Here is a 57671-nt window from a genome sequence, read left to right as displayed (position 1 = left end):
ACTCATGCATAACATGCCGAATAATCCGTTGTCCGGCAATAGAGCGAGGACTAAAAAGGGACATCTTTCAAACACTCAGGTGACGACGTCATGTCTTCCCCCCGCATTGTCAGCAAACTGCCCCAGGTGGGCACCACCATCTTCAGCGTGATCGGGGATCTGGCCGCCCGCCATCCCAGCATCAACCTCTCCCAGGGGGCGCCGAGCTTCCCCTGCGATCCCGAGCTCATCCGGGTGACCCACGAGGCCATGCTGGCCGGGGAGAACCAGTATGCCCCCATGACGGGGCTGCCCGCCCTGCGCGAGCAACTGGCGGCCAAGATAGCGGCCAGCTATGGCCACCACTATGATGCCGGCGAGGAAGTCACCATCACCGCCAGCGCCAGCGAGGCCCTGTTCTGCGCCATCACCGCCCTGGTGCACCCGGGGGACGAAGTGATCATGTTCGAGCCGGCATTTGACAGCTACCGCCCCATGATCCAGCTGCAAGGCGCTACCCCCGTGGTGATCGCCCTCAAGGCGCCGAGCTTTGCCATCCCCTGGGACGAGGTCGCGGCCCGCATCACGCCCCGCACCCGCATGATAGTGCTCAACACCCCCCACAACCCCACCGGCACCGTCTGGCAGGCAGGGGATCAGGAGCACCTGGCCCGCCTGGTGCGCGGCACCGACATCCTGATCCTCTCGGACGAGGTGTACGAGCACGTGGTGTTCGACGGCGCCCTGCACCAGAGCGTGATCCGCTATCCGGAGCTGGTGGAGCGCTCCGTCGCCGTTTTCTCCTTCGGCAAGACCTTCCACGTCACCGGCTGGCGGGTGGGTTACTGCGTGGCGCCCCGCCCCCTGATGGAGGAGATCCGCAAGGTGCACCAGTTCGCCATGTTCGCCGCCGACACCCCCATGCAGTACGGCTTCGCCCACCTGTTGCAGCAACCGGCCCACTACCAGGGATTGGCAGCCTTCTACCAGCACAAGCGGGACCTGCTGGTCTCGGCCCTGGGGGATTCGCGCTTTACCCTGCTCCCCTCGGCGGGCAGCTTCTTTATACTGGCGAGCTACGAGCGGATAAGCGACGAGCCAGACAGCCTCTTCGTGCAGCGCCTTATCCGCGATCACGGGGTCGCCACCATTCCCGTCTCCGCCTTTTATCACGACGGCACGGATCAACGGGTCATCCGCCTCTCCTTCTCCAAGGATGAGGACACCCTGCTGGCGGGCGCCGAGCGCCTGTGCGGCGTCTAGGAGGCACCATGGATTCAGTGCGCGTTGCCGTCCTGCAGATGGTGTCCGGGGACGATCTTGCCAGCAACCTGGCCCAGGCCGAGGCCCTGCTGCGTCAGGCCGCGGCCGAGGGGGCCGAGTTTGCCCTGCTGCCCGAGTACTTCTACCTGATGCCTGCCGACGAGCGGGCACGGGTTGCCCTGGCCGCCCCCGTCACGGATCACCCCCTGCTGGCCTGGACCCAGGGGTTGGCCCGGGAGCTTCACCTCTGGATCCTGGCAGGCACCCTGCCCCTTGAAAGCGATGAGCCCGGCAAGATGCACAACAGCAGCCTGCTCATCGACCCGAAAGGGCAGTTGGCCAGCCGCTATGACAAGCTGCACCTGTTTGGCTTTTGCACCGGGCAGGAGCAGTATGACGAGGCCGCGACCATGAGCCCGGGCCGGGAGGTGGTGAGTCATCCCCTGCCCTGGGGCGTGCTGCGCGTCGGGATCTGCTACGACTTGCGCTTTCCCGAGCTATTTCGCCTGAGCCCTGCCCCCGATTTCATCGCCCTGCTCGCGGCCTTCACCCATACCACCGGGCTGGCGCACTGGGAGCTGTTGCTGCGGGCCCGGGCGGTGGAGAATCTGGCCTTCGTGCTTGCCTCAGCCCAAGGAGGTGAGCACCCCGGCGGGCGCCGCACCTTCGGCCACAGCATGATCATCGATCCCTGGGGCCGGGTGCTGGCCCAGGTAGAGGAGGGTCAGGGCATGGCCATCGCCACCCTGGATCTGGCGGCCCAGCGCAAGGTACGCAGCCAGCTGCCGGCCCTCACCCATCGCAGGATAGCCGTCGGCCCTTGAGGCAGGCATCCTTCACGACCATCGGCATGACGCCACAAACGCAACAACCGCAAGGGACTGACCATGAAACTCAACACACTGATGATGCTGGTGGCCCTGGCCACCGCAGGCCAGGCCGCCGCCAAACCCCTGGTGATCGCCACCAACGCCACCTACCCTCCCTTCGAAATGGTCGACAGCAGCGGCAAGCTCGGCGGCTTCGAAGTGGATCTGGCCTATGCCCTGTGCGAGGCCATGAAGACGGAGTGCGAGGCGATCAACCAGCCCTGGGATGCCCTGCTCCCCGGCCTGCAGGTGCGCAAGTACGACGCCATCATGTCCTCCATGAACATCACGGACGAGCGGCGTCAGAAGGTCGCCTTCAGCCAGGTCTACTACATGATGCAGAACCGCTTCGTGGGACGCAGCGACAAGGCGGCCGACTTTGCCGACACCCCTGAGCACTTCAAGGGCAAGGTGATAGCAGTGCAGGAGGGCACGCCCCAGGACAACTTCATCACCGCACGCTACGGCGACGTGGCCAAGATCAAGCGCTACGTCAACGCCCAGTCCCCCATGCTGGATCTGCAGTCCAGCCGCGCCGACTACACCTTCGGCAACATGGTGCAGTTGAAGGTCGGTTTCCTCGACAAGGAGATGGGCAAGCAGTTCGCCTTCGTAGGCCCACAGTTCAACGGCACCCAGGACAAGATCCTCGGGGAAGGGGTAGCGGTCGCCCTGCGTAAAAACGATGACAAGCTCAAGAGCCAGTTCGATGCCGCCATCGAGAGCGTCAAGGCCGATGGCACCTTCGATCAGCTGCTCAAGAAGTACCAGCTCGACGATCTGCTCTGATCCCGACGCCAGGCATCCATCAGATCATACCTGCCATGCCAGTCAGCTCCGACTGGCATTCTTTTACCCGGGTTCTGCCGGCAAGGCGGCAAATCGCCTTCCTTTATGCGGGCCGCCTGCCACCTCGACGGGGAGAGCCTCCCCCACCCGCCTCTACTATGAGGAGGCAGAGCATGCCATGCTGCACTTATCCACGAGCCCCGGATCCCCCATCGGCCATCTGGTGGCGCCGCGAGCCGGTCACACCAGACAAGGAGGCAAGCCATGAACCCATCCCCGCTGATCAGACGCTTCTCCCGCAATCCTCTGGGGCGGGATCTCGCCGTCGGCGATATCCACGGCTACTTTTCACGGCTGCAAGGGGCGCTGGACCAGGCGGGATTCGACCCCGCTCGGGATCGCCTCTTCTCAGTGGGGGATCTGACGGATCGCGGCCCCGACTGTCCCCAGGTGCTCGAGTGGCTGGCCAAGCCCTGGTTTCACCCTGTCTGTGGCAATCACGACGACTACGTCTGCCGCTACGAGAGCTGCGATCGGGCAAACTGGATCCAGAACGGCGGCGGCTGGTTTCAGCAACTGACCCCGGGCGAGCAGGAGGCATTCGCCGCCCACTACCGCACCCTGCCTATCGCCATCGAAGTGGCCACTCCGGCCGGCCCGGTCGGGCTGCTCCACGCCGATTGCCCCTTCTCCTCCTGGCAGGGGCTGCTGGACACACTGGATGCGGGGGTGAGCGGCGGGAAACTTCGGGCCATCAAGAACGTCAGCCTCTGGTCAAGGCGCCGCATCGAGCGGCTGGACGAGAGCGGTATCGAGGATCTCGTTGCCCTGGTGGTGGGCCACACCCCGGTGAGCATCCCGCTCAGCCTTGGCAATGTGTACTACATAGACACCGGCGGCTGGTATCCCGATGAAGGCGGTTACTTCACCCTGCTGGATCTGCATACCCTGATGCCGGTCGCTCTGGGGCATCCCGATGAGCCACCTGAGCGTGCGATGTTTCACCATGCAATCCGCGATCATGCCGGCCCCTTGATCCGACGCCCTTGAGCGTTCATTAAACCAGCAGCCAGACGAGCTGCCCTTCGTTCTGCCTGCGCTATGGTTTACCATGCAGGCAATTGTGGTGCAGGGCACCGCTCACCCAGGTACTTTGGCGTCGTCGCCATCCCGGACACCCTATCTCGGAACTTATGAGCAAAACAGCACAATCCGGCATTGAGCCCACCTTCTACTTCCACGTTTTGCAATATGTCTTTTTTAGTGGCCTGATTTATAAAGGTTTATGGCTCTAACGCTGATGAGAGTGGTACACAATTGGGACGTGGTGAAATTTGAGGGGCATTGCTACAGATAGTAACACTCTTCGACTGAGCAACTTAACCGACAGGATTTCATCCGTTTTTGCCGTAATAGAGCCAAGCCAGACCCGTCCAGCTGTTTCATATTTGAAACACCACATGCAGAAGTTCGTGGGCATAAACTGCAGAAGTTCATTTTACTATTATGTTTCAATTAGTTGCTGCAGAATTAAAACAACCTCATCCTGGCCTGCAGGGCTCATCCATGTAGAAAGCACCAACTAGCAGACCATAAACCAAGCGCACTCGCTCATCCCGGCCCAGCAATACGCCGAGCAATACCTCGCCGCTTGCCGGATCGTCCCCATGCCAGAAGCACCAGAGGGCCGCTTCTACCACATCCAGCCAGCTGGCATGGCCCAGCTGATTGCGTGACTTGCGCCGCCAGCTGCCCCGCACCACGGCGCCGCTATTTGGAGATGTGACTGCCAGTGCCCTTAGCTCCATGACGCTCGGTGTGAGTCCATCCAGCTTGGCCTGACGACTGCCCCGCCCTCCCCGCAGTAATTTGTCGAGCAACAGCGCCAACAGGCGAAACGCATCCTGATCTTCAAAACGGGCACCTTCTCCCAGCAAGTCGGCAGCACCCGCCATCAGTTGCTCACGCCCCAAGTAGATGGGCTGTGACGTGCAGTCCAGCCGATGTTGCTCGATATGGATGGCCAATGCCGTCACGACCGCCAGCGGTGATCTCTCACACTCTTGACGAGACACCTCCTTGCCAAGCACAGAGGTCAGCTCAGTGACTCGCTCGGCTGACAGCAGATAATAGATCCCCCTGATCAGGGGCATAGCCAGCTGATCCGATCCCGGCGTCAATGACATGACACTCCAGTGATGATTGATAATGAAGCAAGGTTGGCTCATCAAGATGCCTGGAAACTGCAACAGAGCTCGGCGATAAAGCGCGTCCCGCCACCAGGGAAAAACAGCGCTTGTCTCTTCCCCATCGCAGCAAAAGCAAGCTGGTCTATCAGACGGTCTTAACACCCGGGGCAACCAGCAAGGCCACCGACTTGTCATCTCCCGTAGTGCGTCGCCATAGTTCGCTCTGACTAAGGCACTCATAGAGTTCGCGTTCAGCCACCTTCTGCTCAACCCACTGATCGAGCATGGGGGCAAAACGTCTCTCTGCGCAGCTATAGAGCCGTTCGGCAGCCCCGTCACTCATCGCGACAACCGCCTCTACCCTGCCTGCTGGCACCACTCCCCAACTGACTTGGGCAAAACCCAACTGCGGATCGATGAACGCAGTCTGATTGGCAAACTCCCCCTTGTTCGCCTGGCCCAGCTGACGCCAGGACGCTTCAGCGTAACCCCGCTCCCGTAATGCCAACAGGCCATCGCCAACTTGCAGCCAGAACAGGGTGTGTTTGCCTGCTACTGCTAACAGCAAGGTGGCACGAAAATCATCGCCACTGCGCCGACCGGCTGCGGCCAGATCGGCATTGATCCCCTTGGCATGCCGTACCAACAACATGGCAAGTTGCGCCAGCTCAGCAGGCTGTTCTTCCTCATCAAGCCACTTGGCCAAACAAGGCTCCAGCGAGATCAGCAGCCTCCTTACTCCCTCGCTTAACGCCCGGGCCCCCAACTCGGCGCACGGGACCGATCCTGCCCCGTCGCACAGTACCAGCAACGGCCGTCCCTGACAGTGGATAACCCCATGATCCTGACAGGGAAAACCATGCTGCAGATGGCGGTAACCCACCGCCTGGCTAGCCACCCCATGCCAATCCGAGAGTCCCAGCGGCGCTGTTGACAACTACTCAAGATAACGAGGCAGCTGAGCCAGCAGGGGATGATAATAAGACACCACCGTCATAACAGGCTCCTCGATGGCTAAATGGGGGGCTTGCGCCCCATGCAAAGCGTTCTCTACCGGTCTCCTGTTACACATCGATACTGTCCCAGCCTGAGGTGGCTGGCAGTTGCACCTTGTCACCGGGGATAGATGCGCTCACCCGCTGCATGCTTTGGGAGAGCCACATAAAAAACTCGGTAAAGCGCAATCTGGCCAAACGCTTGGGTGGCAACAGGGCGCAACGCGACAGCTCACCGATATCCGCCTCGGCACCGATGGCAACACAGAGCACCACCATCTTCTTCGCCTGGGCCAGCGCCCTGAGCTCAGCCGCCCGTACCGGCTAACCACTGTCAGTGGGCACCCCGTCACTCATGATCACCATCCACGGCTGGTAATAGCTCACCCCCGCCTGTTGATAAGCCTGCTTGCGCTGCGCCAATCGCTCGATGCCGAGGGCAATCGCCTCTCCCAGTGGCGTCACTCCATCAGTCACCAGAGCCGGGCGCGAATCGAATTCGGCGACCGAGGCCAATGGCTGAAGCTCCTGTACCTGGCCCCCAAAGCTGATAATCCCCAGCTCCACCGAACTGGCGACCACCTCATCACCCTGCAGCTCGGCGATAAATTGCCCGACCCCATCCCCCAGCTCGGCAATAGGGCGTCCTTGCATCGACCCGGAGGTGTCGAGCAGCAACATACAGGGGCAACGCGGGGCGGGATTGGTGAGCAGACTCTGCTCGAGATGGGCAAGTTCCATCGTCTTCTCTCCTGTGACAAAGCCGGATTGGCTGACGGAAGAGATAATGGCAGCGTTCAAAGGGAAACGGATTAACACCAACTGGTAAGAAAACGAGCCAAACACCACAAACGAAACCGAATTGTCAACACAAAAGATTCTTGGATAACATTCCACTACTTTAAAAAATAGGTGAATTTAAATGTCCTATTAAATTAATACGTTAATAACGCATATCATAATCCTGGTCTGAAATATGCTTAAATGACGTTTTTTATCCCAAGACCTATTCACTGCAGTGGATAAGTTGCATCAATAAAAACAATGAGTTATAAACTGTTTCGGGTCCTACTGGACTACACCCTGACTAAAGGGATTAAGACCCTTTGTTTGGTTCATCACCAACATGACAACTACGTCCTACTGGACTACACCCTGACTAAAGGGATTAAGACCCGGTCATCTTGAAGGTATCCTGGGTCAGGTGCTGTCCTACTGGACTACGCCCTGGCTAAAGGGATTAAGACCGATAGTTGGTGTTCAGTTGCGGCAGGAAGCTCAGGTCCTACTGGACCACGCCCTGACTAAAGGGATTGGCTGATTGGCAAAAGCAAAACGCCCCACCCGGTGATCACCGGGCGGGTCGTTTTGTTATCCTGCGGCTATTTAGCGTGGGGCAGGCTGGCCACCTTGGCCTGCACCGGCCACAGTTCATCGCTGAGATGGCCCTGATGGATGCTCCAGCCATACTGTCGCAACCGGGTCGCCAGCTCTGTCAGGGGAACCCGCTCGGCCGGTTGGGTCACGCCAACACCGAAGGTCTGCAAAAAGATGGTTTTGAGCTGGTAGGTGAGATGGCTCCACCAGTTATACCAAGGACCCAGCGGCACAGCCCCCTGACTGCCGGGCCGGATCGACTGGCCATAGGGGAAGTGGCTCTGACGGATATTGCCGGCCACCCGGCTCCCCCCCACATGTTCGAAGGGGTGACGCCCGCTCATCAGCACCATAAACACCAGCACGGTGAGCGAGAAGGTGTCGCTCTCTGGTGTACGCTGCACCGAGGCGAGATCCTGACCCTGATGTTCCGGGGAGATCATGCTCTCCTGCCCCACCGGACAGGGGTAACGGGTGTTATCCAGTGTCAGTTGAAAACTGTCACAATCGATCAGCCAGAAGCGACCATTGGCCATATCCAGCAAAAAATTGTCCAGATTGATATCCCCCAAACAGATCTGATGACGATGCAGCACCTTTACTGTCTCTATCAGATCGCACAACGCAGTGGCCAGCAGGGCACGCCCCAGACCGGGAAAGTCGCGACGCACCAGTGCCGGATTGCGAAAACCACGGATGGGCCGCCCCTGCGCCCATCGCATGGCATACCCCAACCAGTTCCCCTGGCCATCAAACACCGCTAACTGGGGCCAGGCGAGCGGTAACTGGCTCAGCTCGGGAATGCGCTGGCGCAAGATGATCGCCGCCTCTATCTTCGCTTTCAACCTGATCCCCGTTTGCGCCAGCTTGGCCGGGTGGTAGATCTTTACCAGCACATTGGGCCTGCCTGCCAGCGGATAGACACTCCCCTCCCCGCCCTTGGCCAGCAGTGGCCACAGGGCGACTGCCCTGCCGGTGGCATCGAATACCTGCCGGTGCTGCCCTTCTTCACGGCAGGCCCCCCTTGTCGGCAACGCCACCCGAGCTCTCTTGCCGGGCATCGGCCTATCCAGTGCCCCCAGTATCTGATTGAGCCAGCCCTGTGTATCCATCTCTCACCTCGTTGCATTAGATGAAAGGACTTTAGCAATCACTCGGCAACCATTATGAGTGACCAATTAGTCAGAAGATTGATTGACAGACATGATCGTAGGATTGGAAACACGACGCCATTAAATGGGCCAAGAACTGATTCACTTTCCAATTTCGTGATGTTCCGCTCAGATTGATCAACACCGACTGGATGTGTTGGTCAAAAACTTTACAAATTAATTAGTTAGATTAAAAATGGCCGCATTTGAATATTGCAAATGTCTTCAGGTTTCGGCCCTGCTTAATGGAACTCTATAGGATGCCCCATGTTCACTTATCTCTTCGAAGCCAAATCGATACAGTCCTACCTGTTCCGGTCAGGTAAGTTAAAAGATGTAATTTCAGCCAGCGAGCGGTTGGATCGTCTGATTGATAATCACCCAACCTCCGTTCTGGCTCACGTTATCGAACAGTGTGGCCTTGAGTCAGATCTGCTGGCCCCACCTAGCACACAACACGATGAGCAAATCCATTTTGTACGCTGTAAAGGGGGGGCCTTTTATGCGTGGTGTCACAGTAAAGCCCCGCTGTTACAGCTGCGAAGCCTCTGGACGCTGACTGTCCAACAACTGTTTCCTGGTCTGACGTTTTGTGATGCGTTGTGTGAAGACGCTTCTTTACAGAACGCCTTACAACTAGGGCATGTGGCACTGGCAGCGGCACGTAATTTACCGCGCCCTCACTATCCGCTCAGTACAGCGCCTTGCGTTGCCTCACCACGTACCGGATTAGCGGCAGTGCCTCTTTCGACTGCGGCACGGCGCGAAATTGCGCCACAGGCTAATGAAAGTGAACAGCACATTGATCTCGATACTGAATTACATCGGCAGTGCTATCGCTTTCTAGGATTACGTGACTCACTGTTACTGCAAAAATTCAGTATCAATACTGATCTGCCCGCCGATCTGCAATTCCCTCTGGATACCAGCGCCTTCTACAATGCGCAAACCGAGCAAACCGAGAATGCCGATTTGCGCGATTTGGCGCTCATTCATATTGATGGCAACGGCCTTGGTAAACAGTTAAGAGCCCTGCGCAAGGCCCTTGAAAATCAGCCAGATGATGTATTTTCTACGGCATTTCGCCAATTTTCAGATGCATTAGCTAAGGCCACAGAGCTTGCCGCGGCAGAAGCCACGCAATGGCTCTATCAAACACAGCTAAAAAAAGCATCAGTCACATACCTCGCTATGCGCCCATTGGTGCTAGGAGGCGATGATATTACGCTGCTGTGCCGCGCGGATTTAGCCTTAGGTTATGCCACGCGTTTTTGCCGCGCTTTCCGTAAGTACTCTGCAGAGCAGCTCAAAGGTTTACATACTCGCTACCTTAAAGGCAACGCAGATTTGCTGCCTTACTTGACCGCCAGTGGCGGCATTTTGTACCACAAAGCCAATCACCCTTTCATGCTGTGTCATCACTTGGTTGAAGGGCTATGCAGTGAAGCTAAAACCGTGACTAAAGCAACCCCTACGGTACTTCCGGCTGCGTTGAGTTTTTATCGCATCAGTAAAGCACTGGCAGAAGATATTCGCGTATTGCGTGGGCAATCTCAGCAATGGCTCTGGAAAGGTAAGCCGCTACAAGGTGCGCTGCCAGGTTATCTGATCACTGACAACGAAGATCAATTTAACTCCAGTTTAGCGGGGCCATCATTAATTGAACTTGAACGTATGCGTCAGTTCTTGAGCCAAAAAGTGAAGGGTAACGCGCCGTTGCCGTTGTCTATCAACAAATTCCGGCAAATGGCCACAGAGCTAAGTCGCGATAACAGCGATGAAGCCATGCGGATCTATGATCGCGCCCTGGGCCAACTCACGCCGACTCAGCGCATCGAGTGGGATAAACACTTGGTGTCATTGATGCCTGCAGCGCAGCACGCAGAGCCAAACTGGTTCTGGTCTCAAACCGATGATATGGGTGAAACCCGATATCACAGCTGGATTGTCGATTTACTGGTTTATGAACACTTCATGCCAGAGCAGGAGGGTTGCCAATGAGTTCGCTGCATTTTTGCCTCAAATTTGATCTGCGCAGTGAATGGCATGTGGGTACCGGCCGTGAAGGCGGTGCCTATGCCGATAGTTTGGTCTTAAAAGGCCAGCACGCCCTGCCCGTGCTCAGTGGAAAAAGTATCAAGGGGTTATTGCGCCAAGCCTTTCGTGAAGCCTCTGAGCTGCAATGGCTTGAAGGTGCCGATACTCACACCTTAACGCAACTGTTTGGTTGCGAAGGTACGTACGCACAAGCCCAAGGGGCGCTGCGCATCAGCAGTGCCACATTAAGCCCCACCGAAATTTCCTATTTCAACGCAAATCCAAAAGATAAAGAGCACCTTTATTTAGTGCGCCACGCCACCGCAATTGATAGCCACACGGGTGCGGCTAAAGAGGGGTCATTACGAGCAATGGAAACCGTCGTACCGTTAGCTCTGCATGCCCATCTCGAGCTCAATACCACCTCTGCAGAAATACAGCAGCAGTTTGCACATTGGCTTTCTAGTGTGCTTCCGCTGATTAATTCCGTCGGGGGGAAACGCCGTCGTGGCCTCGGTGATGTGATTGTGACGGTAGAGGAGCAATAACTGATGCGTATTTTTTATACCCTAACCACGCTCGAACCTGTGATCATTAGCCGCAGTTCTGCAACCACACAGCACCAAACGTTGGATCATATTCCGGGTAGTGCATTACTCGGAGCAGTGGCCAGTAAACTGTATCCACAACTGAGCACAGAAGACGCGTTTACACTGTTTCACTCCGGTGAATGCCGCTTTTCCCCCGCCTACACAGTGGTAACCGGTTCGGATAATCCACAGTACGGTGAAATTGCCTTACCCGCGCCTGCCAGTTGGCACACCCCAAAAGGGGATAAAAAAGACCTGACTAACCATGCGGCTCGCCGTTTTGCGCGTGATGAATTAACCCAGTACCAGCAAATACGCCAAGGTTTTATCTCTTCGGCGCGCACCTTACAGTATGCCGCCGATATCCGTACCGGCCTAACCGCCCGTACGGCATTAGACAGTGAAACTCAGCGCGCTAAAGAAGGGCAGCTGTTTCAATATGCCTTCATCCAAGCCGAACAAACATTTGCCGGCTGGATTGATTGCGCAGAACCTGCGCTTGCTGCATTACTCCAACAAACTCTGCACGGTGAGTTCGTTTTAGGGCGCTCACGAAACAGTGAGTTTGGCAAAGTCAGCCTGAACGTGTATCAAACACAGCCACAGCCACAGCCAACGGTGACTCACGGTAAAGAGTTGGTGATCTGGTGTTTAAGTGATGTGGCTTGTTTAGATGCCTTGGGCCAACCAACCCTCACCCCAAGTGCACAAGATTTACACCCTGAGCTGTGTGGCGAGCTCGACCCAACACGTACCTTTATTCGTAGTCGCCGTGTCCGCCGCTTTAACCGCGCAAGAGGTGGATTAAATAGCGAACAACTATTAATTGCAGCCGGTAGCGTACTGACTTACCAGTTACAAGATGCGCCAACAGAGCAGGCCCTACAAGCCTTAACGGAGCAAGGTTGTGGCTTCGCCAGAGAGCAAGGCTTAGGCTGGGTCATGATTAACCCCGCATGGGCAAACCAAGTAACACCTGGTACTGGTGCTAGCGAATTGTTTACGCCGTTTGCCGTGACATTGCCACAGCCGACCGCTCTACATGAAACGCCGACCAACCACGCAACATCTAGCCCACTGATGGCATGGGTGCAAAGCAAGCAGGCAAAGCAAACTCGCACTATTGAACGCAAAACGCGTTGCCAATCCATGCACCACCACATTGCCGATGCATACCAGACTCTGCGCCGCTATCACCGCACACCACCGACTTATCAGGCCGGACCTAGCAGCAGCCAGTGGCGTCGTTTAGCCGATCTTGCTCGCTCATCGCATGTCGATCGAGCCCAGCACCACGGCATTCTCGATTGGCGACGCGCTGCCTTTGAGGCAGAAGGTGCCATCTGTAAATCCACCAACGACCCGAGCGGTTGGGGAATCGAATGGCCAGAAGGTGATCGATTAGTCACCTTTGCACAACAGTTCGATGCGGCAATAACACGTCACCAAATGGATCTTGATGATCTACGTTTACTGCTTGAAGAGTTATGCCGTTACGATCTGTCAACAGATGAAGGTCTGCGCGCCTACCGTAAAAAATATGCGGCCAACAATGCTACCCATAATGCAGACAACCAGCAGGAGGTCGGACAATGAAACGTCTTTGGTTAGCCAGACTACTTTTTGAAACCCGTTCACCGCTTGCTATCCATTCTGGTGACCGCGATACCGGTTTTGATCAACAGTTAGTGCGTGATGCCAACGGGCTGCCCTATATTCCTGCCACCAGCTTCACTGGCGTATGGCGTCAAAAAGCCACACAACAGTTGGGCATACCACAGGAGCTTGGTCAGCCAATTGCCGATTACTGGTTTGGCACCACCGATAATGAATCCGCACAGCTTTCGGTACATCACGGCTTGTTACTGAACAGCCAAGGTAAACCGGTTCAAGGCTTGATGACAGAGCAAGACATTCATCAAGACCCTCTACTTAGCCGCTTATACCAAGCCAACCCGTTACACCGTGAACGCGTTCGGATCAACGATAGAGGCTGCGCTGCTGATAAGGGGAAATTTGATACCGTATTACTGCCGCGCGGATTACGTTTTGTCGTCGATATTCGTTGGATGCAATGCGACGAGTCACCCGAGCGTGAAGCGCAGTGGCATGCATTACTGGCACTGTTAACTGATCCTGCCTTTGCGCTCGGCACATCAACCCGTAATGGGTTAGGCAAATTAGGCTTAGTCAGCAGTGAGATCACCCCGTTGACATTGCAAGGCCAGCCACAGGTGGGCGCACAAATGCTGCGTTTTGCCCAGCGAGATACCTTACCGCAAGGCCAAGCTTTGTCACCCTCAGATGCCACACCTTTTGCTCGCCTCGGCGTCACAGCGCTCGGCGGCTGGCGTGCAGGGAGTGGCGCTCGCCCAATCGGGGCCGATACCACAGAACATACTGACACCTTCACTTTCACTGAAACTGCTGTTCAATGGCAAAAACAGCAAGCCACGTGGTGCGATAAACCTCAAGCGGTGCTCTGTGGTAGCAGCATTAAAGGCATTCTCGCGCACCGTACCGCGTACCACTTGCGCCGACTTAGCGGTGACTTTGCCGAACAGCTTACCGCCACCGATAGCAAGATCTGGGAAAGCCGCCCAGTTGCACTGGCTGAATTGTTTGGTAGCGAAAATAGCGATGCCCCCTTCGCTGGCCGACTGATTGTTGATGACTGCGTGATTTTGCAACCACATCCCCTGCATCGCACGCATACCAGCATTGATCGCTTTACCGGAGGGGTTCGTCAGGGACGATTATTTAGTGAAGAGATTTTGTGGCAACCGGAAATAACGCTTACATTGCACGTTCTGCCGGGTAAACCGTTATCCCCTCAGGTACAACAAGCCCTCGAGGAAACGCTCAATGATCTCAAAGATGGCTTATTGCCATTAGGCGCAGCCAGTGGGCGAGGCTTATCTCTGGTGATGCATCAGCCACATCAACCGTGGGAAATCGACTTTGCGCAATTAACTGGCAGCGGCAAGGAGTAAATACACATGCAAGCAGCTTCCTCATTGAAAACCTATAACTCGCTAGCGCAATGCAGCCAGCAGCAACCGGAGGTCCTCGGTTGCCAACTGCCAACGCTCACCCGCGGGCATCTGCAAATTGAAAGCCGCCGTGACCAACGTGAAGAATTAAGCGCCTTATTGGCAAAATGGCAGCAGGCTGAAGGTTGGTATCAAACCGCCAGCCAATTAGCTCTGGGCTTACCAACCCACACAGCTTATCTGCTAGAAGGCCAATGGCACCAGAACGGAAACAGCCTGCATATTCAGCACGAGTTCGGTACGACCTATCGGATCACCTTGTTGAATAGCCTTGGTTTTAATGGCAATAGCAATAGTCATGGCAACAGCTCGCTCATTCAAGCTTACCGTGAGCAGCGTCTGGTTTTACGCCAAGATCTGCCGCACGCCCAAGGCCGAGAGCTCGTCTACCGCCTTTGGTGGCAGCAAGGACAAACCGCCACAACAGAAGGCCTGTGGCAACCGCTGGTACAACAGTTCACAGGCTTTGCGCAAGGAGATAAATAATGACGCAGGTTCATGCCCCTTACCACTTTGTTCCGTTATCACAGTGGGTTTACTCACCTGACTGGGCACATCTGGTCAGCCATGACCATCCTCTGCAAGAGGGGGTTGATGGCATTATCGACTTCGATCTGACTAACCTGACCCCACTTTTGGTAGGCGCTGGCAGTTATCGCACTCATGAACATCATCCGGCACATGTCCGCTGGGCGCGCGACCCTCAGGGTAATCCCATTATTCCTGGCAGTAGTCTCAAAGGCATGTTGCGTAATGTGTTGGAAATTGCCAGTTTTGCCAAGTTTAGCGAAACCGACGATCCACAATTTTCGTTTCGTGATATCTCTAACGCTGAAACGGCCTACAGTAAAACGCTACAAGAATCTGATCTGCAAGCTGGCTGGTTAAAATACAACGCCGAAAGCAAGGCGTGGTTGTTCACCCCTTGTCAGCATACTGTGCTCTTTAGCGATGATATTGAACGCTTTACCAAAGTAAAAATCCCCAATGTCAGTCACCTTGGTGCATTGGAAAAATATCAAGCGTTCAAGAAAAACTGGCCAGCTAACACTCTGCCATTTAGCCTGAGTGAGCGCACATTAATAGGAACGAAGGGAAAGCCTGTTACGGTGACCTGCGCGAAATTAGAGAGCGCCGCAGAGCTGGACGGTTATCCGGTTTTTGTCGGCTATCGTCCGGGTAAAAAAGAGTATCAAAATGAGCGATTGAACTTTCACTACCTATTCTACCGTGCAGGTAACGAAAGCCAACGTTGGGATTCGACAGAAGACACCTTACGCATTAGCCGTATGTTTGCCGCACACAATGAACAGTTAGTGAACTACCTCAAACACACTGCCTACCCGAGTATGGGTATCCCACTTTTTGTGCGAAAACATAAGCAAAGTGGAAAAATACTGGCCATGGGGTTGGCAAAAATGCCACGTATGCCATACGAAAAGAGTGTGGGAGATCTACTCTCGCAGCAACAAAAAGCCCTAAATAGCGCCAGCATTTTTGACCTGCCCGGGCTGATGTTTGGCATGTTATCGCACCCAGGCTTCTCATTAAAAAGCCGAGTGGCCATTGGCGATGCGCTGTGCCTAGAAAATAAAGGCACAACAACATCAACGCCTGTGATTTTAGGGCAACCGAGAGCCAGTTATCTGAATGCGTATCTGGAGCAGAGCCAGCAACAAGATCAGGTCAGTGAGCTAAAAGGCTATACAACAGGCAACAAAATTGCCGGTTGGAAACGCTATCCTGCTCAAAATGCGTTCAACGCACATCTCCCCGCGGATTTACAAAACAAGACCAGCGTACAAAGCACGCTAGAGCTGATGCAACCTGGCAGCCGCTTCACTGGGCGCATTGTGTTTCATAACCTAAAACCAGTAGAGCTCGGGGCACTGCTCTGGGCTATTACTCCAACACGCAATGAGCAAGATATTGCGCATTTTTGTCATGGTTTGGGGCATGGTAAATCATTGGGGGCAGGCGCAGTGCAACTCACTGCCCGTTTAGCGCATACACGTGGTCTTGAGAGCCACCATACTGTCGAAAACTTGCGTAGCCTCTTTGTTGAGCATATGAATCAGGTATACCCTTCAGCCACAAAATGGCAAGACAGCCCACAAGTGCGCCATTTACTGGCCTTTGGTGACAAACAGGATAACGAAGGTAAAAACCTCACCTACATGCCATTAACTAGCGGTAAATTCAGTGATGCGATGTCATACACTGACTCGCAAAAAGGCCGTATTAAATCGCTGTTACCGGCATGGCAACAAAACGGGGAAAAACTCAATCGTAGTGAGTCGTTAACTAACCCGGTAACGCCGATCGGTCAAGGCCGTTTAGCCGCATTGCTACAAGCCCTGCCACAAGACGAATTGTCTCAATTCGAAAAAGAGAGCCTAGAGCAAATGCAACAAGCGCAAGCGCACGCTAAAGAGCAAGCCTTGTTTGATGCCGCATCAGAGCCTTTCCAAGTCTGCTTGCGTATACAACAACGTTTAAGGCCTTACAAAGGCCAAACCACGCAAGATGCCAACAACCAGCGAGAGGGGGCCGCGGGCGAGATTGACCGCCTGCTGGATATGGTAAGCAACGATAGCAACGTTAGCCCCCATGAATGGAAACATATCCTAGCTTTTGCGCTGGATATGGTTTTTAGCGGCTATTTCGATACCACAGTGAAACCAAAAGAGCTCAGCAAGAAAGCAAAAGAAAAATATCTCCTGCGAAAGCAGCGATTGACTACCTTGCAGCAACGGTTTTGCGCCACTGAGGTGCTGGCTTGATGTTGCCTCAAGAGATCTATGAAGTCACCGAGCGGTTTTCCTATCTCAGATTACGTTTCTTTATTCGCCTGCAACAGGATGGCCGTCTCCCCCCTTTCAAGGGGTCGCTTTGGCATGGCTGGCTGGGTCATATGATAAAGGGGGCCCCCCCCCTTTATCAGCTTTTGTACGGCAATCATGCCGTTCAACAACCCAAACCCTACCAAATTCAAACCGATGGCAATCGGCAAGAACTGTGGCAACAAGACGATATTGTCTCATTTGACCTAGTCTTGTTGGGTGCTGCCTGTCAGGCAGCAGAACAGCTGGTCGCCTGCCTCGGCCGTTCACCATGCCTGCCACTGGGAGCACAAAAGATCCCGGTCACCATTCACAGTATCGCTACAGTCACTCCCTTTGGTCTTCACCCTGGCATCCACATTGGGCAACTGTATCACTGGTTACAACCACAGCCGGTTTCAATCTGGCATGAAGTAGCCCTGCAACTGGAGAGTCCATTGCGGATGAAATATCAGGGCAACATTGTCAAAAAAATCCCTCTACCCTTGCCATTTTTACTCGCACAGATCGCTCGTCGCTTGGCTTTACTCACCCACTACTGGGTGGATGAAAGTGAACATCTGTTATCCACCATACCACTAGCTATCCCCTCACTGGGTGAGTATCAGCAACAAGGCACCTGTGTTCGTTTTGAAGATTGGCAGCGCTTCTCGGTACGCCAAGGCGAACAACTTCCGTTTGGGGGTCTTATCGGTCAACTCTGTTATCAAGGCGACATTGCGCCTGCAATACCTTGGTTACAAATCGGCCAACAGCTCCAGGTCGGTGGCAAAACCACATTTGGACTCGGGTGCTATCGCTTAATCGCCTGATCCCACCAATTGGCCAGCGTCAGCGGGAATGTTTGCTGGCGCATAATGGCAACCATTCAAGCTCAAGGAGTTCCCATGCAGACTATACATATCAATCTGGTCTCCGATCAGTTGCTGCCCAATCTGATCCCGGCCTTTGCCGATGAAGAGTGTCGGGGAGTCGTGCTGGTACTGGGCGACAATACCCTGCGCGACAAGGCCGACAACCTGACCCGTCTCTATCAGGGGCATGGACTACCGACCCTCAGGATCAGCGAAGGGCGTAGCAGTCACCGCCCGGTACAACTACAACAGCAAGCCAGGGAGCTAATCGACTGGTTGGCAACCCACCACGGCGACAAACGCTGGATACTGAACGCCACCTGTGGCACCAAGCCGATGGCGCTGGTCTTTGCCAACGCCTTCAACCGCTTTAACAGCGAGAATCCCGAAAGCGCCAGCGGCGGCATTCCCCGCGCCCTGATCTTTTATACCGACAGCCAAAACCGCGAGATCCTGCTGCTCAACGACGGGGTAGATTACGCCCTGGATTGGCCAGCCGCGCTATCTATGGACGCGATGCTGGCCGCCAACGGTTTTGAACGTCAAACCTGGATAGGCCCGCACAATGATAACGAGATCCGGGCTCGCACCGAGCTGACCCGTTATCTGGGCAAGCAGTTTCAGGGACCCTGTCAGGGGATGCAAAGTGGTTTGCAAGGGATGGCTGCCGACGCCTGTAAGAATTTTCCCCAACAGCAGGAACAAAGCATGCCAAGCGTGCCCTTTGGGCCCTATGCTGCGCTCTATCAGCGACTGGTCGAGGCAAATTTGCTGCACTGGGATGGTTGTAGCCGGCAGATCCGCTTTGCCAGCGAAGACGCCTGTCGCTATCTGGCCGGTCGCTGGCTCGAGGAGCTGACCTACCTCACCGCACAGGAGTGCGGCTTTAGCGAGGTGGCCATGAGTGTCGAAGGTGAGTGGCAGACCGAAGCGCTCCGGCAACAGAGTGTTCGCGGTAAAAACAACGAATTCGATGTGCTGATCTGTCACAACAACCAGCTGCTCACCATCGAATGCAAGGCCAAGTACTGGGGAGATCACCAGCAGGGAGAGAGCACCAATCAGGATGTGGTACTCAAGCTCGAGAGCCTGGGACGCAAACTGGGGGGACTGTTTGGCGAGCGCCTGCTGATCAGCGCCCGCCCCTTGCCGGACGAAATGGTGCAGCGAGCAAAGGATAACCGTATCGAAATCTGCGACAGGGCGGATGGCCAGGCAATCCGAACCACCTTGCAGAGTTACTTCAACAAGATGCAATAAGCGAGGGCCTCATGAACTACCTTATCAGCCGTCACCCCGGTGCCATCGCGTGGTGTCAGCGCCAGCCGCTGGTCATCGATGTCATCTTGCCCCACCTCGATCCGGTGTTTATCTGCACCGGCGATTGGGTGATCGGTACTCTGCCACTGCCGATGGTGGCAGAGGTGCAACGGTTCGGTGCACGCTATCTGCACCTGTCGGTGCCCGTTCCCCCCGAACTGCGGGGTCAGGAACTGAGCGCAGACCAACTGGAACAACTGGGTGCTTCCCTGATCGAATATCGGGTCGAGGCACTGGCTTGAATCACACGACTCATCAAGGAATCGCTATGAAACACACACTGCTGGCTGTCTCGGGCATGACCCCGCAAATCATCACCGAGACCCTCTATGGTATCTATCGCCAGGATCCCGCCAAATACCCCTCTCGCATCGAGGTGATCACCACCGGCGAGGGCCGGGAGCGGCTGGTCAAAAACCTGTTTGGGGATGACAACCCGCTGATCCGGCTGCAACAGGACTATCAGCTGCCACCGATCACTTTTGACCTGGCCGACATCAAGGTGCCTTGCGGTGACGATGGCCTGCCCCTCGCGGATGTGCGCAGCGAACGTGAACAAGAGATCATCACCGATTTCATCACCCGCCATGTGCGCGCCCTCACCGCCGATCCGGATCTGGCAATTCACGCCTCGCTGGCCGGTGGGCGCAAAACCATGGGATTTGCCCTGGGGTATGCCATGAGCCTGTTTGGCCGCCCACAAGATTGTCTGAGCCATGTGCTGGTGAGCGATCCCTATGAACGGGTGCCCGATTTTTACTACCCGACCCCGACCCCGGTCTGGCGGGCCGATGCCAAGAAAGAGGGGCAACATGACCTGAGCCAGGCCGCAGTGACCCTGGCCACCATCCCCTTGGTGCTGATGCGAGAGGAGATGCCAACCGACCTGATCAGCCGGGATGAACTCAGCTACACCCAGACGGTGGAACGGATCAACCGGGCCAATGCCCTCACCTTTGAGAGCGCCAGCGTCACCCTCGATTTTGACCATATGAGCCTCTGGTGTGATGGCATCGAAGTGCCGCTGAAACCGGATTGCTTTGCCTTCTATAGCTGGCTGGCCCAAGACAGCAAGGAGAACCCGGGCGAAGGGCTGGATGCACCGCGCGAAGGGATGAAAGAGCGAGAGCTTGACGGACGCCTGGCCGCCTTCTTCCGAGGGGCAATTCATCCCGCTACTCCGGTGGATGACAAGATCTCACTCGGAGATCTCTTTGAACTGGCCACCGATGCCGTCTCTCGCATGTGTCAAAGAGAAGAGGAGCGTTTTAACGCTGGCAATATACCCGATGCCAAGCGGGTATATCGCAATCGATGGTTGCTGCAAGAAAACAGCACCACCCAGTTTTTATACGCCGAACGCCACCCGCGCGACTTGGCAACCCTGCTCAAGAACCATAAAAACCTCTGGGTTAGACTGCAAAAAGATACCAATGAAGCACTGACTCATGCGCTGGGTCCCCGCCTGGCCAGCTACTACCAGATAGCGACGGTCAGCAGCGTCAAAGAAGCGGGTCAACGCACTCCCTACGAATTCAAGGGGATCAAACTGTTGCCTGGCCATATCCACCTCCGGTAATCCTACCAACTGGTCAACCCGCAAGGGCAGATGGCGGCACACTAGCATGGAACAAATCCCTGCCGGAGCGCCGCCATGACCACCCTGCTACTCGATCACCCCGACTATCAGCTCACCCTGCAAGATGGCTTGCTCCATCTCGCCCACCCTGACCTCCCCTCTCGCCTCTATAGCCTTGGCCAGATCAGCCGCCTGATGGTGGGTCACGGCATCACCCTCTCCAGCGATCTGTTGCTCAAGCTGGCCGAACGGGATATCGACTTTATTGCCATGGGGCGCCGTGGTTGCAGCCACCTCTGCTCGTTGCACCACGCCCCCGACAGCCTGCGCCTGACCCAATATCGCGCCATCACGCAACCGGATTGCCAACAGCTACTGGTAAGACGCCTGCTCAACGCCCGCCGGCATGGGCAAAACCGGGTATTGGCACAACTGGGTGAGCCCGAACTGCCGCCCCTCAAGCCCCTGCGCCATCCCATGCTGGCGGAAGCCGAACTGAGCCAGCGCTACTGGCAGGGGTGGGCCAGGCAACTGGCGGGTTCTGGCTTTGCCACACGCCAGCGCCAACCGCCGCGCGATCCGATCAATGCCCTGCTCTCGCTCACCTCCACCCTGGAGGACAGCGTCCTGCTGCCCCCCCTGCTGGCCGAAGGGTTCGACCCCCAGCTGGGATTGCACCATGTGACCGGCTACCGCCGGCCCAGCCTGCTGCTCGATATCAAGGAGCTGACTCGGGCCGAACTGGAAAGCTGGCTACTGCACCTGTGGCAGAGTCACACCCTGACGGCAAACCACTTCACCACCTCTGATCAAGGCTGTCGCCTGACCCGGGCTGGCCAGCAGATCTTCTACCCCCTCTGGTTTGGCTGGCAGAAAACGCGCAAGCCACGGCTCAGACAACTGGCCCGCGTCTGCCGCAAGGTGCTGGAGCAGACCCTGCAACGGGAGCTCCATCATGACCACTAAACCGCTCTGGCTCATCGGCTATGACATCAGCTGCCCACGACGCCTGCGCCGGATGCAGCGCCGCTGCGCCGACGCCGGCTGGCCCTTGCAAAAATCCCTCTACCTGTTGCCCCTGACCAGTGAGGAGCGGCTCGCCCTGTGTGATGAGCTCAAGGAGCTGATCGATCCGGACCAGGATCGCCTGCTCTGCCTGCCCTTTGCGGTAGCCGAAGGAAGCTTTCATCTGGGCCCCCGTGGCCCTGTACTGCTCTTTCACGACGATCCCCGGCTGGCGGATTACATATTTTGAAAACCACAAATTTCACACTATTGCAAGATAAAAACAAACAAGGCCTCCTATGAGGCCTTTTAAAAACTTACGGAAAATATAACGCCTTTAAAAACAGTAATTTATATAACAACACAAGACAAGTGGTATAGATAATGCTTAAAGTGGTGTTTTTTCATCCACAACCCTGCCCACGCCGGTGGATAAGTTGCATCAATAAAAACAATGGGTTATAAATGGCTTCAGTCCTACTGGACTACGCCCTGACTAAAGGGATTAAGACTGATCTTACTTGCGTTTTCAGAACCGACGTTGATGTCCTACTGGACTACGCCCTGACTAAAGGGATTAAGACCCGGATGGGGTGTCTTTAATCAGCTTGCGGGAACGTCCTACTGGACTACGCCCTGACTAAAGGGATTAAGACTCAGCAGTGGCCCAAGAGGTGCCACCAGCGCCTTGGTCCTACTGGACTACGCCCTGACTAAAGGGATTAAGACGAAGAGGTAATGACAGCCGAGCTGGCAGGGCGTCGTCCTACTGGACTACGCCCTGACTAAAGGGATTAAGACTTATCAGACTCTTTCTTATTCTCTCTGGACAGCAGTCCTACTGGACTACGCCCTGACTAAAGGGATTAAGACTCTGCTGGTAGTAGTAAACTTCCTCCCTGTTTTCGTCCTACTGGACTACGCCCTGACTAAAGGGATTAAGACGTAGTAGTGGAAACCCAGCAGGGAGAAAGTAACAGTCCTACTGGACTACGCCCTGACTAAAGGGATTAAGACAAAACAACAGGGCAAAAATAATAACTCCGCTATGGTCCTACTGGACTACGCCCTGACTAAAGGGATTAAGACATACTGCGTGCCACCACGGTCTTGCAGTCAGGTAGTCCTACTGGACTACGCCCTGACTAAAGGGATTAAGACATACTGGTCTCGAGAGCATCGACAGTTTCATCTCGTCCTACTGGACTACGCCCTGACTAAAGGGATTAAGACTGAACAGTACGGTTAAGGTTGAGCAGATTCTGCAGTCCTACTGGACTACGCCCTGACTAAAGGGATTAAGACCCTTGCCGTATTCCGGCTTACCTTGATGGTACTCGTCCTACTGGACTACGCCCTGACTAAAGGGATTAAGACCACATCATGATCCCAGTTCAGCAGAGTCGGTTTGTCCTACTGGACTACGCCCTGACTAAAGGGATTAAGACTGAACGAAGCTCTCATTGACGACATCATCAAGGGTCCTACTGGACTACGCCCTGACTAAAGGGATTAAGACTTCTTCCCATCCTCCAGGCTGGTGATGCGACCGTCGTCCTACTGGACTACGCCCTGACTAAAGGGATTAAGACGTAGGTGGAGGTTCCTTGCATGTAGCCGGCATTCGTCCTACTGGACTACGCCCTGACTAAAGGGATTAAGACCAGGCGCTCGAGTTCATTGACTGCGGAATCTTTTGTCCTACTGGACTACGCCCTGACTAAAGGGATTAAGACGATGAGGTCAGCCTTGGCCGGGACTTTCTTTTGGGTCCTACTGGACTACGCCCTGACCAAAGGGATTAAAAAATGCCCCCGGGCTGGCCAATTGGCCAGCCCGTTTTTTTTACTCGCCACCACTATCCTCTTTCCTGTGCTCATCACAGAGGAAGAGACCATGCTCCACACTCCCCAGGCCCACCTGCTGACCCGCCTGAAAACCCTGCACCAGACCTTGCAGGCCACCCCGGCTGGCATGCCGCTGGCCCGGACACTCGCCAGCTGGCTGACCCGGCTCGCCGACCAGCCCGCCACCTTGCTGCTGCTTGGCAACTACAACGCAGGCAAAAGCACCCTAGTCAATGTGCTTAGCAGCGAGGAGCTGGCACCGACCGGCGATATCCCGCTGACCGACCGGGTGATCGACTACCCCTGGCAGGGACTCTGCCTGCGCGATACCCCGGGACTTAACGCCCCCATTCCCCATCAGGCGGTCACCGAGGCGGCACTGGCCAGCGCCGATCTGGTGGTCGTGGTGGTGCGCAGCGGCGATGTGGACGAGGCCTGCCTCTACCGGCAGCTGGCCTCCCTGCTGCGACGCGGTAACCCCTTGCTGATCGTGCTCAATGGCGATAGCAGCGAACCCGCCCTGCTCGCCAGCTGGCAGCAACAGCTCTGCCGCCATCTGCTGGCGCTGGAGCAGGAGGGGATAGCCCACGCCAGGCTGGCCGCCATCCCGGTGATCCCCCTCAACCTGCAGACCGCCTGGCATGCCCGCGAGCAGGGCGGCCCACTACTTGCCGCCAGTGGCTACCCTCTGCTGGCAACCGCGTTGCAACAGTGGGCCACGCAGCAACTGGCCTGCGAGCCTTGGCGTGCCCCGCTCTTGACCTGCCTGCAACAGGGGCTGACCCAGCTGTTGCAAAACGGCGCGGCAGAGCCGGCGAGTCAGCCCCTGCTGGCGGCACGTCAGCAACTGCAACATCTGGCGCAGCGGTTGCAACGACAGGGGCGGCTGCAACTGGCCTGCCAGTTAAGTGCGCTACGCCCGGCGCTGACGGCGGCGCTCCACAGCGCCGACCCGCAGACTCAGGTAGCCATGCTGGTTGAAGCGCTCTGTCACCAGTTGCAAAGCTGGCTTGCCAGCGAACAACCCGATCGGCAGTGGCGAGCCCTTAATCCGATGACGCAGCCATTGCCTCACACTGCCCCGGCGGGGCCGCTCACAGATCCGGTCGATGAGGCAATGAAGCTCGGTATGCCGCTGCTACAGGGGGGGCTCGCCAAGGTGGGGGGGCGGCTTAATCTGGCCATCTCCCTGCTGCTGGGTGCTGCCGAGATCTATCGCCAGCAGCGTGAGCAGTCACAGCAAACCGAGCTGGCCCGCGATGCGCAACTGCTGGAGATGCAACAACTCAGCGCCCTCAGCCAACAGCTGGAAAGCACGATCGCACTGGCACTGGACGAGGCGATCCGGGCCACCCTGGCCGAGCCGCTGGCGACCCTTGAGCAACAGCTGGCCGAACTGGCCCGTCAAGCCAGTGTCGATGCCCGGCAACGGTTGGTGTGGCAGCAGTGGCTGGAGGAGATCGCCATCATGCTGGCCCCGCGGGACGCACCATTTGGTGAAACCACCGCCAGCCCAAGCGCGGCGTGATAATGACTCATACCCTAGTGACAGGAGAGACCCCCATGCTGCTCGACACACTGCTCAGCCGTTATCCGGATCTGCACGACCAGATCGCCCTGCTGCAGGCGCTTTACCGCGCAGATCCGCGGCCGACAATAGCCGCCATTGGCGACTACAACACCGGCAAGAGCGCCCTGCTCAACGCCCTGATGGAGCGGGATCTGTTTACCGTGGCAGATCGCAGGGAGACCCGACAGTTGCAAACAGGGGTGGCCCACGGCCTCTGCTGGCTCGATACCCCGGGGCTCAATGCCGACCCGAGCGGCGCGGATGATGCGGCCAGCCAGCAGGCGATGGCACGGGCCGATCACCTGCTGATCCTCCATGCCCTCGGCAACGGCGAATTGGCCCCCGACCTGCTGCCCCTGCTGGAGGAGCACGATGCCACCCTGGTGTTGACCCGGATCGATGAATGCAGCGATGGGGCAAGGGAAGCCGCGCTGGCCGCCATCCGGCAGCAGTGGGATGGCCCGCTGGTGCTCTGCAGCAGCACCCGCTGGCAACTGGGCAAACGTGTGGGTGAAGAGAAGGTATTGGCCAGCAGCGGCATCCCTGCCCTGCGCCAGCAGTTGATGACCGATGCAGCCGGCTGGCTGACTCGCCGTCAGCGCCGTTTTGCCCGACTCAAGGCGCCGCTTGAACAGATCCTGATGGCCCGCCAGATCCAGTTGCAGGCCCGGGTGTTCAAGGCGCAACTGGCCCCGCTGTCGGCCCGGGAGAGCCTGGCCGATCGTCTCAACCAGATCATCGACACCCTCAACAACCGTTAAGGAGCACCTTATGGCACCTCTGTTTTGGCTAGGCGGTCTCTTGGTGACCGGCATTACCACCTATCTGGCAACCCGGGAAAGCCCCTCTGACAGCGAGGAGTATGACGACCCGACACCGCAAGGGCCCAACCCTGCCAGTCGCCGTCAGGGTGAGCTGATGCTGGCCCAACTCTGCCGCGAGCTGGATGTGGCCGACCCTGGCATCACAACACTGCAGGCAGATCCGCAAGGCTGTTATGAAGCGCTGCTGCACAGGATTGAGCGAGAGGCCGAGCAGGCCGCCGCCCCGCTGGAACGAGAGTTGGCCCAGCTGGTTCAGCTACAAGCAGCGCTGGCGGCGTTGACCCTGCCAACCCGAGGTGCAGACCATGAGTGATCCCTTCACCCCTTTTCAGCTGAGACTGGCCAAGTTGACCGACGCCTCACGGGCTGCCCATGATAGAGAGGCGGGGTTACTGGCTCAGCTTGACCAGTTGCAACAACAACTGGCCTTGCCCGCCGCGTTGGCAGCGCGAGCCGCCAACTCTGCGCTGGCAGCCGATGCGGCGCAGCTCACGACGACTCTCAGCAATCTGGCCACCGGCTGGCAGCAAGAGTGGCAAAACCAGGCACCGATGCGAGCCCTGAGCGAACAACTGGCCGACCGGTTGGTACTGCTGATTTATGGCAAGGTGAACGCCGGAAAATCGAGCCTTATCAACTATCTCAGCGAACGACTTGGCGCCACACTGATGGCCAGTGCGCAGGCCTTTATCCTGCGTGAAGGCAGCCTTCTCCCCCACCCTTTACCACTTGCGGAAGGGGCCACTGAAACCACCCGCGAGATTGCGGTGATCCTGATCGGTGACAAACTGGCCTTGATCGATACCCCGGGGTTGCACTCGGTCACCCGGGCCAACGGCGAGCTGGCAAGGCGCTTTACCGATAGCGCCGATGCCCTGCTCTGGATCACCCCCTCCACCAATCCGGGACTGATCCATGAACTCGATGCACTTGCTGCAGAGCTGACCCTGGGCAAGCCCCTGCTGCCGGTGATCAGTCGCAGCGACATTCAGCAAGAGAGTTGGGATGAAGCCAGCCATCAGGTGGTGAGCAAGCTGGTTGCCAAGTCCCCCGAGCGACGTGAGCAACAAGAGGAGGATCTCTATCAGCGCGCACAGCAGCACCTGATCAGCAAAGGGGAACTACGTCAGGCCATCAGTATGTCTGTGGCCTGCGCCAAGGGAGATCCTGAGTCTGATCATGGTCTGGACAGGCTGGGTGGTGCACTTGCGGCTCTCACCGAGCAAGCCCTGATTTATAAACCCGCCAAGTGGCAAGCTCAGCTCGACCACTTTATCCAGCGCAACGTGATCGCGCCCCTTGAGCATCAGTTACAACCAGCGCTGACACGGCTGGAGCAGGCCTTGCAGCGGATCGAGCAGGCACTGCCCACCCTGCGGCAAACCCTGCAAGAAGAAGCGCTGATCACGCTGCTTGAGGCCTGGCCTGCCCTGGTTGAACGTCATCAACATGCGCAACGGCGCGACCAGCTACTCGGCGACTATCAGGCGTTGCGTGAACAGACGCTGGCAGCACTGATCGAGCGCCATCTCGCCCCGTTGCTGGCGATGCTGCCCACACCGACCAGCCTGCTTCAGGCGACCGAATTGGGAGAGTACCGGGATCGCTATATCACCTGGCAGGAACCGGCCAATCCTGGCAAACACAATCTGGCACGCCTGGGAGCCGGACTGCTAGGGGGAATACTGGGGGCACTGGGTGGCCCGGTTGTCAGTGCAGTCTCTGCGCTGGCTGCAACGGCTCTGGCAGACAAGCTCATCGGTTCACCGGCAGAACAGACCCGGCGCGACAGGGTTGGCTGTGATAACAGCGACCTGCTCGGCAAAGGAAGCTCGGCCATCGAGCAGGATCTGCAGAGGGCGATCGAGACCCTGCTCAACCAGATCCGGCAAGATTATCTCTCTCCCCTGCGCGGCTATCTGGCTGGGGTGGCGCAGTGCCTCACTGTACTGCCTCATAGCGCCACTCCCGTCGATCACTCGGCCCTGCCATAAACCGACCTGACAGCCGCTCACCAACTGGTGATGGCTTCAGGGCCTCCCGGACAACATTAGGATATCCATGTTGTCACTCACCGCCGCGGAGGCCCCATGAAGACACTGACCCTGACCGACAGCCGCCAGATGCAACCCTATCTGGCCCAAGTCTGGGCGATGCTGGTCGCCAGCTATGCCGAGGTGAGTGGCGGCCTGCACTATGCCGAGCCGGCAGAGCTGCTGACCAAGACCCAACGCTGGCGGCTGGTGATCTATCGCGGCCGGGTGATCGCCAGCACCCTGTTCAAAGCCAAGCGCGGCTGGAAACTGGTTGCCATGGCCAGCTGCCGACAACATGGTCTGCGGGCTCGTCATGCTCTTCGTCGCCTTATTTGTGCCGATCTGCCCCGAGCCTGGATGGAACTTTCTGAGCGCGCCGAACGCTTTGTTCTGTGTTGCTGCGGAGGGCATCACTACCTGATCCATGCCAGTCTGGCCGCAACCTTGCTGGACAAACCCGTAGAACCTGTCGCTGAGGATGGTTATCACTACCGCCGCACCGTAGCAGGGCTGCTGAAAGCCAAGGTCATCGTGGGAACCCCGCTCCCCTGCTAACCCCGCCCCCGCTTCGCCATGACGGCCCACCATTTGGCACGCCGCTAAATACGGCCCACACGGCGTTATCTTGCCCCCCATGAAATGGACTCAGGAGAGAGCAAATGCAACTTCGTTTTGACTATATTCGCCAGTTGATCACGGTTTGGCTGGCCCACGGTGGTAACCGAAAAATCGAGCTTGCCGCACTGGAACCCTTGCTATGGCGAGATGGCAACCATCAACTGGCTGATCTCGTCGCCTACCTTAAAGAATGTGGTTGTTCGGTATCGCTCACTACCAATGGCAGCCTGCTGGCTCATCATGCGTTGCCGCTCAAGCAGGCCGGCGTTGATCTCGTACGTTTGAGCTGGCACACCTTGAACCCCGACACCTTTGCCCAGATCACAGGTCAAAACCTATATCACCGCTTTATCGATGGTCTGGAGAGTGCTATCGCCAATAGGCTTCCTCTTGCCATCAATCGGGTATTGCTGAAAGGCCACTGCGCCGATCTGCCAGAGCAGATTGCATTTATTGATCGCCACCAGCTCAGGCTCAAATTATTGGATCTCTACTGGATGCCCAGCATGGCGGAGCAATATGAACGCTTTTATATCTCTCCACATGAAGCACTTAACCAGTTTGCCGATATCTGCATGCTGAATGCCCCTGGCCGTAGCGCAAGTCAGCACGGAGGACGTGACCGTATTCGCTATCAAACCCGGCACGGTGGCATTGTCGAGTACAAGTTAGGGGATGAGGCGCGCCGTGACGCGCAGCAGTGCCGGCACTGTCCGCAACAGGCCGACTGTCTGGAGGGCTTCGCTGATTATCTGCGGGTATTTCCTGACGAGAGTATCTCGCTCTGCTATATGCGCAAGGAGCTTGGTCATTCGATGCCCTCTTCAGAACTGGCAACCCTGCCAGCCTGGCTGGCACAACATCAGCAGGAACTGCAGATGCCGCTGCGGCTGGTACTAACCGGCCAATGCAACTTCAACTGCGGTTTTCCTGGCTCAACCCGCTCGTGGTGCCTCAAGCAAGGGCGAGGGTTTAGCTTTCCGCCCCGTCAGCCTGCAGCGATAAATGAGGAGCGGATCTATGTCCAGAACGCTTAAGTTGCAGTTGCTCACCATGCTGCAACAGGAACTGCGCCGGATGTGCGAGCTGGCCATCGCAGGTGCTCATGAAGCACAACAGGAGGCCAACTATCACATTGGCGCCATGGAATCGCGCTATGACACGTTCAAAGAGGAAGCACAATATCTGACTGAAGCCCAAAAATTGCGACTCCTGACACTTCAGGGACAACTGCAAGAGTGCGTTCGCTTGCATAGCCTGCTAGCAAAACAGCAACGCCCCTACCAGCGCATTCAGCTTGGAGCCCTTATCACCCTGCTCGAGGAGGGGCAAGAGAGAGTACAACTTTTTATTGCACCTGCCAGCCTTGGCAAGCCGCACGAATGCACACAGGGCAAGGTTATCTGTATTACACCAGATACCCCTGTTGTCTCCCCCGCCATGGGACTGACTGTCGGCGAGGAATATCAGGTCTGTATAGGCAACGCCATCAGGAACTACGACATCATTGCCATCGAATAATATCTTGGCTCGTTCACCCAGCCCAATCATTTGCCAACAACACCAATTGGTCACACCACAAGCCCCCTATTCAACGTCCATAATATAGCTGTTCCCTAACAGGGTTGAAAAACAAAGGAGCCCATCATGTTCGAACTGCTTGAAAAATTGTTGGAGCAAGCCAAAGAGCTTGAAACTGACAAAGTTGTCATGCTCGGCGTTGTTGTCGTTGCTCTCGCCATCGTCAGTAAAGAGGCCAGATCTCAATAAATAGCATATATGTGTCGAGCGCTATCAATGACGTATCGATAGCGCTCGGCCTCGTTGGAGAACAATATGATGCAGCCGCTCAATAAAAAAGAAAACAGCCACCTCCCTTTAACCCCCCCCCCTCGATTGTTAAACCATTTTCAGCTTTAATAAACCGTAGGCGTCTCTCAACGCCACAGCATGTATTCCTCTAAAATTTAACACAACATCCTTGAACGTTCAGCAATAATCATCAACAAGGAAATATAGACCGCCCCTACATGACAAAATTTAATATCACGCCCTAGTTCAACAAGCTGTTATACCGCCGCAAGGGACATCAATAAACCAAGCCATCACCATTAAAACACCATTCTTCATGCAGGTTAATGCCAAGCCTTGTTTGATGGCATATAATGGGTCTATTGCCATATTATGGCAATTTTTATCGGAGATTTTTCCAGATTTTTGCATGCAAATCGCTATGATTTCATCATGTACACAAACCCTAGCCTTTAAAAAACTACACCTTAAAAAACAAACCCTTAAGCTAGTAAAACTACTATCTCAATGTCAAAAATCCGTGCCACTATATGGCAATGAGCATTTGGCGCTGCCATATGGTGGCAGACGCTTCTACACAACGCCTTGCTGAACCTGTTTACCATACAGATAACTCAGAAAAACCATCAAAACATGAACCAATTTTGAGTAGATATGCGAACATGGCTACTTTAATATTCATCTCGGTGCCTTGTCCCAAGATAGTACAATGGGATACCATTAATTATAACCAGGCACCCTTGGCGTAACCCATTCGAATCCACATCGTGGAATCCATTATCATGCATATTATGTAGCCTTCGACGCCATCTTGTAGATGCTCAGGAATTATATCTTTTCATTCTGACCTTCATTTGCATCTTCTATATTTCAGGATGAAATGCGCTCTATATAGAGAACTATATTAAATAAAATGAATGCTAAGTGATACCTTATATTAGCTCACTTAGTGTCACGCTGTGATAATATGTTTAATTTGGCTATCTGATTAAGGTAGGCGATAGGGTTGCGATTTTATTCGCTGACGGAGAAAATAAATTAAATACGTCTTATCGCCCAGAGTAGAAATTGAAGAATATTGAATCTAAAATCCAATAAAAATAAAGATCTCATCAATATCACATTCTGGAAATCATCTTATTCAGACCTGTTCAACTTGGCGACTCAGGAGTAAAGCAGCCGATAATTGGTGAATGCAGACTGAAAACGAGGTCAGTTTTATCGGCCACAACATCTCTGCATTCACGCCTCTGCACCCAGAGGCGGGAGCGTACTTTGTTAAAAACTCTAGAAAACATAAACATTGAATAAAAAAGGCAACTTTGATGCCCAAAAATCAAACGATTGACTGTTCGAGTTATTTCAATTGAGAACAGCAATTGATCTGGTTTTGTGCTATTGATGCATTTGCCATTCAATTTAACAAAGTTTGCTCCCGCCATGCCCTGCTCCGAACCCCAGTGTCAGGTGATAACCAGAACTGTACTACCAGTTAGTTATCACCCACCAATCGTCCCTCAGAAATTGTCACGCATCATGCGTTCATATCTGAGACAAATCCGTTTTTTATATGTGCTATTAATGCCCTATTTATGATAACAAAGTCATGTCTCAGTCTGATAATAAACGAATTTATACACTCATCATTGTATGACTTTACTACCTCACAATTTCAGGCTCATCGCTGGTATATTGAATTTCAAACGCTTCGCTGAATCGACCGAAATAGTTATTCTGAACATGGGTCGCAGAAGGCGCTATCTGAAACAATCTGGAGCCATCTTTCCGTCGGTAGATCCCCCAAGTGGCGTTACAGTAGCACTTCGCCTCAAAGCAATCATGCTCTCGGGGAGTAAACTGAGTGACCGATTCACCACATTCTGGGCAACGAGACAAACGAAGCAAGTCTGCGTGCGCCGACATCAGGCGGCTTTTCGCCGACTCGACTTCATCAGGCGACAATTGGATTCCCTTTTTTTGCCTCAGTTGATGCAACTCCTGATCAAATTGGATAGGCCAGCCAGATTCCAACGGAGCCAACAGTTTGAACGCCCCATTCTCCACTTTCGTATTTGGCACCGTGATGTTATTTCGGATGGATTTGCTGACCTCAACGGTCTGTTCATAACGGTTAACCAAGCCTCTCAGGTACCAGCGCTGCAGCGCCATGGCCAGATTCTCTACAGAAAACAGTTCAAGCGGGGATGCGGTAACCGTCTCAACAGTATGCTGAAATGTCGGGCAGTTGAATTCATCTGGCCGAAGTTGCCCTGATTTAATCGGCGCCAGAGGCGAGATCAACAGGCGTTGCTCACCGTGATTAGTGTGGGCCTCAACAGGCAGGCTTGCACCATCCAGATCGCTGAAGACAGGTGTGATCGTGAGCGCAGCATGTTGGCTCCTTAACGTAATATCGAGCCCGGCCTTTTCAACAACGAGTGCTGTACTGGAACCTTTGGGAGTTAAACCAATCGCCTCCAGTGCGTGATACACAACCAACTCGACATAATCCGAGTAGAGCTTAGCGCTGTATTGGGCGAGACGGATCTTTTCATCCTGCTCCAGCTCAGTGCGCTCCTGAGTTTTTACCCAGCAGTCCCACAGCCGTACCAGGTGACGATAATGCTGATCGTGGGCCAATACATTCGTTATTCTCAGCTTGCTGCCGATGTTGGCGTTCCGAGGAATGGCCTGATAAAGCTTCGACTGGCGCAGGCTGCGCACTTCCCTTAGCAAAAAGCGAAGGTGCTCTAATGTGGCTTTACTGCTGGAGGCTGCATGCTCTAGCTCGTCATCGCTAAAGCTTTGGCCCCACATTGAGCAGATGTTCTCACGAATCTTCCAATAGAGGTCGCTGCCCACTGAATAGGACAAAGCGGAATCGAAGATACCAGCGAGTTGCTCGATTTCCCTTAGGCGGCTTGCCAGATATATGTCGAGGTGATCGACCAATCGTGCGAAGACACGATTCTCGTAAATGTCGTAGTTATCTTCGTTAAGCCGTGTGATGACGCGTTTAGGCAGAATCCCGGTAAAGGTGCGAGACTGCCAATCTTCCGAATGGGCGGCCAGATAGTCGGGGGCCTTGTTGGATAAGCGTTTGGCTCTGCTGGTCTGAACCAGCTCCTCTTTCTGAATCAGCTCCAGCCTGGGGCGATACGCAATTTCATACAGATGCCCAGCTTGGAGCACATCAAGCAGCAGTGACTCCAATGGTTGCATCTCACTTCGACCCAAAACTGTCGGGGGCAGCAAGGGCGAGACATTCCGAAACTCCGCATGCGAAGCGCTGTTAAAACGTTTGGCGATAATGCTGAGCGTATCACTGAGCAAGGCTTCGAGTGCGGCGCTGGTTTCGGTCTCAGCAGCACAGTGTTCCGGCTGGAAATAGGTGCCTGAAACTGGCCCGCTGTGCCAACGGCCGCAGCCTTCATTGAGCAGCAGCTGGCCTGCTTCCAGTTCGAAGCGTCTTTGATATTGCAACGGGTGTTGCTCTACCTGATACCTGCCGGAGATGATCTCCTCCGGCAAGTCATCCAGCTTGAGCCTTTTCCCGGTAAACCGATCAAGAAGCATGGTCGTGGTTATCCCTTACGGTCGAGCTCTTTTTCGAGCAAACGTAGCGCTTTGACCGGCTTGTCGTTGGTCTCGAGCAGTTCCCAGGTTTCCTCAAGGGCCTCAATCAGCTGATTTACGTGATCCTTAGTGGTGTCATAGCGGCCAACCACTTTGCCCGGGCGCAGAATTTTTGTCGTGATCAGGTGATCTGCTGCCTGGCCAAGACTGCCTCCCGCCGCCAATACAACAGGAATAAACGCGGAAAGCTGACGCTCAAGTCGGTTACCCCACCCAACATTAAATTGCTTTTGTAGCACATCACTGAAACTGTGGGACGGGTGCAGGAACTCTTTCACCTGTTCGATTTCGGCTGTGTATTGTTCTTTGGCTTTGTGGAAAGCCTCGAGAAGTGAGGTAAAGCTGAACTTGACGGGCTCTTCAGCGATACGAGTGTTAATTTCAAATCGGTGCTCATTGCGTGGCAGCTCCATCACATGGGCACGGTCATAAGTTTTGTCGGCAAACTCATTGGTGGTTTCATCGTGGTTGGCCGTGCCAATGAACCAGACGTTCTGCGGGATTTGCAGCTTATGCTGATCAATCAGCAAGTTCGGCGCATTGGGGCAGGGTGAGGTTGCCAGCGCAATCTGCTGCCGTTCGGTATCCTCCTCGAGGGCCGACAAGAATTCGGCAAAATACTGCTCAGGACGAGACAGGTTCATTTCATCCAACAAAATGACGCAGGGACGGTCGGCATAAGCCGGCAACGATGCCCGATACAGGCCTTGAACCGCTTCTTTCTCGTAGTACTTTTTCTCAAACGCGTTGTAATGCCCCAGCAGGTCCTCTTTATCCCGCCAACCTGCTTGAACACGGACGCTGGTGCAGTGCCCCCCTACGGCGCGAGAGAATGCGGTGGCTAAACTGGTTTTACCGGTACCACTGATCCCCTGAAGAATAGCCAGTCGTGACATGGCCAGGCCACCGAGGAAAATTTGAATGTCCTCAAGGCGGTAGTAAAGCTTTTTTCCTGTTTTCACATCCAGCGCGATACGATGCTGCAGCACCTGCGCAAACTGTTTAAGATCCCGAACTGCTTCCAACTTCGGCTGGCTTTGAAGATTATGGTCATTGTCCATTGCCTGCATCGCAGGGAAGGCGGTTTGACTGCTCTGACGCTGTACCAAATCATCGACTTGTGATTCCAGCTCATCAACGGCACGGGACAACACTTCTTTGTGCTTGCGTAGGACCCGAAGTTCTTTTTCCTGAGTTTCCTGACCAATAACCGAGATCGCCCCCTTGGCTACAGCGCGACGTAGCTCATTGAGCTGACGTTCCAGATCGAGTTTGTCCTGTTCCTGCTGGTCGAACTCATGGCGCAATTGGTCGTACTGAGATTGCAGCGAACCAGAAGGTTTCAAGGCGAGTTCGTTCTTAAGCTGTTCAACTTGCCTTTGTGCCTGATTCAGTTGCTCGATAAGCGCTTGCGGAGAGCGGTCCCCCATCAGCTGGCGAATATCATTCCAAGATTCAAGCGCTTTATCCCGGGTAGCAAGCATACCATTCGCAGAAGCGAGCCGTTCACGGAGAGCCTCCAACTGGCGTTCTTTGGCAGCCAGTTGCTCTGCGGCCAACTCTTGAGCTTGCTTATCCAGGTGTTTTTGCTGTTTCTGCAGAGCAGCTAGTTTTCCATCCAGGCTCAGTTTATGGCTCTCGAGCTCGTATTTTTGAGCATCGAACTCCGTCTGTTGCTCAATCAGCTTGCGCTCTTTTGCAGCAATGGCATCAAAAGTACTTTTTTGTTTTGCCAATAACTCGCGGTGGCGTTCTATACGGGCATTAGCTGCGGTTTGTTCTTCAGCAGTGATTACAGACTGCAGCTCTTCCAGAGACTGCTCCAGCTCCGCTTTCTTTGACTGCAATTGCTTGAGCGAGGCCTCATTCTGTTTAGCAAAGCCAGCCTCCGCGTTGAGCTCCTGTGTTTCCAGCTCTCGCTTCTTGATGGCCAACTCATTTTGCTCAGCAGCAAACGTCAATTTTTCTTTGTTCAGTTCGGTTACCTGAGCTTTAAAAGCGGCTTGCTCTTTTTTGAAGGCTTCCTTGTTTTGCTCAAGAATTGTCCGCTCATTACTGATACGAGACGATTCAACTTTGGCTAGCTCAGTCTCTTTTTCGAGTTTTGAACGGTAGTTAGCGCACTCTGAAGTCAACCTGTTTAACTCAGAAACCAGCTCGTCCAGCAGCTCCTGCGTTTGAGCATCGGCTTTAGCAATCACTTCATCCTTGACTGCCGCTGAAATACCCTCCTGCAGCTCCACATCTTCAGGCAAGCGCCCGAGTACACTAGCCATTTTTTCGGCAAAGCTCCGGCCAGAACCAGAGGCTTTTTGATTGTTTGACGCACTTGTCGCAGTTTTATTCGGTTTTTTTGCCATTTTCAGATTTCTTTCTCGAACAATTTGACCCAACTGATGAGCCATTGGGTTTGATTAAAAACTTGTTGTTTATCTAGCTGATCACCGGATGCATGCCCCGCCTTATTTCTGAGATCGGCCAACTGCAACAGCTTGCGGATCCACCTGGGAGAGTGATGCTCTAGCTCAACCAAGGGGTGCCTCGGATGGCAGAAACAGGTCAGCAATGCACCGGCCAGCAACGATTTTAATGAGCCATGTTCGCGCTCAATTGCCATGATCAGCCCCCTAGAGTCGACACTTGCCAACGCTTCGGACTCATTGAGATTGAGGCCTGCTACTGGCAAGTGGTCAAATAGCGTTACTCGGGAGCTCCGTTCCAGCGGCTTTTGATGCTTTTTCTCACCTTCAGATAAGCCGTTGCCTCGTAGCATGTGGCAAACACGCTTACCGCTATATTTTTTCAGGAGGATTTTTATTAGACATTCCGCGACTTTTTGCGCAGTGATACATTCACTATCGATGTCCTCCCATCTGCATTTCTCGCCATTTAATATGTTGGCTTTGGACAAACGCAAGAGTGAGCCAACGTACCTCTCAAGTTCCGGATACCCGGAAAGCCAAGGCCACTCAGCCAACAGCTCAAGACGAAGCTGCTCTTCATCCTGCTCAATCGTGGCTTGCAGGTCTGCTGAATTGCCGTATTCAATGTTGAATATGCGTGCGACTCTTCCGGCTAAGTGCTGATCCTTCTCAAGACGTTCATTCAGCAACTCCCGCATATAGTCTGCTGCCGGGAAATAGCCAAAAGGATCGCTGGCCAGCCAAGGAACTTCCCCGTTGTCCGCCTTTTTCACGTAGCACCAGGCCAGAACCTGAATAGAGCGCTCGTCCATAAGCTCGTAGCCCCTGGAGAAGATGGCGCGTGATTCTGCCCAATCCCCACTGACCTGCAAACTGTTGAATCTGGCGGTTTCTGCCAGCTCCAGTGCCTTAAAGATCGCCTCGGTATCTGGCGTATCAGGAAGCCTGGTGGCCTTGAGGCAAAACGGTTTTTCGTATTTACCTTCTCCGCGGCTGCGCAAGAAGGTTGGGAATCCTTTGTCGTCAAACTTGTCGGGTTCGATGGTTTCGAGGGCATTTGCAATACGGGGCAGGAGTTTACCACTCCATGGCTCCTGAAACAGATAAGCCGTTGACAGCTCCTTACCGCCGATGATGCCATCATCAAGAGCTTCTTCGGCCTCAGAAGTTAGTTTGAAGCTTTTGTCCAAAAGTCCGTTTGGCTGCAGTTGTGCCGCAATGATAAATTTGACCAGCTCCGGATCGAGTGCCATGTGGTCTGCGATTTCGCTGCTGTGCACAACACCCGCACGGATGAGCTTAAGGATCGTTTTTTGAAACAGGTTTACATTGCGGGCATTTCTGCCTGGCGCCAGTACTTTCCAGGCCAGTAGTGGCACCAGCAGATGTTGTCGCTCAAATCCAAAGCGTTCAAACTTAGGCGAGCAGATAATCGGCGTGCTGGAAGGGTTAAATAACAAAGCCGTGCTCTCCATTGCATAGATTTTCGAAACTGTTCAACGCGGGAACGGCTTTCTGTGCCGCTGCAGAGATCACCATTGCTCTGTCGCCCACCACAATGAGAAGGCTGCGTTGACGACTCATTGCCACGTTCATCCGATTGGCCAGTCTGAGATGGCCGAACTTTCGATTGAGTGCGGACTCGGAGTTCAGCTCGACCTCATATTGGTTACTGCGGGTCATTGAAAGCAGAACAATGTCAAACTCTTTGCCCTGAAAAGCATCGACGGTGCCAATGCGTATACGTTCATGAACTTTTCCATCGGGATCAGTAAAGGCGGTGTAGCTTTTGTTGATTTCCAATTCACTGTTTGAATCGCAGATACCGTGCTCGGCCAGTGCTTTTTTGATCTCGGTGACCTGAGCGCTGTAAAACGAGATCACCCCGATGCTCTTGGTTGGTGCGATATGGGTGAGTCGGGCAACTTCATCCGCAATTCGCTTGGCTTCGCACTGTCTGGCGGTACTGGGGCCAATCCGACGCTCTGAGCCTTCAAAATTGGGGACATCGATCCAACCGCAGACTTTGCTGCCATACTCGGCCAGCCCGTGGTCAAAGCTTGCAGCCGTCAGGCCAGACATCAATTCATTGTCATAGAACTGATTGCTGATGAACTCACCCAAAACGGGATGCATGCGGTATTGCTTGTCCAGAGTGACGGTTCGGTTAACCCCGTCTTTGTTTTCCAACGCTTTCATTTGGCGGAACAGGCGTGCAAACAGGCTTTCCCGCAGACCGCTAGCAAAAGACTCATCCAACCCCTCCCGAGAGATAAGGTCTTGCTCCAGTTCAGGCTCGAGAATGTGTGGCAGCTGCATATGGTCCCCGACCAGAATGATGCGCTTCTCGCCCATAGACATCGGAATGAAGAGATCGAGTGGGTTCGCACGTGCAGCTTCATCAACAATGATGGTGTTAAACACCACAGATGAGCGGTTTTCTATGCTCTTCAGATCAGCCATCGAGTTGGACGCAGATTGTTGGCACGTCGCGCCAAGCACGGCTGAGTATTCGGCCGTTGCGTTGCGCACAGCTGCAGGCTGATAGCGAAGCGCGTTGGCATAGTCGTCCAGTACCGTGGTGACGCCATATCGGGTTGCCTCAAATTTGCCCGAAAGCTCGTCACGGATCTGGCACAACAGCTCTGTGACGCGGCTATCGGCCATTTGGCGTCGGCTAATGGGACGGGAATCCACAGCCAGGCGGTCCAGCAGTTTATCTTTCAGTGCCTTAAGCTTGGGCAGGTCCGGTCGATTTGCGGGCATCTGCCAGTTGGAAGCTTGTTCAAGTAGCTCCAGAGCCGCCGCTTTCAGCTCTATTTTTCCGATGTAAGCACTGGCAAGCAGATATTGGATACGATCGAGGCCGTCATCGCTAAACGCAGTTTCGGTTACACGAAGTGCCCTGACTGAGGCAAGTATCTGTTTCAGGTAGGCGCCACTGACCAGTGACTGATTGATACCAAATTTCTGTTTTATCAGGTCGTCCAGATCGCAAAGAAGCATCGCAGAAGGGCTTAGTTGACTAATCTCAGCTAGCGCAGTCAGATGATTTCTGACATCACGAAGATGCTCCTGCAGCTCTTGCGGCAGCAGGCGGGAGACCATGGCCTTCGTCAGACTTTGCTGGACGTTTTTCCAAGCCTGCCAGACCGGATCCTGAGCCTTAAGAGACGAGAGCTTTTGCTCGATCTGTACCGCACGTTGTTCACTCCAGGCCGATACCGGGTCGATACGTTGAGCATCCCGATTTCTACGCCCTCCAATTTTGGGAGCGGGTAAACCAAACACCTCTGAGCGCTCCAGAGCATTCTCGACGGCATCATGTTGGTAGCTGGAGACGAGGGTCTGATGCTGCACCTGCTCAGAATCAGACACTTCAGCCAGGCGTTTTAGCAAGGCGGCAATGACCTGGGTTTTACCGGTTCCCGGCGGCCCTTGAATCAAACAGATGTCAGGCGTATTCAACGCTGCATTAAGCGCTTTCCGCTGGCGGTCAGTTGGCTCACCTTTGAACATCATACGCGCAGCAGGAGAGAGCGCTTCCAAAGTCCGGCGGCGAATGCGTGGCACATCTCTCTCTTCAAGGAGGTACCTAAGCTGTGGCATGGGGTTTTGCCCCTGACTGATCAGCTCCCAGGCTTTTTGCCGACGCTGAAGACTGGTCATGGTGCCAGCCAATGACAGAAACAAGTAGCCTTGTTTTGGAGGAGAAATAGTTTTCTTGCCAAGGTCGGGTTCAAGAGTAAGGCTATTTTTACTTGCTTTGATGAATTTGCCGGCGAAGCGTCGCGCTTTGTCCTGCAGGGAAACAACTTTTGATAACTCGTCCTGAGTGAACCACTCAGGCAAGTTTTTATCCGCTTCCAGTAAGCCTTCGGAATTGGAAAGCAGGCCAGCAACAAAGTCTGGCAGCTTTTCCTGCATATCAAGGTCAAGCTCAAACTGCCAACGAACCGTTTCCTGTCCAACCGGTTCATAGGAGCGGTACCTGATATAGCCTTGCGCTATCGCTTCTGCTTCAGCTTTCTTTTGCTCCAGCTGATTGTATTTGCGCCACAGATTGATGTAGCTCTGATTGCTGTCAATAATAGCGGAAATCTGCTGCTGAGCCTCTTCTGAACCCAACAATGCCGCTGAAGAGGCATCAACAAATTGAATGTCAGCTTGGAGCCACAGAATGCCGTTGCTTTGTTGTCGACTGAGTGGTCTGAGTCGTTCAATAAACCAGGCGCCTTTGCTCCGCTGCACCATATCAATCAGCCAGCGACGGCCGATCAAAGTAAAACGGCTCTGACTCCCAGTCTGAACACTGTTGTCGTTCCGGTACATTTGAGCAAAGCAACCCCCGCCCTGGTTATCGCAAACAAACTCGCCCTGCAGCCACTTCAGGACATCCTCGACGGGCGACTGCGTGTTCGTTGTTTTTGCACGGACCTGTTCGATGATTTGTTCATCGGCTCCGAGATTCCAGACTTCATCGATTTCGACTGTGTCTTGAATCGGAAGGCAGGCAAGGTAAAGCGTGTCAGGTTCGAACTTGGCGACCGTTGCCAGGGTCACTTTGGCGGCCGGTTCCGGCAACGCCTTTATATTGACCTCGGCGAATTGTTTCTCGTCGTTGATAAGAAGAAAGTTATCGCCATGTTCCCGGATGGTGACGCATGAAGATTTGTCCCAGTGTGCTTTATTAAACCGTTCGGACCAGGGCGACGAAACCCGTATTAGATCCGTCTGAAAGTATGGAAATTCAAATAACTTCATGGCGATGCTTTACCAGTTAAAGATCCAGACTGGATGAGTGGCTGACATATCTTCCAGATGCAGGGCAAATCGGGTGTTGGAGCGACTCTCAGCTTTCAGAAGTTGGCGCTTTTGGATCGGACTGGTTTTGCTGTCCGAGATTCTCTGCAGATGGAGCTGCTGACCCTCGGCAGGGATTATGTACAGCCCGTTGCTGGTTAGCTCAAGTTGGCACAGGGGGGCAGAGTTATGGTAAAGCGCGCTGGCCGGATCCAGTTTTTTTAGTGAAACGGGTTTATCGGCAGTTATGACGATGCCACTTTGCGAATTGATCCAGCCGTTACCCTGCTGTTCACTGTCATCAGCTTCAAATTCTGGTGTGTAGTAGTAGTGCTTTAACAGCAAGAAAGCGCTCGGATTGATGGCACCATCGCAGAACGGACATTGATGAGCACGATTGTAGATAAAGCTTTGCCCGCACACTTCGTTATTGCAGGTGAGAGTGGCCATACTCGCTTGCTCAAAAGCTTCGGCCCACTCCATCATTGAAGGGCGCCCCAGGGGATTATTGAGTCCCTCAGTGAAGCACTGCTGGAACAGGCTCGTAAGCTTTTTCGTCATCGCTACGGTAAACAGTCCGCGTTTTCCCGGCACTGCGGCATTGGTATCATCCATCGGATCCTCAATCCACGGCAATTCACCCCCAAGCGCTTTTTCCTCTAATGCTTCATCACCCTCAGTCACCATCTCGCCTTTAAGTGGGTGCATGAAAGTCAATAGTTGGAAGGCAATCACCGCAAAACTCCAGGAGTCAGTTAATGAACTCATCCCCGCCTCACATCTGACCAATTCCGGTGCGCCGTAGTCGGGCGTGTAGACCGCCTGGTTATCGATAACGCCATTGGTCGCCAGATTGTCGCAGTCAATCAGCCACACTTCACAAAAGTTGGGGTCGCCGGAGACAAACACGTTATCTGGCGACAAGTCACCATAGGCGATACCACGGCCATGAAGTTCCGCTAATTGACGTGCTAGCTTTCCCAACAACTGGTAACGACGCAACAGGCCACCAGTTGCTTTGAAAACGCTGAAATCTTGCGCTACAAGTAACGCTTCGTAGGAGTCATCGAGGATCTTACGTAAGGGAAGCAGTTCGTCCATCATCTCCATGATGTAACCCGGCTTTGGTTCTGTCAGCATGACAATCGGCCGGGCTAGGTGGAGACCATCCAGATCCTGCCTCATTACCCAGCGGATCCGTTTCGACCAGCTTGTCAGCTTGTTGTCATCCTCGAAGTTGACGAATTTAGCCAGATAGCCGGTAGTGTCGGTACTGAACACCTCACCCTGTCCGCCTTCCCCTATCTTACGGGTTAGTCTCCATTCACCACCTTTCTCGTCTTTCGCGAAGGTATTATGATTGTGTTTCGGCGCAGCCATGTCCGTTTCCTAAATAGATTGCCGCAAAGGTTTTGTCGTCTCCGTGCAGCGGTACAGGCCAATTGTCAAGCTGATGTTTTAGCCATTTCTTGGCATGTCTGGAGTTTTTGAAATTTAGGGCTTTGCGCATCTCAGAGGCAAAGGCGGAATAACTTTCGGGCAGGAGATCGTCACTGATCCCGTCAGTCATCATCGAAATTTCAATGCTATTGGTTGTCTCTTCAAAAATGCGCCATCGCCAATCGGATAATTTCTTGGCGATACCTAGTCCCGTTGTTGCATTACCAAATGCTTTGTCAGTGGGAGAAAGCTGCCAGCTATCGTTATTAACCCGACCATAAATGAGCCCATCACCAAGTTGTGCCGCTAAAGTACGACCGTCAGGCAGTACCCAGGCAAACAAGCAAGTTGTGACTGCATCCTGAGTGCGAAGTGGCTGTACCCGCTGCACCCATTGACGGTGGATTTCCGGGATAAGTACTTTGGGGCTGAATCCCGAATTACCCAGCTTTTTTATTGCTGCTTGTACGGCTTTACAGGCTTTGCGGGCGCCAATGTCGGCATATGGTCTTGAGCCCATGCCATCGCAAACAACCGCCAAGGTGCCTAGCTTACCGAGCCTTCGCAGCATCAAGGCATCCTGATTTGGCAGGTTATCCAGAATGTGTGCTGGACCTCTGACTGAGCCACCGAAGAGTTGAACTATAGACATCAGAAATCCAGTTCTTCGTCATCCTCTGGCATTCCCTGAATTTGGATTGGGGCAGCCAGTTCGGGATTGGCGCTGCGCGTGCGGGTAGTGACACTCATGGTAACGGCGCGGAAGAACTTGTGAATGTCTCTGGCATGTTGCGCTTCAAACAGAGGTGCTTCAGGATCATCGATAAAGTCTTCCAACATAATCCGGTCCGCATCCTGACCGATCGCCATCGCGATACGGGATGCCTTGCTGGCCCGCTCAGAGCGATTCAGGGCTTCTAATGGCGCTTCCCAAGCATCGGTTGCGTAACCATCAGACACCAATACGATAACCGGTCGATAGGCACGGGACGGAATGACCTCCTTATCCTCTAGCAGCATGCGGGTTCGATTCAGTGCCGCGCCGAGAGGCGTCAGTCCAGTAGCCTGCATCGGAGATACATCGGTGATGTCCTTTGCCGCAGTTAGTGGCAGATGTTCGTTAACGCTTTGACCGAAAGTGATTAGCCCAACCTGAATTTCGGCACGAATCCGGCTTTCTTCTGCAAATGTGGTAATCATCTGCTTGACCGCCTCATTAAGCGCTTCAATTTTGCCATCTACTGACATACTTCCGGAGGTGTCACACAGCAGAATCACGGGTAACGGCCGAGGAGTGTTCACGACAAAATCATTTAAAGCCATTTGTGATCCTCATCTCAATTTTATTGAGGGCTTGTTTTTTTATATAAAACGTGCGAACAGGTGTAATTTTTACCTTGACTGAGCGCTGGCTATAAAGCCAGCGAACCTCGCCCTAAAACACACCGAACCCACCCAATTATGCCATTTTTATGGTCATTTCTCGTGTTTCAATAAATTGATGACTCATAATGGCTTCTGGATATTATTATTTCATGTTAGGGACTTTTTCGCATCTCCCTTTAGCAGCTCATCACTCAGCCCGAGCGTTTTTTTTCAAGATAGTGGTCGCGTAAACCGGTCCTTAGGCCGATCGCTTTTGTGCTTAATACCCCCACCGGTTAAACGCCAGCGGCATCTTGTTCAGCTTCTCTCGGTGCTCCCGCCAATTTGGCAGGTGCAGATCCATCAGGGAGATAAATCGCTGGTTATGTTTGCGTTCTAACAAATGCACCATCTCGTGAACAACGATAAATTCCAGGCACTCAGGGGGCTTCTTGACTAATTCGAGGTTAATCCAGATGCGAGCCGTATCTGTTTTGCAGCTACCCCACATGGTCTTCATGCGTTTGATACCGACAAAAGAAGGTGCAACCTTGAGCATCTCCTGCCACTTGGTAATAAGTACCGGAAGCCGCTGGCGTAGCAGTTGGCGGTACCAATCAAGGAGCAACGCCTCACGGCGAGCAGCATCATAGTGGGCAGGCACCCGCATACGGATCCAGCCCCCCTGCAGCTTGACGCTGTGGGTGCCCTCGGTCGGGATCACATCCAATCGGTAGCCTCGCCCCCAAAGATAGTGGGTCTCTCCGCTACACATCTTGCGCTCGCTCTGACGCGGCTGTGCAACAAACGCCGCCTGCTGCTGACGGATCCAGGCCAGCCTGCGCACCACCGCGACTCTGATGGCAATGTCCGACAAGGATGCGGGTGCAGAGACCCGAACCCTTCCATCGGGTGGCAACACATTGATGTGCAGGTTTTTGATGCCCTTGCGCTGCAGATCAATCGTCAGCTCACCTATGGTGACCTGTGCCATCAATGATACTCCTGCTGGGCTTTGACCAGGGTCATCACATCTGCAACTGTCACATCGTACCCCTTGATCTCTTCCGCAATGGCAAAGGCGATCTCCCGCTCTTTGAAGCGGTTCCCATACCAGTCTGCTTTCTTGGTGTATCTCACTACTGTATCGAGGCGGGTCACCAGCACCTCATCTTGCCCCAGGTTGTCATAGAGCGCCCGCTTGGCCGAGGTATCGACACTCGCAGGATAAGCCCCGGCCCCACCACTGGCTGGTCGCTTCACCTTGATGGCCAGCTCACGCACTCTCTCCAGATATTCCTGATAGGAGATGGCCTGGGAGCGACGTAGCTCGATCAGCTCATTTAACAGTACCGACATCTTTTCGTAGTACTTGGGATTGACCGGGTTCTCATCGACTATGGTACGACGTACGTTATTTTCGATGGCCTCAGCCATCGCCTCACTGTCTTTACGCAGCCCCTCTGGGGCACCGTCGAGCGCCTCAGCCCCACGTTCAATGATCAGCTCCAAGAGCCCCGACTCCTCGAAATCCATCAGGGTTTCACTAGGGTCGGCATCAACATAGAGATCCAGCATCTGCCGCATCGCTGGCTCGAACTGTTTCATATCGACGTGATCACAACTGGCCACTTTGATCATGTCACGCACCTTGGTGTAGTGCTCCACCTCGCGGCGAATAGCGGCTGCCTGGCCGGCACTATAGCCCGCCTCCTCCAACTCACCAGCCAGCGTAGTGAACGCCCGGATCAACTTGGCAACGAACTGATAGAGCGTTAAACGTAGAGCTTCCTTGTCGAGCAGTTCATCCTCATCGGCGCCAGGAGCACAGCAGAAGTAGTGCTGATAATCCAACTCTTCGCGCGGTGCCTTGACCGGCTCACACAGGGTGCGTACAGCCTCCAGGGCATCATCAAGATCCTGCTTGCCTTGTGCCAATCGATCTTTAAGCAGTCCGGCCACATCTTCCTTGTCGTAACCCTCAAAGGCTTCTGCGGTGTAATCCTTAACCGTCTGCTCCAGCGAGCGGAACAAGTCCTTATAATCGACGATGTAGCCATAATCCTTGTCGGCACCGTCGAGCCGGTTAACCCGGCAGATGGCCTGAAAGAGGTTGTGATCGGCCATCTTTTTATCGATATAGAGGTAGGTTGCCGACGGCGCATCAAAGCCGGTCAACAGCTTGTCGACTACGATAAGCAGCCGCATCCGACCCGGCTCCTTGATAAAGCGCTGCTTGACCGCTTTATCAAACTCCTCCACCCGCTTGGCGGCCTCGTCTTCACTCTGGTCAAAAAAGCCCGCCAGCATCTTGCGGTAGATCTGGTATTTAGCAAGCTTCTCGGTCAGCCCCTCGCCGGTCTCCTCTCCCTTGATCGTATTGGCATTGGGTTGATAGCTGGTGATGATGGCGCACTTGTCGGCAAAGCCAGCCTGACTGAACAACTCATAACTCTTACAGGCCTGATAAACGCTGGCGCAAACCAGCATGGCGTTGCCACGGCCATCGGCCAGCCTGGGCTTGCGATCAAAATCGAGCAGGATATCGGCCACGATCTGCTCGAGTCGTGAGCGGCTCGAGAGCAGCTTTTGCATCGAAGCCCACTTCTCCTTGAGTTGCTGGCGCCCAAGCCGCGAAAGTGCACGGGTCTTTACCTCAAACCACTCATCCACCTTGGCTTGAGATTTGACCCGCTGATCGATGTCGCGAGCCTCATAGCGCAAGTCCAGCACCACCCCATCGCTCACCGCCTCGTCAAACTTGTAGGTGTGAATGTAGGGGCCGAACACCTCCACCGACTTCTTCTTGTCTTTCTTCATCAGCGGTGTGCCGGTAAAACCGATAAAGAGCGACTCGGGCAGTATGCTCTTCATGGCGCCATGCAACTTACCTGACTGGGTACGGTGACACTCGTCCACAAACACGAAGAGTTTACCCTTGGGGGCAAAGTCGGCCGGCAGGTTGGCCTTGAGCTCGTCGATAAACTCATCGCCATCAAGGCCGGTCTCTTCATCTTCGGTATGGCGGCCAAATTTGTGCACCAAAGAACAAAGCAGCCATGGCTGAGCTTCATCCAGGCTGCGCACCAAATCAGCGCCACTCTTGGTTCGCAGGATCTCCTCCTCAACCCCGGCGAACACCTTCTCAATCTGCTCATCAAGCTCGGTGCGGTCAGTGATAATTAATACTCGGCTATCCGGTACATTCTCGCGGATCCACTTGGCCAGCCACACCATGGTCAGGCTCTTGCCACTGCCCTGGGTATGCCAGATGATGCCGCCCTCATGACGTGCGATAAAGCCCTTGGCCGCCGTGATACCAAAGTACTGGTTATGACGGCAGGTCTTCTTCGCCCCGCTATCGAACACGATAAAGTCGTGGATTAACTCGAGAAAACGGCCCTTGTCGCAGAGCTGGGTCAGATGTTGATCCAGCAGGTTGCCCTGCGATGTAATGCCGGCTTCTTTCCACTCCAGATAGTACTTCTCCGGGGTTTCGATGGTGCCATAACGCACGCCTTGGCTATCATTGCCCGCCATCACCAACTGCTGGGTGGTGAAGAAGTTGCGGATAAAGTCTTGCTTCTGGTTGTCAAGGTTTTGCCGGATCCCCTCACCGATAGAGACGGTGGATCGCTTTAGCTCAATCACCCCAAGCGCAATACCGTTGACGTAGAGCACCAGATCCGGCCGCTTGGTGTTCTCCCCCGCAACCGTCACCTCCTCCGCGATGGCAAAGTCATTAGCCTCTGGATTGGCCCAATCCACCAGCCAGACAGTCTGATGCTGCTCGCCCGCCCCGACCTTCTCCTTCACGCCGTAGCGCAGCAGGCGGTAGACCTCTTTATTGGCATCATAGAGCTGACGCCCCTCCCCCAGGCTGGCCGCCCGTTCGAGCTGGCGCAGCACCCTGGGAATAAGCGCGGCATCCACACCACGCCCAGCCAACCAACTGGTCAGCAAGGCGGGTTCGACATTGCGATTGTTGGGCCGGGTGTGCCAGTCACCCAGATAGCGATAGCCCAGCACCTCGATAAAAAACCGCACGACTCGCTGCTGGGTAGCCTGCTCCCGTTGACCAACAGTGCTCATGGATATTCCCTCATCTTGCTAGCCTCAGCGGCCAGCACTTCTAGCATCTGCGCTTGGTGTTCTGCGATCTCGGTTTCCTGCCAGCGGCCTTTCTCTTTCATCAACCGGATCATGGCGAGCAGCTTGAGGCTATCGATCTGGTTGTTGACAAGGCTCACTTCAAAGTGCTCCTGCTTCTGTTGGGGCTGGAAGTTACTCAGGCGCGAGTTCTTGCTGTGGCTGATAAGGCAAAGGTTGCCAAACGAATGGAGGGCACTCTGCTCGACCGGTTGATAACCATCCATCGGATGCTGGGGTGAGAAGTGTTCCACCGAACTGCGGAACGTAAACTCGAAACGGCGATACAACTCCATATCACGATCTTTATCTTGATTGCGATTGGTAACCCACAGCAGGTAGTCGAGGAAATTGAAGACAAAGTTGTTCTCGATATGACCGAAGCGAAGTTTGGATGTAATCACCTCGTGCCAGCTCTCATCCACCTCGATTGCGGGCAACAGGGCGTTATCAAGGTAGAGCATCTGGTAATAGGAAGCCCCTTCACCCGGTGCCAAAAAGCGCAGGAAGACAAAGCGGCGAGCCTGACTCTCCAGATAGGACAGATAAGCCCCCGCCCCTACCGGTTGCTCAGGGTGACAGTTGTCGAACAGATAACGCAGAGCGCCGTTCAGCCAGTGCTTGTAAACCAGGGTCGGGGTCGACACATGAAACGCCGACAGCAACATCAGGATCCGCCGATTGACGCCAGCAAAGCCGTCCTCATTCTCATCAAAGGTATTGATGTAGCTGACGCTCTCTTTCGAATACCAGTGCAGCCGTTTCAGACTCCAGCCATCCTTGCCATCGGCAAACTCGCGCTTGATGATGAACTGATCAAACAGATACTTGCTCTTTAACAGGCCATAGACAAAACGCTGGACTGCCGCTACCGGGTCAGGTTGCCTTATCACTCGCAGCTCAAACTGATCGACCAGTTGTTTATCATCAAGCGGCACCCCCTCCGTATCAGCCGGGCCGCGACTTACGAGTCGCAGCACATGGAGCAAAAAGTTGGAGAAGTTGATGACGCTGTTAAAACGCTCCGAGCCTGCGCTCTCCTCCTCCACCTTCTGCTCTCCATCGAGCTTGTCATCCTGCAAAATAGCCAACAAGGTGCGACCCTGGCTACCGGCAGCTACACGACTTTTATCGGCAGCGTCGGCAGCGTTAGAGGACCCTAGCAGATCAAGCAGATGGGCAAAATCACGGGGCACAAACTGGCCCCAGTCATTCTGGCCAAACAGGCGGTGACGCTCATCCGGGGTAAAACCGTACTGGATATAGCGCTCCATATTGGCGCAGGCATCCCATACCCGGGTCAATACATGAATGCTTTGGCGACGACTCTCCTCTTCGGGGATCTGGTTTAACGTCTCCATCAGCTTCGCCTTGATCACCTCATGCTTTTCCAGCTGCTCGCCGCGATTGTTCATCGCCTCGAAGAAGTGGTTGAGATCGGTATCCTTGGGCACCTCGATACGAGAGATCTGCACATGCGTGAAGAGGTAATCGCAAAAGGCCGTCAGTTTAGCCCCCACCAAACCAAGATCAGCCATTGCCTTGCCAATCAGTTCAAAACCGTTCACCAGACCTTCATTGAAGGCACTTCCCCGCAAATCGTGGGGAGCCACCCCCTGCCATAAGCGCTCGAAGGTATGGCTCGATACCGGGCGGCTTTCAAAAGTGAGGTTGATAGCGTGATACCAGTTCATCTCTACCGCATCTTTCGCGTGGTGTTTAAGCCAATTGGCCAGCAGAGAGAGGGTAGTAAAGCGCTGCTGGCCATCGATCACCTCGAAGCTGCCGTCGCCCCGGGCAAACACCACCAGAGTGCCGATATAGTAGGTTTGCGGCCCCTTACCACTGGCCGATTTTTGCTGATAATCCAGCACATCCTGCAACAGCTGGGTGATCTCTCCCTCGCCCCAGGCGTAGTTGCGCTGATACATGGGCACCAGATAGCGGGCGCTGTCTTCGAGCAGTGCACGGATGGAAAAGGGGCAAACGCCTGCATCACTCATAATATTTCATCTCCCGAAACAGTCCGACCAGCTCATCTTCGGCGCCGTTGCGATTGTTCTTGTTCTCTCGGCTGCTCATGCTAGGCAAAGGGAAGCCGTGCAGATCTCCCGGCAGGCGGGCATCACGAATGGCACGGATCAGATTGTGCTCCAGCACATAGTTATCCATGGTCGCCAGTTGCACCACCTGTTGGCGAATGCGGCAGCGATAGGCCCAGATAAAGCACTTCTCGATAGCCAGTGACAGCCCCTGACTGCCGAACTTGTCGATATAGAAGATCAGGGCGCAGTCGAACATGGCCCGCACATAACGATCCCCGGTGCGATGACGCTTCGCGTAACTGCCCAGGGTAAACAGCACCTTGCTGGCCATCGGCGTCAGCGTTTCCCCGAGCAGGGTGGCAGATTGCGTCTTGCCGGAATCAGACTCCTCGGCCACGATAGCGGCGACCCGCGCCTGGTAGTACTCGGCCATCTCGAAAAAGCGCCGGCCATTGATGATCATCTGGTCGAGATGAAAGGGAAACGTCATGCGCTGACCATCTATCTTGCGCTGGTACTGGCTGTTGTACTCATCGACAAAGTGATGGGCGATACGCAGCGACTCCACGTAGGGATAGTGCCCTACCCGGTCGAGGTTGACCCCCTTGAAGAGATCCACCTCCCCCTTGCCAAAGTAGCGGGCCGACTTGCCCTCGGCCCACTGGCGTACCCGATAGAGATAGAGGGCGAACAGATTGGCCAGCTCGTCGCTTGGCAGACGCTCCCAATGGGCGACCGCCTCAGCTTTCAGGCTAGCCTCATACTCGGCAAACTCGCGCAGGTGAAATGCCTTGAGCAGATCGTGGGGGGCCAGATCGCGCCCCCGGGCATTTTGCGAATCGAAGAACTGGAACGCCTCCGAGATATCCTGCAGCACAAAGCAGACCACCTGACAGCGATTGAGCAGAAAGTCGATTTGCTGCTCGTCAAACTCAGGGCGGGCCACCAGCCGGCGCAGCTCCAGATAGTTGCGTCTGAGGTTGTACTCCGAATCCCGGCTTGGGAAGTGCTGGCGCTGCATAAACGCATCGATAGGTCCACGCAAGGCCTGCAATTGCTCACGCAGATCCTGACGTTGAAAGCGGGTGCACTTCTCTTTGCCGCTGCGACTTTCGTCATCCAGCACCTCGATCAGCGCCTTGACGGTCAACATCAGGGTCAGGGTACGTTGCTGGCCATCGACGATATCAAGCATCTCGCCCAGCTTGCTATCGGCATGCTGATGAAACACCACCGAGCCCAGCCGGTAGGCGCTCTTGTCCTGATGGGTCGCCAGATCGGTAAAGAGATCCGAGATATTCTTGGCACCCCAGCGGTAAGGTCGCTGATAGCTTGGGATGGCCAGTTGGGGAATGGCCAGCAACTGGCGTACCGACCGCACCTGATTATTGATGCTCTCCATCATGCCTCCTGCGGCAGCGGCAGGCGGATACGGCCAGTCAGCAACTGCTGCATCATTCCCTGTTTCAGGGAGCGGGCCTTGGCCAGTTTTTGCTCCAGCGAACTTAGCTCGCTATCCATATCGGAGAGAATGGTGGCGATGGCGGTTTGTTCTTCTAATTTTGGGTATGGAACTGGTAAGCGCCCCAGCGCACCACGAGCAATACGTTTATGAGTTGTTCCACCCACCTGTTCCAATACAGTTTTAAACCACTCTGAAAAAGAAAAATATTGATTATAAAAATCTCTATACGCTGTTTTTTTACTAGGTCTGAATATGGAAACATCTACGGATGTGATAACTTTACTCTCACCGATATTTGGTAAAATACACGCTCTGCCAGCAGGTTCAGCCAAACGGCAGATGAGCAAGTCTCCTTCCTGAAGCAGCTTACACTTCAACTTATCAAACGAAGCGTCAGATATGTATTTTTTATTTTCTTTCTCTACATATCGCCCTATACCAATATTGCCTGTTTGTATAAGCCGCGTTCCATGGTCAGTTATATGCTCAGCTTCAACCCAGTCACCATCATCAAATAAGAATTTTTGGTAATCTGCCAACTCATAAATAGTCTTTATCTCCCAATCCTCCGGGATTTGTCCCAGTTCGCTGGATTTATAGCCTTTGGGGGTGCCGTCGGGGCGCAGGGCGAACTGCGGCAGGCGGGTACGGCCGGTCAGCAGTTGCTGCATGGCGGCTGTCTTGATGCCCTGTTTCTTGGCGACCAGCTGCTCCAGCTCACCTATCAATGCATCGGTATCTGAGAGAACAGTAGCTATTGCAAGTTGCTCGTTCTTATTCGAAGGGATAAAAATTTTCAGCTCTCGTAGGGTGCTTTGATTCAGATTTATCATCGTAGTACCTACGGATGAACTCTCTATCGCAGCAATTATCTCCTTGCTTGAAAGAACTCGTTGTATAAATCGAGACTCACAACTCGACTTAATCCGAATAATCATTGACCCTGTACCACAGAGCCAACCATTTTCCTCAATCCCAACTACAGCACAACGCCCCATTTCTCCTCTGCGGCCTATAACAATGTCACCAGTCTGAAGTCTAAATTCTGAGAGCTTTGTGGCCGCCGTCGTCGATATGCTCATGGATGATGTCGGAATAATACCCCCATCAATAATCTGCATTGGATTTACTATTGGTATACCATCAATGACGTAATCAGACTTGTGTAACGCACTCCCAAATGGACCGGTTCGAAATGATGCATACATTCCGAGCTTCTCGATAATCCAATCTTCAGGAATTATGCCAATTTCGGTCCATTTAAAGCCCGCCGGAATAGCCTGCGTGGCCACCTTCTCGCCTTCTTTATGCTGAATCATCTGTTCCGCCATTATGCCCACTCCAGCCCCATGACCTTAAGATGGGCCACCACTTTGGCCTCCAGCTCGCTCACGTTTTGGGTGAGTTGTGGCAGGGAACGGCTATAGCGCTCCTCCAGCTCCTTGACCCGATTCGCCAACTGCTGGGTGACCCGCTCAATCTCGGCTTCCAGCGCGCCGCGCAGGCTCGCTTGCCACTTCTCTTCCACCAGCAGGGTTTTGATCTCGTTATCCTGGAGCTTGGGGTAGTGGGCAAATACCGCTTTATCGAGGGCGTCGCTGGCCTCTTTATGGGCCTTCTTGGCGCGGGTCTCGGCGTCGAACAGCTGCTGCGCCTGCTTGAGCACTGCCAGCTCCTCCTTGTCGGTGGCGAGCCTGATGCGGGCCTTGACGCTAGCGGCGGTCACCTTCTCCTTGTCGTTCATGGCATCGACCAGTCCGCCCTCTTCCCCGCTCTGCTCCTCGATAAAGCTCTCCAATGTCTGGCTCGCTTCATCCAGCGCGGCTTGCAGGGTATCTAGCTCCTTTTGTTCATTGGCAAAGAAGCGGGCCACCAGCAAGGCGGGTGGGATCAGCTCGGCCTTGTGCTTGGCCTTGCCAATCACCAGATCCGGGTTCTCTTTGATCTTTTCGCCCTTGTCGGCAATCAGCTCGCGCAGCACCCGGCCTGCCTGCCAACCATCTTGGGAGAGCACATAGAGATCGTCTTGCAGCTGGTTCTGCCAGTAGTCCATCAGCAGCTGATAGATGGCATAGGGGTCGAGCAGCTCACCGGTCGCCTCGGCGGCGGCGCGGTAGCGCTCCAGCAGCGCTTCACTCACCTCGTCGATCAGCGCCTTGGGCGAGTCGCCCTTGGCAAACTCGCCGAACTGGCACTCGCTGAACCACTGGGCGAACGGAGCCAGCGCCGCTTGTTTGAAGCGGGCAAACTCCTCACAGGCCAGTATGGTGCCCTTGACCTTGGCAGCGGCTACCCGCGCCTCACTGTAACCGGGACGCAGCGGGGCAAACAGGGTGGCCTTGAGAGTCGGGAATACCCGCCAGTAGGGGCCAAGGGCCGCGATATCGCGCTCGGGGATCCCCCCTTGCAGGTGACCGGCCAGATCGTGCAGATCTTCCCCTTCGCTGCCATCGATATAGCGCGGGATATTGAGGTTGTAGTCGTTGCGGGCGATCTCGCTAAGTGGCACCCAGCGGCTGTAACCAGCCAGGGTCAGGCCACGGGTGAAGGTATCGACAATCTTGTGGATGTCCTGCTCGCGCAGCCGGTTCTTGTTGCCATCTTTGATAAAGCCTTTGCTGGCATCGATCATAAACAGCCCTTGCTCATTGCCAGCCAGAGCATTGAAGGCGCGGGTGTGGGCGCTCTCTTTGTCGATAACGATGATGCAGGCGGGAATACCGGTACCGTAGAAGAGGTTGGCAGGCAGACCGATGATCCCCTTGATGTAACCCTGCTTGAGCAGGTTCTCGCGGATACGCGCCTCGGCATTGCCGCGAAACAGCACGCCGTGGGGCAGGATCACTGCACCCTTGCCGGTGCTCTTCAGGCTCTTGATGATGTGCAGCAAGAAGGCGTAATCGCCGTTTTTCTCTGGCGGCACGCCCCAGACAAAGCGGCCGAACTCGTCGTGTTCGGCATCGAGGCCACTGGTCCAGTTCTTGTTGGAAAAGGGCGGGTTGGCCACGGCAAAGTCGAAGGTCTTGAGCTGGTTGTTGCCCTCCTTCCATTGGGGCGCGGCCAGGGTGTTGCCCTTCCAGATTGCTGCAGTGGGGTTGTCGTGCAGGATCATGTTCATCCGCGCCAGCGCACTGGTGGCGTTGTCCATCTCCTGCCCGTAAATGGTCAGCCCCTTGGGGCCCGCCTCGTCGCTAGCCTTGAGCAACAAGGAGCCAGAACCACAGGTGGGGTCGTAGACGGTGGCATCTTGCGGGGTCTGGCGGCTGATACCGATCACCTTGGCCAGAATACGCGACACCTCGGCCGGGGTGTAGAACTGCCCCTTGGACTTGCCTGATTCGGTGGCGAAGTGGCGCATCAGGTATTCGTAGGCATCACCCAGCAGATCATCCCCTTCGGTACGGTTGGCCGACAGATCCAACCCCTCGAAGATGGCCACCAGCTTGGAGAGGCGGTCGATCATCTCCTTGCCCTTGCCGAGCTTGTCTTCGTCGTTGAAGTCGGCAATGGTGATCACCCCCTGCAGATCGTTGGCAGTAGCCAGCGCGCTGATGATGGTGTTGATCCCCTCGCCTATCTCCTTGCTGCCCTTGAGCGCTACCATGTCATCAAAGCTCGCTCCGGTCGGCACCTCGATCATGGCGTACGGGTTGCCCTTGGCCTTGTCGGATACGTATTTTACAAACAGCAGGGTCAGCACATAGTCCTTGTACTGGGAGGCATCCATCCCGCCGCGCAGCTCATCGCAGCCAGCCCAGAGGGAGGAGTAGAGTTCGTTTTTCTTGATAGCCATGAGTCAGGTATTCCGATAAGAGTCAGTTTGCGCCAAGGGCGCATGGAAAACGAAAAGAGGCTGAGCTTCACAACCTTACCGGTTGCGGTGCCAGAAATTGCCGACGAGTTTACCCACTTGGCCCTGTTGCAACCATGCCTGATATCACATCAGAGGGTGATGCGCAGACCGTTTGCTGTAAAAGCCACCATTTGCCTTCGAGCAAGGCCGATGCCGTGCTCTCGCCACTGCAGTTGAGCGGCCCCAGCGCATTGGTTCGGCAGACGGTGCCATCAGAGGCACGCAGGTTACCGAGACTATCCTCACGCCACGTCACCTGTTCGCCGGTTTTGGCATTGCTGCCGCGCACATGGCCCAGTGCGTCTTTGCGGTAGGTGGTGCCATCGCTGCCCTTGCGGTTGCCCAACGGATCGGTGCGCCAAGTAATGCCGGTACCCGGCCTTGTTGCACAATTCCGAAGCAGTGCGTGCGGACTTTCTCCAAGCGCCGGTTTCGCTCAGTTGACCTGCTGCCGTACAGGCATACCAAGCCCGGTCATCCTGTTGATGGCCTTCACCCACGCCAAGGCCTCTCCTACCTGCGCGTTGTAATTTCTTAGGCTTAGCTTGGCGCCGATGAGCTGCTTGACGCGGTACATTGCTGTCTCGGCTTTCGAGCGTTGATGGTAACCAGTGGCCTGCTTCCACTGCGCCAGCTCTCCTGCCTTGAGGGCCGTCACCGCTTCGTTGCGCGGATGCCCCTCTTCCCACAATGCCGCATTCTTTCTGGGTGGGATGGTGGCCTTGGCACCTTTTTTCTTGAGTAGGGCATGACAGGCTTTTGTATCATAAGCCCCATCCGCACTGACTTGCTCTATCTTGCGTCGCAACGGGTTGAGCAAGTTGGGTAGAACTTCGTTGTCTGCCACCGTCTCAAGGCTAACCTCGGCTGCGACAATCGCATGGGTGGCGGCATCCACTGCCAAGTGGAGCTTACGCCAGACGCGCCGCTTCTCCTTGCCATGCTTTCGGACTTTCCACTCACCTTCGCCATAGACCTTGAGCCCGGTCGCATCAATCACCAAGTGGGCGACTGCCCCCTGGCTGGGCAACCGGTACTTGACCTCCACCGTGTTGGCCCGCCTGCTGATGCAACTGTAATCCGGTGATACCAGAGGCACCCTCATCAGCGTAAACAACGAGTTGATGAATCCCTCCAGGGCGCGCAGAGGTAGCTTGAATACGCCCTTAAGCATGAGTGCTGTCTCGATGGCGGTATCGCTGTAGTGGAAGCCACGCCCCCGCTGACCATGATGAGTCTGACAATGCCACTGCTTGATGGCGTGGTCGTCCATCCAGATGGTCAGCGACCCGCGTTGCACCAACGCTTGGTTATATTCTTTCCAGTTGCTGATGTTGTGTTTGGACTTACCCATCTACTGTGCCCGGTAATTGCTCCGGGAGATCAGATCACCACCTGGCTGGATAGTTCCCTGATTTGTGCAACAAGGCCCCGGTACCCGAGTCTTTTATGTTGCCAAGCGCATCCTCACGCAGGGTGCCCTCTTTGCCATCGTCACACTGATAACGGGTATTGCCCAACGCATCTTCCCGATAGGTGCAGTCGGCGGCAAACACGATTTGCGGCGTTAGACACAGCAGCAGTGCGGCCAGTGACAACTGGCGTGTCGCTAACCAAAAGCCGGGTTGGTTACTCATCGCATATCCCCTCTGACGTGAACTCGGCTGACTATACCGGGCCAGCCGCACAGCTTCGATACTGGGGTTTTGCACATGTCGTGTTTTCAGGCGGATACAACTTTGACTCTATTGAGTGTGAACAAGGAGCTCACTGCAATAATTTGAGCCGTGTTACTCTAGGCCAAATGGAACTTGCCTGAGGGATATCATGCCGATACAACCACCCCCTTCTACTTATCGCTGCCCAACATGTGGCTGGCACAAGACGGTTGT

The 57671-nt window shown here is 54.7% G+C and carries 46 protein-coding genes and 1 CRISPR repeat array; of the genes, 24 read left to right on the top strand and 22 right to left on the bottom strand.

Annotation, left to right across the window (positions count from 1 at the left end):
• Window positions 1-90 precede the first annotated feature (90 nt).
• The 4 genes from OKC28_RS06830 to OKC28_RS06815 all read left to right on the top strand — a co-directional run bounded on the left by OKC28_RS06830 (window position 91) and on the right by OKC28_RS06815 (window position 3950).
• Entirely contained in the window at window positions 91-1242 is a 1152-nt protein-coding gene (locus OKC28_RS06830; protein WP_256688208.1) for a methionine aminotransferase, read from the top strand.
• An 8-nt stretch (window positions 1243-1250) separates the two neighbouring features.
• On the top strand, window positions 1251-2066 hold the full coding sequence (locus OKC28_RS06825; protein WP_256688207.1) for a carbon-nitrogen hydrolase family protein: 816 nt from the start codon (window positions 1251-1253) through the stop codon (window positions 2064-2066).
• 63 nt (window positions 2067-2129) lie between these two features.
• The gene (locus tag OKC28_RS06820) at window positions 2130-2900 is read left to right on the top strand and encodes an ABC transporter substrate-binding protein (protein ID WP_256688206.1); all 771 of its coding nucleotides are present in this window, start codon (window positions 2130-2132) and stop codon (window positions 2898-2900) included.
• 264 nt (window positions 2901-3164) lie between these two features.
• Window positions 3165-3950, top strand: coding sequence for a metallophosphoesterase (locus OKC28_RS06815; RefSeq protein WP_256688205.1), 786 nt, complete (start codon window positions 3165-3167; stop codon window positions 3948-3950).
• A gap of 491 nt (window positions 3951-4441) precedes the next feature.
• Here OKC28_RS06815 and OKC28_RS06810 read toward each other — a convergent pair whose 3' ends face one another.
• From OKC28_RS06810 to OKC28_RS06790, 5 genes are all read right to left on the bottom strand, one after another.
• The gene (locus OKC28_RS06810) at window positions 4442-5086 is read right to left on the bottom strand and encodes an ADP-ribosylglycohydrolase (protein ID WP_270688355.1); all 645 of its coding nucleotides are present in this window, start codon (window positions 5084-5086) and stop codon (window positions 4442-4444) included.
• 148 nt (window positions 5087-5234) lie between these two features.
• Complete coding sequence (locus OKC28_RS06805) at window positions 5235-5972, bottom strand: PP2C family serine/threonine-protein phosphatase (RefSeq protein WP_270688368.1); 738 nt, start codon at window positions 5970-5972, stop codon at window positions 5235-5237.
• Window positions 5973-6153: 181 nt separating this feature from the next.
• Window positions 6154-6363: a hypothetical protein gene (locus OKC28_RS06800; protein WP_270688352.1), complete on the bottom strand. Its 210-nt coding sequence runs from the start codon at window positions 6361-6363 to the stop codon at window positions 6154-6156.
• A gap of 45 nt (window positions 6364-6408) precedes the next feature.
• Window positions 6409-6825, bottom strand: a complete 417-nt coding sequence (locus OKC28_RS06795; protein ID WP_270688350.1) for a vWA domain-containing protein — start codon at window positions 6823-6825, stop codon at window positions 6409-6411.
• 641 nt (window positions 6826-7466) lie between these two features.
• A complete protein-coding gene (locus OKC28_RS06790; protein WP_270688348.1) occupies window positions 7467-8573 on the bottom strand; it encodes a hypothetical protein in 1107 nt (368 codons plus the stop codon).
• A gap of 306 nt (window positions 8574-8879) precedes the next feature.
• Here OKC28_RS06790 and OKC28_RS06785 point away from each other — a divergent pair, with 306 nt between their 5' ends.
• The 20 genes from OKC28_RS06785 to OKC28_RS06690 all read left to right on the top strand — a co-directional run bounded on the left by OKC28_RS06785 (window position 8880) and on the right by OKC28_RS06690 (window position 30558).
• Window positions 8880-10613, top strand: coding sequence for a Cas10/Cmr2 second palm domain-containing protein (locus tag OKC28_RS06785; protein WP_265467774.1), 1734 nt, complete (start codon window positions 8880-8882; stop codon window positions 10611-10613).
• Window positions 10610-11197: an RAMP superfamily CRISPR-associated protein gene (locus tag OKC28_RS06780; RefSeq protein WP_265467775.1), complete on the top strand. Its 588-nt coding sequence runs from the start codon at window positions 10610-10612 to the stop codon at window positions 11195-11197. The genes OKC28_RS06785 and OKC28_RS06780 overlap by 4 nt, the downstream gene beginning before the upstream one ends.
• A 3-nt stretch (window positions 11198-11200) precedes the next feature.
• Complete coding sequence (locus OKC28_RS06775; RefSeq protein ID WP_265467776.1) at window positions 11201-12835, top strand: hypothetical protein; 1635 nt, start codon at window positions 11201-11203, stop codon at window positions 12833-12835.
• Window positions 12832-14232: an RAMP superfamily CRISPR-associated protein gene (locus OKC28_RS06770; RefSeq protein WP_265467777.1), complete on the top strand. Its 1401-nt coding sequence runs from the start codon at window positions 12832-12834 to the stop codon at window positions 14230-14232. The genes OKC28_RS06775 and OKC28_RS06770 overlap by 4 nt, the downstream gene beginning before the upstream one ends.
• 6 nt (window positions 14233-14238) lie before the next feature.
• On the top strand, window positions 14239-14778 hold the full coding sequence (locus OKC28_RS06765) for a hypothetical protein (RefSeq protein WP_265467778.1): 540 nt from the start codon (window positions 14239-14241) through the stop codon (window positions 14776-14778).
• Window positions 14778-17075, top strand: coding sequence for a TIGR03986 family type III CRISPR-associated RAMP protein (locus OKC28_RS06760; protein ID WP_265467779.1), 2298 nt, complete (start codon window positions 14778-14780; stop codon window positions 17073-17075). The genes OKC28_RS06765 and OKC28_RS06760 overlap by 1 nt, the downstream gene beginning before the upstream one ends.
• The gene (gene cas6, locus OKC28_RS06755) at window positions 17075-17947 is read left to right on the top strand and encodes a CRISPR system precrRNA processing endoribonuclease RAMP protein Cas6 (RefSeq protein WP_265467780.1); all 873 of its coding nucleotides are present in this window, start codon (window positions 17075-17077) and stop codon (window positions 17945-17947) included. The genes OKC28_RS06760 and cas6 overlap by 1 nt, the downstream gene beginning before the upstream one ends.
• Window positions 17948-18022: 75 nt before the next feature.
• Window positions 18023-19249 (top strand): Card1-like endonuclease domain-containing protein, encoded by a 1227-nt coding sequence (locus tag OKC28_RS06750; RefSeq protein ID WP_265467781.1) that lies wholly within the window; start codon window positions 18023-18025, stop codon window positions 19247-19249.
• Window positions 19250-19260: 11 nt separating this feature from the next.
• A complete protein-coding gene (gene csx16, locus OKC28_RS06745) occupies window positions 19261-19551 on the top strand; it encodes a CRISPR-associated protein Csx16 (protein ID WP_265467782.1) in 291 nt (96 codons plus the stop codon).
• A gap of 26 nt (window positions 19552-19577) precedes the next feature.
• Window positions 19578-20888, top strand: coding sequence for a CRISPR-associated ring nuclease Csm6 (csm6, locus tag OKC28_RS06740; RefSeq protein WP_265467783.1), 1311 nt, complete (start codon window positions 19578-19580; stop codon window positions 20886-20888).
• A gap of 75 nt (window positions 20889-20963) precedes the next feature.
• Entirely contained in the window at window positions 20964-21854 is an 891-nt protein-coding gene (gene cas1 / locus OKC28_RS06735) for a CRISPR-associated endonuclease Cas1 (protein ID WP_265467784.1), read from the top strand.
• On the top strand, window positions 21844-22143 hold the full coding sequence (cas2, locus tag OKC28_RS06730) for a CRISPR-associated endonuclease Cas2 (RefSeq protein ID WP_265467785.1): 300 nt from the start codon (window positions 21844-21846) through the stop codon (window positions 22141-22143). Before cas1 ends, cas2 begins: the two co-directional genes overlap by 11 nt.
• A 224-nt stretch (window positions 22144-22367) precedes the next feature.
• Window positions 22368-23701: direct repeats of the CRISPR family, unit length 38 nt; unit sequence GTCCTACTGGACTACGCCCTGACTAAAGGGATTAAGAC.
• Between the two features lie 88 nt (window positions 23702-23789).
• Entirely contained in the window at window positions 23790-25268 is a 1479-nt protein-coding gene (locus OKC28_RS06725; protein ID WP_270688339.1) for a GTPase, read from the top strand.
• A gap of 2 nt (window positions 25269-25270) precedes the next feature.
• Window positions 25271-26071: a GTPase gene (locus OKC28_RS06720; protein ID WP_265467787.1), complete on the top strand. Its 801-nt coding sequence runs from the start codon at window positions 25271-25273 to the stop codon at window positions 26069-26071.
• Window positions 26072-26081: 10 nt separating this feature from the next.
• On the top strand, window positions 26082-26447 hold the full coding sequence (locus OKC28_RS06715) for a hypothetical protein (RefSeq protein ID WP_270688335.1): 366 nt from the start codon (window positions 26082-26084) through the stop codon (window positions 26445-26447).
• Window positions 26440-28128 carry a GTPase gene (locus tag OKC28_RS06710; RefSeq protein ID WP_270688333.1) on the top strand — a complete coding sequence of 563 codons (1689 nt, stop codon included), beginning with the start codon at window positions 26440-26442 and terminating at the stop codon, window positions 28126-28128. The genes OKC28_RS06715 and OKC28_RS06710 overlap by 8 nt, the downstream gene beginning before the upstream one ends.
• Before the next feature lie 96 nt (window positions 28129-28224).
• A complete protein-coding gene (locus tag OKC28_RS06705) occupies window positions 28225-28725 on the top strand; it encodes a hypothetical protein (protein ID WP_270688331.1) in 501 nt (166 codons plus the stop codon).
• A 104-nt stretch (window positions 28726-28829) separates the two neighbouring features.
• Window positions 28830-29825 carry a radical SAM protein gene (locus OKC28_RS06700; protein WP_270688330.1) on the top strand — a complete coding sequence of 332 codons (996 nt, stop codon included), beginning with the start codon at window positions 28830-28832 and terminating at the stop codon, window positions 29823-29825.
• Window positions 29809-30309, top strand: coding sequence for a hypothetical protein (locus OKC28_RS06695; protein WP_270688328.1), 501 nt, complete (start codon window positions 29809-29811; stop codon window positions 30307-30309). Before OKC28_RS06700 ends, OKC28_RS06695 begins: the two co-directional genes overlap by 17 nt.
• A gap of 126 nt (window positions 30310-30435) precedes the next feature.
• Window positions 30436-30558, top strand: coding sequence for a hypothetical protein (locus OKC28_RS06690; protein ID WP_270688326.1), 123 nt, complete (start codon window positions 30436-30438; stop codon window positions 30556-30558).
• Between the two features lie 288 nt (window positions 30559-30846).
• On the opposite strand, the gene OKC28_RS06685 is transcribed toward OKC28_RS06690, so the two are convergent.
• The 17 genes from OKC28_RS06685 to OKC28_RS06605 all read right to left on the bottom strand — a co-directional run bounded on the left by OKC28_RS06685 (window position 30847) and on the right by OKC28_RS06605 (window position 57416).
• Window positions 30847-31011, bottom strand: coding sequence for a hypothetical protein (locus tag OKC28_RS06685; RefSeq protein WP_270688321.1), 165 nt, complete (start codon window positions 31009-31011; stop codon window positions 30847-30849).
• A 1248-nt stretch (window positions 31012-32259) separates the two neighbouring features.
• Window positions 32260-34176 carry a hypothetical protein gene (locus tag OKC28_RS06680; RefSeq protein ID WP_270688319.1) on the bottom strand — a complete coding sequence of 639 codons (1917 nt, stop codon included), beginning with the start codon at window positions 34174-34176 and terminating at the stop codon, window positions 32260-32262.
• Window positions 34177-34184: 8 nt separating this feature from the next.
• Entirely contained in the window at window positions 34185-36641 is a 2457-nt protein-coding gene (locus tag OKC28_RS06675; RefSeq protein ID WP_270688317.1) for an AAA family ATPase, read from the bottom strand.
• On the bottom strand, window positions 36599-38119 hold the full coding sequence (locus OKC28_RS06670) for a hypothetical protein (protein ID WP_270688315.1): 1521 nt from the start codon (window positions 38117-38119) through the stop codon (window positions 36599-36601). The genes OKC28_RS06675 and OKC28_RS06670 overlap by 43 nt, the downstream gene beginning before the upstream one ends.
• On the bottom strand, window positions 38109-41423 hold the full coding sequence (locus OKC28_RS06665; protein WP_270688312.1) for a DEAD/DEAH box helicase: 3315 nt from the start codon (window positions 41421-41423) through the stop codon (window positions 38109-38111). Before OKC28_RS06665 ends, OKC28_RS06670 begins: the two co-directional genes overlap by 11 nt.
• A 9-nt stretch (window positions 41424-41432) precedes the next feature.
• Entirely contained in the window at window positions 41433-42842 is a 1410-nt protein-coding gene (locus OKC28_RS06660; protein WP_270688310.1) for a protein kinase domain-containing protein, read from the bottom strand.
• Entirely contained in the window at window positions 42817-43554 is a 738-nt protein-coding gene (locus OKC28_RS06655; RefSeq protein ID WP_270688308.1) for a PP2C family serine/threonine-protein phosphatase, read from the bottom strand. Before OKC28_RS06655 ends, OKC28_RS06660 begins: the two co-directional genes overlap by 26 nt.
• Entirely contained in the window at window positions 43554-44225 is a 672-nt protein-coding gene (locus tag OKC28_RS06650) for a vWA domain-containing protein (RefSeq protein ID WP_270688306.1), read from the bottom strand. Before OKC28_RS06650 ends, OKC28_RS06655 begins: the two co-directional genes overlap by 1 nt.
• Window positions 44226-44547: 322 nt before the next feature.
• Window positions 44548-45261, bottom strand: a complete 714-nt coding sequence (locus OKC28_RS06645) for a M48 family metallopeptidase (protein ID WP_270688304.1) — start codon at window positions 45259-45261, stop codon at window positions 44548-44550.
• The gene (locus tag OKC28_RS06640; protein WP_270688302.1) at window positions 45261-48359 is read right to left on the bottom strand and encodes a type I restriction endonuclease subunit R; all 3099 of its coding nucleotides are present in this window, start codon (window positions 48357-48359) and stop codon (window positions 45261-45263) included. The genes OKC28_RS06645 and OKC28_RS06640 overlap by 1 nt, the downstream gene beginning before the upstream one ends.
• Window positions 48356-50419 carry a DUF262 domain-containing protein gene (locus tag OKC28_RS06635; protein ID WP_270688300.1) on the bottom strand — a complete coding sequence of 688 codons (2064 nt, stop codon included), beginning with the start codon at window positions 50417-50419 and terminating at the stop codon, window positions 48356-48358. Before OKC28_RS06635 ends, OKC28_RS06640 begins: the two co-directional genes overlap by 4 nt.
• Window positions 50412-51866 carry a DUF262 domain-containing protein gene (locus OKC28_RS06630; protein ID WP_270688299.1) on the bottom strand — a complete coding sequence of 485 codons (1455 nt, stop codon included), beginning with the start codon at window positions 51864-51866 and terminating at the stop codon, window positions 50412-50414. Before OKC28_RS06630 ends, OKC28_RS06635 begins: the two co-directional genes overlap by 8 nt.
• Window positions 51863-53257: a restriction endonuclease subunit S gene (locus OKC28_RS06625; RefSeq protein WP_270688297.1), complete on the bottom strand. Its 1395-nt coding sequence runs from the start codon at window positions 53255-53257 to the stop codon at window positions 51863-51865. The genes OKC28_RS06630 and OKC28_RS06625 overlap by 4 nt, the downstream gene beginning before the upstream one ends.
• A complete protein-coding gene (locus tag OKC28_RS06620) occupies window positions 53257-55719 on the bottom strand; it encodes an N-6 DNA methylase (RefSeq protein WP_270688295.1) in 2463 nt (820 codons plus the stop codon). Before OKC28_RS06620 ends, OKC28_RS06625 begins: the two co-directional genes overlap by 1 nt.
• A 109-nt stretch (window positions 55720-55828) precedes the next feature.
• Entirely contained in the window at window positions 55829-56125 is a 297-nt protein-coding gene (locus tag OKC28_RS06615) for a hypothetical protein (RefSeq protein ID WP_270688293.1), read from the bottom strand.
• 90 nt (window positions 56126-56215) lie between these two features.
• Window positions 56216-57133, bottom strand: coding sequence for an IS5 family transposase (locus OKC28_RS06610; RefSeq protein WP_270688291.1), 918 nt, complete (start codon window positions 57131-57133; stop codon window positions 56216-56218).
• A gap of 34 nt (window positions 57134-57167) precedes the next feature.
• Window positions 57168-57416 (bottom strand): hypothetical protein, encoded by a 249-nt coding sequence (locus OKC28_RS06605; protein WP_270688289.1) that lies wholly within the window; start codon window positions 57414-57416, stop codon window positions 57168-57170.
• Window positions 57417-57671: the final 255 nt, after the last annotated feature.

It is taken from the genome of Aeromonas sp. D3, from assembly GCF_027705025.1.
GTDB lineage: Bacteria > Pseudomonadota > Gammaproteobacteria > Enterobacterales > Aeromonadaceae > Aeromonas > Aeromonas salmonicida.
Note: the sequence above shows the minus strand (reverse complement) of the source record. Positions and strands in the feature narration are given on the sequence as shown.

Excerpts from the sequence above, each read along its gene's own strand:
- OKC28_RS06620 (WP_270688295.1), bottom strand. The coding sequence starts at position 55,719 with ATGGCTATCAAGAAAAACGAACTCTACTCCTCCCTCTGGGCTGGCTGC.
- csm6 (WP_265467783.1), top strand. The coding sequence starts at position 19,578 with ATGAAACACACACTGCTGGCTGTCTCGGGCATGACCCCGCAAATCATC.
- OKC28_RS06625 (WP_270688297.1), bottom strand. The coding sequence starts at position 53,257 with ATGGCGGAACAGATGATTCAGCATAAAGAAGGCGAGAAGGTGGCCACG.
- OKC28_RS06705 (WP_270688331.1), top strand. The coding sequence starts at position 28,225 with ATGAAGACACTGACCCTGACCGACAGCCGCCAGATGCAACCCTATCTG.
- OKC28_RS06655 (WP_270688308.1), bottom strand. The coding sequence starts at position 43,554 with ATGTCTATAGTTCAACTCTTCGGTGGCTCAGTCAGAGGTCCAGCACAC.
- OKC28_RS06700 (WP_270688330.1), top strand. The coding sequence starts at position 28,830 with ATGCAACTTCGTTTTGACTATATTCGCCAGTTGATCACGGTTTGGCTG.
- OKC28_RS06645 (WP_270688304.1), bottom strand. The coding sequence starts at position 45,261 with ATGGCACAGGTCACCATAGGTGAGCTGACGATTGATCTGCAGCGCAAG.
- OKC28_RS06605 (WP_270688289.1), bottom strand. The coding sequence starts at position 57,416 with ATGAGTAACCAACCCGGCTTTTGGTTAGCGACACGCCAGTTGTCACTG.
- OKC28_RS06830 (WP_256688208.1), top strand. The coding sequence starts at position 91 with ATGTCTTCCCCCCGCATTGTCAGCAAACTGCCCCAGGTGGGCACCACC.
- OKC28_RS06825 (WP_256688207.1), top strand. The coding sequence starts at position 1,251 with ATGGATTCAGTGCGCGTTGCCGTCCTGCAGATGGTGTCCGGGGACGAT.
- OKC28_RS06695 (WP_270688328.1), top strand. The coding sequence starts at position 29,809 with ATGTCCAGAACGCTTAAGTTGCAGTTGCTCACCATGCTGCAACAGGAA.
- csx16 (WP_265467782.1), top strand. The coding sequence starts at position 19,261 with ATGAACTACCTTATCAGCCGTCACCCCGGTGCCATCGCGTGGTGTCAG.
- OKC28_RS06785 (WP_265467774.1), top strand. The coding sequence starts at position 8,880 with ATGTTCACTTATCTCTTCGAAGCCAAATCGATACAGTCCTACCTGTTC.
- OKC28_RS06630 (WP_270688299.1), bottom strand. The coding sequence starts at position 51,866 with ATGATGGAGAGCATCAATAATCAGGTGCGGTCGGTACGCCAGTTGCTG.
- cas2 (WP_265467785.1), top strand. The coding sequence starts at position 21,844 with ATGACCACTAAACCGCTCTGGCTCATCGGCTATGACATCAGCTGCCCA.
- cas1 (WP_265467784.1), top strand. The coding sequence starts at position 20,964 with ATGACCACCCTGCTACTCGATCACCCCGACTATCAGCTCACCCTGCAA.
- OKC28_RS06650 (WP_270688306.1), bottom strand. The coding sequence starts at position 44,225 with ATGGCTTTAAATGATTTTGTCGTGAACACTCCTCGGCCGTTACCCGTG.
- OKC28_RS06765 (WP_265467778.1), top strand. The coding sequence starts at position 14,239 with ATGCAAGCAGCTTCCTCATTGAAAACCTATAACTCGCTAGCGCAATGC.
- OKC28_RS06610 (WP_270688291.1), bottom strand. The coding sequence starts at position 57,133 with ATGGGTAAGTCCAAACACAACATCAGCAACTGGAAAGAATATAACCAA.
- OKC28_RS06790 (WP_270688348.1), bottom strand. The coding sequence starts at position 8,573 with ATGGATACACAGGGCTGGCTCAATCAGATACTGGGGGCACTGGATAGG.
- OKC28_RS06710 (WP_270688333.1), top strand. The coding sequence starts at position 26,440 with ATGAGTGATCCCTTCACCCCTTTTCAGCTGAGACTGGCCAAGTTGACC.
- OKC28_RS06820 (WP_256688206.1), top strand. The coding sequence starts at position 2,130 with ATGAAACTCAACACACTGATGATGCTGGTGGCCCTGGCCACCGCAGGC.
- OKC28_RS06660 (WP_270688310.1), bottom strand. The coding sequence starts at position 42,842 with ATGGCTGCGCCGAAACACAATCATAATACCTTCGCGAAAGACGAGAAA.
- OKC28_RS06680 (WP_270688319.1), bottom strand. The coding sequence starts at position 34,176 with ATGCTTCTTGATCGGTTTACCGGGAAAAGGCTCAAGCTGGATGACTTG.
- OKC28_RS06815 (WP_256688205.1), top strand. The coding sequence starts at position 3,165 with ATGAACCCATCCCCGCTGATCAGACGCTTCTCCCGCAATCCTCTGGGG.
- OKC28_RS06775 (WP_265467776.1), top strand. The coding sequence starts at position 11,201 with ATGCGTATTTTTTATACCCTAACCACGCTCGAACCTGTGATCATTAGC.
- OKC28_RS06770 (WP_265467777.1), top strand. The coding sequence starts at position 12,832 with ATGAAACGTCTTTGGTTAGCCAGACTACTTTTTGAAACCCGTTCACCG.
- OKC28_RS06720 (WP_265467787.1), top strand. The coding sequence starts at position 25,271 with ATGACTCATACCCTAGTGACAGGAGAGACCCCCATGCTGCTCGACACA.
- OKC28_RS06685 (WP_270688321.1), bottom strand. The coding sequence starts at position 31,011 with ATGCAAAAATCTGGAAAAATCTCCGATAAAAATTGCCATAATATGGCA.
- OKC28_RS06715 (WP_270688335.1), top strand. The coding sequence starts at position 26,082 with ATGGCACCTCTGTTTTGGCTAGGCGGTCTCTTGGTGACCGGCATTACC.
- OKC28_RS06760 (WP_265467779.1), top strand. The coding sequence starts at position 14,778 with ATGACGCAGGTTCATGCCCCTTACCACTTTGTTCCGTTATCACAGTGG.
- OKC28_RS06795 (WP_270688350.1), bottom strand. The coding sequence starts at position 6,825 with ATGGAACTTGCCCATCTCGAGCAGAGTCTGCTCACCAATCCCGCCCCG.
- OKC28_RS06750 (WP_265467781.1), top strand. The coding sequence starts at position 18,023 with ATGCAGACTATACATATCAATCTGGTCTCCGATCAGTTGCTGCCCAAT.
- OKC28_RS06810 (WP_270688355.1), bottom strand. The coding sequence starts at position 5,086 with ATGTCATTGACGCCGGGATCGGATCAGCTGGCTATGCCCCTGATCAGG.
- OKC28_RS06640 (WP_270688302.1), bottom strand. The coding sequence starts at position 48,359 with ATGAGCACTGTTGGTCAACGGGAGCAGGCTACCCAGCAGCGAGTCGTG.
- OKC28_RS06665 (WP_270688312.1), bottom strand. The coding sequence starts at position 41,423 with ATGAAGTTATTTGAATTTCCATACTTTCAGACGGATCTAATACGGGTT.
- OKC28_RS06675 (WP_270688317.1), bottom strand. The coding sequence starts at position 36,641 with ATGGCTCATCAGTTGGGTCAAATTGTTCGAGAAAGAAATCTGAAAATG.
- OKC28_RS06635 (WP_270688300.1), bottom strand. The coding sequence starts at position 50,419 with ATGAGTGATGCAGGCGTTTGCCCCTTTTCCATCCGTGCACTGCTCGAA.
- OKC28_RS06725 (WP_270688339.1), top strand. The coding sequence starts at position 23,790 with ATGCTCCACACTCCCCAGGCCCACCTGCTGACCCGCCTGAAAACCCTG.
- OKC28_RS06690 (WP_270688326.1), top strand. The coding sequence starts at position 30,436 with ATGTTCGAACTGCTTGAAAAATTGTTGGAGCAAGCCAAAGAGCTTGAA.
- OKC28_RS06780 (WP_265467775.1), top strand. The coding sequence starts at position 10,610 with ATGAGTTCGCTGCATTTTTGCCTCAAATTTGATCTGCGCAGTGAATGG.
- cas6 (WP_265467780.1), top strand. The coding sequence starts at position 17,075 with ATGTTGCCTCAAGAGATCTATGAAGTCACCGAGCGGTTTTCCTATCTC.
- OKC28_RS06800 (WP_270688352.1), bottom strand. The coding sequence starts at position 6,363 with ATGGTGGTGCTCTGTGTTGCCATCGGTGCCGAGGCGGATATCGGTGAG.